The following is a 56440-nucleotide window of genomic DNA, read 5'->3' on the forward strand; positions in this document are numbered from 1 at the left end:
ACGCGGTACGCTTGTTAAAACGATGGCAAACCCTATTACTGCGAGCATTCCTGAAGCAGATGGAAAGCTGATGAAGTTTCACGGCAGCTACATGCAGGACGACCGGGACCTGCGCAACGAACGCCGCCAGCAAAAGCTTGAACCAGCCTATCAGTTTATGCTCCGTGTCCGCCTGCCGGCCGGCGTTATTACGCCGGAGCAGTGGCTCACAATGGATGAAGTGTCGCATAAATACGGAAACGGTACTCTCCGGCTGACTACACGCCAGACGTTTCAAATGCACGGGATTCTCAAATGGAATATGAAAAAAAATCTGCAGGAAATTAATGCAGCCATGATGGACTCCATCGCCGCCTGTGGGGATGTGAACAGAAACGTTATGTGCAATGTGAACCCGAATCAATCCGATGTGCACGGGGAAGTTTATGAGTATTCCAAACAAATTAGCGACCATCTGCTGCCGCGCACAACGGCTTACCATGAAATATGGCTTGATGAAGAGAAAGTAGCAGACAGCAAAGAAGAAGTGGAGCCCATTTACGGCGAAACGTATCTCCCAAGAAAATTCAAGATCGGGGTGGCTGTTCCGCCGTCCAACGATATTGACGTTTTCTCCCAGGACATCGGCTACATTGCCATTGTGGAAAACGGGGAGCTGCAGGGTTTTAACGTATCAGTCGGCGGCGGCATGGGAATGACGCACGGAGAGCCGGATACTTATCCGCAGCTTGGACGCGTTATTGGCTATGTGCCAAAAGATGAAGCGGTAAATACAGCGGAAAAACTGCTGACGATTCAGCGCGATTACGGCAACCGCTCCAACCGGAAAAACGCTCGTTTCAAATATACGATTGACCGCTACGGGGTCGAATGGCTGAAAAGCGAATTAAATGAACGGCTCGGCTATGAAATAGAGGCTGCCCGCCCGTATGAATTTGAAAGCAACGGAGACGAATATGGATGGATCAAAGGCAACGACGGTAAGTGGCACTTTACTCTCTTTATTGAAAATGGACGAATCAAGGATGAAGAAAATTATCAATTGATGACCGGACTGCGGGAAATAGCCAAAATTCATACCGGCGACTTTCGGATGACGCCGAACCAGAACGTGGTCATATCCGATATTACAAGCTATAAAAAACGACAGATCAGCAAATTGATCGAGGATTACGGTCTGACAGACGGAAAGCATTATTCCGCTCTCCGCCGCAATTCCATGGCCTGTGTTTCCTTTCCGACCTGTGGACTCGCCATGGCGGAAGCAGAGCGCTATCTTCCGTCTCTGGTCGATAAACTTGAAGTAATGCTTGAAGAGCAGGGCCTGCGGGATGAGGATATTATTATCCGTATGACGGGCTGTCCAAATGGATGTGCCCGTTCAGCGCTCGGAGAGATCGGCTTTATCGGAAAAGCACCCGGAAAATACAATATGTATCTAGGTGCAAGCTTTACCGGCGACCGCCTGAGCAAGCTTTACCGGGAAAACATCGGGGAAGAGGAAATTTTAAGTGAACTTGAACCGATGATTGCCCGTTTTGCGAAGGAGCGTCACGAGGGAGAGCACTTTGGGGACTTTGTCATCCGTGCAGACTACGTTAAAGCAACTACAGACGGAATAAATTTTCATGACTGATAACAACGGGGGCGCGCTTAGGCGGCTCCCGTTTTTCTATGAATATAAAAGGAATATTTTTTCTTCAGTGCTTTTTTTCAGGGTTGTATCCTGTTTCCATGTGCCATAAGATGAAATATAGTGCGTTAAAACAATTATACGCAAGGTAATAGAACTATGCAGGAGGCCGTCATGAGTATAAGAATACGAACCGTAGAAGCAGAAGACATTCCCAGTCTAGCAGCAGTCATGCAGACTTATATTGTGGATCATTACGAGCATCCGGATCCCGGCATCAGCAAATTAAAAACGTTAATCAAAAAGCTTTTGGCCCAGCCGGAAATCGGCATCCAGTTTATTGTGGAACATTACGGGGACTTGATCGGTTTTGCTACCTTATATCAGACATTCAGCACCCTTCAGGTTAAAAAAACAGCGATTTTAAACGATCTGTATATTTCTCCCGAATTCCAGGGGCAGCATTACGGGAAAGAGCTTCTCGAATTTGTCCTTTCTTACGTGCAGTCGGAGGATTTTGCCGGCATGGTGCTTGAAACAGACCGGACCAACAAAAAAGCACGGCGACTTTACGAATCGCTCGGCGGAGCTAAAAGCGCATGGACGCATTACGAGTGGGAATTTTAAATAAAGCAAAACATTTTACTCTGATAAAGTTTGAGCAGACTAAAGGATCTATGCTAAAATCTTCTTTGTGCGTTTAATTTACATAGTTGTACGTAAACGATAAAAGAAGAGAAACGAGGGAAACAAAGTGGAGTACGCAGTTATAGTTTCAGTCCTGGTATTGATTGTACTCAGCCTCTTCCGGCTGAATGTCATTCTGGCACTGATGGGAGCAGCAGTGGCGGCAGGACTGCTGGCCGGCCTGTCATTCACTGATACCATTGAAATGCTCGTATCCGGCATGGGCGGGAGGGCTGACACCGCTCTCAGCTACATTCTGCTCGGTGTTTTTGCAGTTATGATTGGCTATTCGGGTATTACAGGATTTTTAGTGACGAATCTGGTAAAGCTGTTAAAAAATAAACGGGCTGCTTTGCTTCTGACAATTGCAGGAGTGGCATGTTTATCACAAAACCTTATTCCGGTACATATTGCTTTTATTCCAATACTTATACCGCCGCTTCTGCATTTGTTTGATCATATGAAAATCAACCGGCGGGCCGTGGCCGTGAGTTTGACGTTCGGCTTAAAGGCGCCATATATCCTGATTCCTGCAGGATACGGGTTAATTTTTCACGATATTATTTTTGAAAGCATGAACGAAAATGGCATGGATATTGATTTCGGTCAGATCTGGCAGGCAATGATTATTCCAGTAGGCGGAATGGTGGTCGGTCTGCTGATAGCTGTGTTCGTGACGTACCGCAAAGACAAAGAAATGAACACCGGAAGCATAGATGTTACGGAAGCAGAAGCTTCCCTGAAGGATACGAAAAAATTTCAGCTGTCGCACCTGTTAACGCTGATAGCGATTGTATTGGCGCTATTAGTACAGGTATGGACAGAGTCCCTGGTGATTGGTGCATTGATGGGTATTGCAGCTATGTTTATCTTCCGGATCGTTCCGGTGAAAGAGGCCGACCAGACGGTGAACGATGGAGTTCGCATGATGGGAATGATCGCCTTTGTGATGCTGCTTGCTTCCGGATATGCAACTGTGCTGCAGGAGACCGGAGCAGTAGAGCAGTTAGTGGCAGTTACATCGGACGTTCTTGGAGGCAGCCAGATGCTCGGGGCTTTGGTGATGCTTTTAACTGGACTGCTGATTACCATGGGTATTGGCTCTTCATTCGGGACGATTCCGATTCTTGCGGCGTTGTTTGTGCCACTGAGTGCCACGCTCGGCTTCTCTCCGCTTGCCACTGCAGCTTTAATTGGCACCGCGGGGGCGATTGGGGATGCAGGCTCACCGGCTTCTGACAGTACGCTCGGGCCAACTGCAGGCTTAAATGCCGATGGACGCCATGATCATATATGGGACACATGTGTACCGACATTTCTACACTTCAACATTCCGTTGTTTATCTGCGGGTTGGCTGCAGCGTTTCTTCTGTAGCATCACCGCAGCAAATGGATTGCAAAATTAGTCCAAAACAGGTAAAGTAAAACATGAATAAATAATGTATGTTTTATACGAACGATAGAAATTTTTAGACAATAGGGCTGAAAATAAGTCGTTACACTGCCAGGAAATGAACCCCGGGACTCGTCTCTGGCGGCTCCCTGTAAAATTTAATACACAGTAAATGATGCAGGATCGTTAGACAGTTGAGCTAAACGGTAAGCTACAAAGGATATTTTTCCTCTGTGGCTTTTTTTATGCTTTTATAAGCCTGCGTTTCTTCTGTGAAGACCGCGCAAGAGCAAAAGCAAAACAAAATGAGGTTTGGAAGAAAAGGAGAAGAATGTGATGTCAGAAATAAAGGAAGTACAATCAGCGATAGCTGGATATATTGGAAAGGTTTTGAGGGAAAGCTTTGGAAAAGGTCCGATCTCAGTACATACTACGTGGGCTCCGCCTTATTTTTGTGTCCATATCCGTGATTTTTTGGTACCGATGGAACAAATTTTAATCCAAAAAAATGAGGGCAGGAAAGTGGAAGAATTGAGAGAGATGCTGATGAGCGTTCTTTATGCAGATATAAAATCAGAACTCGAAGCGGTCACAGGGAAGGAAATACTTGATATTTATACAAACTGGAATCTCGATCAACGCTCTGGAGTAATTTTCGGTACAGTTGATGCGCCTGCGGAATCCGGGATCGTGGAAAAGTGGCAGGAGGAATTAAACAGCGTCGTAAAAAAAGCAGGAGAAAACAAAGAAGGTCTGTCTGCTTCGGTAAATACAAAACCTTTAAATCACCGTGTAGTGCTGATTGAACGAACGAATGTATTGACCCCGGTAGAACGCCAGCTTCTTGAAGAAGGATATGCAGAGAAAGTGGAAGAAGCAAAAACCTCCCTCGTAAAAGGTATCATCGAAGAAACAGATTTACTGACACGGATGCCGCGGGAAGTGATCGATCCATTTATTATCTGGGACGTGGATAAAGACATTAATTATTTAATATTTGTCTGCAGCAGCAAGGAGTCTGAAACAAAATAAAGCCGCTCTTTTGATTAAAAGAGCGGCACTGGTATTAAAGGGAAGTAGGCTTTACGACAATTTCATCTTTTTGGGCAGCGTATTCATGATACAAATGCTTTAAAGGGTGTTTAGTGTTTGGCTGCCAGGGTTTTTCCGGGCCGGTAAAATGAATAACAGCCGGCTTTTCGACAGCGCTCATCACCTTTTTCCCCTGACGGGTATCAGGCACAGCCTTCAAAAACATATCGGTCATTGTATTCCATTTAGGATGAAGCTCAAACCAATGATTGTAAAGCACAGCGTTTAAGCCGTCCTGATCGTGATAAAGCATCCGGCTCTCATGCTTTTGGATAAACTGTACGACCTGATCGGTCACCTGGTGTTTTTTCCAATTCGTCACGTGAATCATCATGACACCGGAATTGAAATATTTAGCTTCCGGCGGCATGAACAAATCGTCGTTACGGTAAAATCCGCCGAAGTTTTCTGCTGCAGCAATAACCTGGCGCCGCAAAGGAATCTTCCATAAAATTGTAATGTCTTCCTGAATGATAGTATCGCAGTCGATATACAATACTTTGTCTGCATCCGTAAACAAGTACGGTATGGACAACCGGTAATAGGCAGCATTGGTAATATGATAAGAATATTTGTGATTCGCCTGAAAAAGGTTTTTATATTTGTTTGTGTCGATGGCGTGAAAAACGACACGGGATTTAAAATGGGCTCCGAGCTGCTCGAGCATTTGCTTTTGATAGCTGCTCCAGCCGGTTTCAATAATGTGAAATTCGATTCTCTCCGGCATCGTAGTGTTCGTGAGCAGAGAGGTAAAAGAAACGGCTGTGTGTTCTGCATAGTTGGCGTCAGCTACAGTCGTAACAATATAGGGAGAATAATAAGACATAACAAGCACTCCTTCGTGGGGTAATAGAAATAATCTGTTTTAGTCACAGAAGCACCCGGTGCATGTCTGGAACTAAAAAGAATCAGCTGTCAGGCTTTTTCTTTTCAGCTTATGATTAGCTCCCAATGGTCTAACTCATTGCTGCTGAAGCAGGTTTTATTCACTTTTAAAAACAGCATAAAAATATGCAGGTAACTATACATATATCCTTCATGCATCTTTTTGAAACAAAATGATAGCGAATGAATAAAAAATAAGCTTTTGGAACTAGGGTTAAAGCAGGTGGAATGGAAGACGTCTAAAAGAAGATGGCAAAAAGCATGTATCAGAGGAATGGCTGCATGTTAAAGTGAAGGAGAACAGAATAAGGAAGGGGACAAAATAATGGAAATGAGTGAAGTCACCGCCAAGCTGATAGAAGCAAAAAACAGGAAGCGAGCTACTTATCAGGATCTAGCTGAAGCTGTGGGCCGCAATAAAACCTGGGTTGCTGCTGTTATTCAGGGACAGGCATCAATGGACGAAAAAGAAGCAGACGCGCTCATTAACTACCTCGAAGTTCCTTATGAAGAAATCAAGCATGAACTGATGGCTGTACCTTACAAAGGTTCTTTAAGTGAAGGTGTTCCAACAGACCCGCTTATTTACCGTTTTCACGAAATTACTCAGGTATACGGAACGACATTAAAGGAAATCATTCATGAGGAATTTGGTGATGGTATTATGAGCGCCATCGATTTTAAAATGGATGTAGAACGTGAGGAAGATCCAAAAGGGGACCGGGTGGTTGTCACGTTGAACGGCAAATTTCTACCATATACTAAGTGGTAAACGAGTAAATGCAATAGAGCCGCCTTTCCATCAAAATGGTAAGGCGGCTCTATATTTATAAAGCTTATAAGTAGATTAATCTATTACAGTTACTTCCACGCTTCGGCGGCCGAAGGAATAAGCTTCGGACTTGCTTGGAACGTGAACGTCAATACGGTTTCCGTTTATCGCTCCGCCGGTATCCGCTGCGGTATAAGTACCCATACCTTCAATTTGTACTTGAGAGCCAAGTGGAATAACGTCAGGGTCTACAGCGATTACTTTCGCATAGCGGTTGGTATTTAGGTTTACACCGGTAGCTGTAATACCGCTGCAGCCTGCGCAGTCTGCTGTATAAGCAGTCGCTTCGACTGTCATGGACTCTCCGCCGGAGGTATCTTCAGAACTACTGCTTTCGGAAGTGGAGGCAGATTCTACTGCTTCATTATCACTGTCGTCTGCTTCAGAGCTTTCTTCAACATCGCTTTCACTTGAGCTGCTGGAGCTTTCTCCGTACAGCGCTGCTTTTGTATTTGGCCCGATGATGCCGTCGACCGTAAGACCTTCATCAGCCTGAAAATCACGTACAGCTGCTGCCGTAATCGAACCAAAAATCCCGTCTACTTCATAATCGTAATATCCTTTATCATCGAGTACAGATTGGGCTTCGGATACAGAGTCATTGGAGTCCCCCTGGACTAGCAGGCTGTCTGATGCGTCACTTACCGCTGGTGCTGCAAAAGCTAGAGCTGTACCAAGAACTGCGCCGCCGATCCAATGTGAAGCTTTCGTAGATTTCATCATGGTTGAAAAATTCCTCCTCGGAGAGTATAAAAGTTTTTTTATTTAGTAAGCATTAAGGGTGAATGGACATAAACGAATTAGTATTGGATGCGTATATTTTGAAATAACCTATCGCACGTTTGTAAATTTAACTCGCAGGAGAAGAACTTTCAAGCGAATAGGACGAATGTAATGCAAACGTAACAAGATTAAGCTTTATGAAATATATGAGAAATTATGTGTAATATTTATAAAACGCTTATAGATAAAGGGTTTCAGGGCAATTGAACTTAAGATTTGATTGAAAAAACGAACGTAATATTACAAATGAAAAACGTGAGAAAAATAACCTAATTCTGATTTTTCGTGAGGAATGAACTAATCTATAAAAATCAGTAAAGCCAAAATATGCTGCAGAAGAAAAAAGGGGACAGGGCGGGGAGAAAACACTCCGGCAGTACAACAAAAAACCCCCTGAATCATCAGGAGGCCTGCAGAAAGCTATGTGGAAAACATAAATCGTGAGAAATTAGTTGTGCGTCAGTCGTTGCTTAAATGCTGATAAAGAGTGATTTTAAGTAAATCTGTCAGGACAGTCAGAGGGATATTTGACATCGACCATCCTTTTTCCATGGCTTTTTCCTTTGTTTTGTTCCAAATATTGTCGTCTTCGGCAACATCGATGAAATCATGGCCGGCAAATGTAATTTTAATATTATGGTAGCTTGTCACCTGCTTACTCAAGGTTTTATGCCGGGTAGCCTCGATCAGGCCTCCGTCGGTGAGCAGATACATATAATAATCGGTTTCTTCGTTTTTAGATGTGAGGCTGAATCCGGGCTTTTGCTCTTTCAGATCAATCAAAAGCTTCCTGATTGATTCCATGTCTCTTTCCATAACCATTTTATCTTCCACCTTTTTTATACTTACTGAAATTATAATATTGGGACTGGCTTAAATGCCAGAAAAGATTTACGTACCCGGGTGCTTTGATAAGAAATATTGTCATACGCACCTGTTAAAAAAGAAGCCGGGAAACGCCGGCTTCTTTTTCCGAATGCTTATTGCCAGACGTCTTCGGCAAGAGAAACAACGTGGCGAACTTTCGCCCATTGCTCTTCTTCAGTGAGGATATTGCCTTCTTCGGTAGAAGCAAAGCCGCATTGAGGGCTTAAACCAAGTTGTTCAAGTGGTACATATTTTTCTGCTTCCTGCAGTCTGGATTTAATTAAATCCGTATTCTCAAGTTCAGGGAATTTTGAAGTGATTAAACCGAGAACTACCTGAAGATCGCTGCGGTTCACATACTTTAAAGGCTCAAAGCCTCCGGAGCGCTCGTCATCAAATTCCAGCAGGAGGGCGTCGACGTTTAATTTACTGAACATATATTCTGAAACGGCGTCGTAGCTGCCGCTGGATGCATAGGTGGACTTGTAGTTGCCGCGGCAGACATGCATATATATCCGCATATCTTCAGGTTTATCAGCGATCGCTTCATTGACAGTGTTTACAAACATTTCCAGCGTTTCTTTCGGGTCCAGGCCTCGTGCTTCAAGCAAGCCGCCGGAAAGTACGAGGTCCTTATCCTTTTCAGCTCCGAGAAATAAAGACCAGGTTGTATCATCAAACTGAAGGTGGCGGCAGCCAGCCTTGTAAAGAGCCTGTATCGTATCCTTGTACACCTGCACGAGGTCTGAAAACAGCTCAGCTTCCGACTTATAGACATTTTTTTCTTCTTCGGTTACAGTCCGGAAAATAAACATGCTCGGACTTGGAACTGTCACGCGGGCGGCGTGCTCCCCTTTCAGGCTGTGCAGAAATTCGTACTCGCGGACAACAGGGTGGTCGCTGAAGGCTAATTTATTAACAACTTTAACCCCCTCGGCTTTTGTTTCCGTATTGTCGCTGAATACAAGCCCATGGTCCAATTTAATAAATTCTGCCCCTTCGACCTCCTGCATAAAATCGAGATGGAACCATGCGCGGCGGAATTCACCATCTGTTACGACCGGAAGACCAGCTTCTTTTTGTTTTTCAACAAGAGCAGCAATTTCTTCATTTTCAATGTCCCATAGCGCCCCGGCGCTTAACTCTCCCTCTGTGTACTGCTGGCGGGCTTTTTTGAGTCGCTCCGGACGGAGAAAGCTTCCTACGTGTTCTGCGCGAAACGGTGCTTTTGTCAAACCATCCACTCCTCTGTAATATGTAATGATTCAAAAATACCTGTATATTTTGCCTACTAATAGTATATGGAAGCCGATGATGGTTTGTCTACAGAAACCGTTGGAAGCAGAGCGTACTTCCAGGAAAATGAAAAACGGTGGTAACTTCTTTCTTAGCAGGCCGGCTAAGGACGCCGCTGAAAGACAATCACCGGCTCCCCGAGGTCGTTTGTGTGACAAACAGCCTTATAAGCGGAAAATAAACGGTAAAGGCCGTTAAAGCCTTTCAATTTGATTACAAACGCAATATCTTTCATACTCAACTTTTCTCCAGTGAGAGCATAAATCGTTTTTTTCGGCCGGAAGCTGTTGTCCATTTTGTCAGCGGTCTGCTTATCGATTTGCTGAAAAACGAGAATGGCTTTGAGCTGGCGGGCAAATTCGCCTTCTGCCTTCATGGCGGGGGCTTTTTTCTTTCGCGCCCGGTTTAGCGCGGACGGTTTTTCTACGGGGGTCATTATAAAATTCCTCCTGACAATAGTTTGGCTGCTTTTCTTTTATACCCCGAAAGCTGTCTCATTCAACCCAGCCGTTTATAGCGTTTTGAAGGAAGTTTATGAGAATAGAAAACCGTGAATAAAATAATCATCTCCAGCAGAAAGAAGGAACGGCCTGTGATTGAAATATTGATTGAACATGTACCGAGTACACTGCTGCATCTGCTAACCGGCGCAGCAGTAATGTATATATTTTACGGAAATCCGGATTTAATTGTTTCACAACGCTTGAAGGTGATGGCATTCGGTGTGATGGTGATTGTGCCTGATATCCCGAAGCTGTTTGGCAATTATATTTTTCATACGCTGCTGACGGTGCCATTTATTGCGGCAGCGTTCGCTCCGGTTGTCTGCCGCGTGCTCGGGGGAGGATTCCCAAAAGCCTGGACAGCTTCATTTTTTACGCTGGCCGTCGGCTCCATGCTGATTGACTTTCTGGGAAACGGTACTCAGTTTTTATTCCCAATAACCTCGAAGAATTTTTCTTACCCTCTGCTTTATCAGGAATGGTGGGTAATCGTACCGCTTGCGGGTGTCCTGGGGACGCTGGCTGTATGTGGAAAAAGAAATATTTTGCCCCGGCAGACATAAAAATGCATGAAAACCTCTTCAATTCCAATGAATATATTAGTAAACTTATAGTATATTTAGACTAGGAATTCTATTTAAAAGAAAAGAGGATGTCATGCGAAAATTGTATTATGGATTAACGTGCGGGATTTTCCTTTTAAGTGGCTGCAGCAGCGCTGGGGAAAATAAAAATTCTGAGACACAGAATGAAGCCTCGGAGGCGCAGAATGAAAATTCAGAAGCACAGACAGAAGAAGATTCCAAAAATCAGAAGCAGGAAGATGAAAGCGTTACGATTGGCGCGGCGGGAGACGTTTTGCTGCACGGGCGTGTATATAAAAGAATGGAAGAAGACGGGGAGTACGATTTCACTCCGGCGCTGAAGGCAGTTGCTCCGATGCTTGAAGAACCGGATTACACGATTGTGAACCAGGAATCAATACCCGGCGGCGAGGAGCTTGGTTTATCGGCTTATCCTTCCTTTAACAGTCCGTATGCAATTGTAGACGACCTTCAGGATGCCGGAGTGGACATGCTCTCCGGAGCCAATAACCATACGCTTGACCGTGGAATGGAGGCTGTAAACAATGCGATTAATCATTATGAGCAGACAGGTATGGATTACGTGGGAGTCTATAAGGACGAGGAAGATGCAGAGCGGCAGCGTATTGTAGATGTAAAGGACGTAGACATGGGTGTGCTTTCCTATACATATGGGCTGAACGGCATCGAGGTGCCGGAGGGGCATGAATATGTCGTGCAGAAAATTGATAAAGAACAAATACAGGAAGATGTCGAAGCGATGAGAGATGACGCGGACATCGTAGTTGTCAATATGCACTGGGGAAATGAATACGAGCGCCTTCCGAATGAAGAACAAAAAGAGCTGGCCCAATTTCTTGCAGACCAGGAAGTGGACGTAGTTATTGGTCATCACCCTCACGTGCTTCAGCCGATGGAATGGGTTGAGGGTGAAGAAGGAAATGAAACGCTTGTTTATTATTCTCTCGGCAATTTCTATTCCGGTCAGGATCAGGAATATACCGATACAGGCGGTATTGCTACATTCGATGTGGAAAAAGACGGCGAAGACGTGAAGATTACAGAGCCTAACGTTGATTTTACCCAGGTTGTACCGGGCCCTGAGGACCAGTACACAGTGAAGCCGATGGCCGAAGCAGACCACCCTGCTGAAGGTGGTGAAACCGAAGAGGATCTGCGCGAGCATGTGTATCAATGGATCGAAGAAAACGATTAAAGTACTAACCGTCTGAAACTGGGCGGGAATGCATAAATAATTTCATTTACTGTATTAAGATATTAAAAGACCTCTAATTTTAAATCAGAGGTCTTTATTTTTATGCGCCAAACCCATTAATGAACGGGTTGGAATCCATTTCGGCTTCGATATCGGTGAAGGGGCCGTGGCCGCAGGCTACTATTGTATTTTCCGGGAGTTCAAGCAACTGCTCGTGAATAGAGGCTAGCAGCGTATCCATGTCGCCTCCGTAAAGGTCAGTACGTCCAACACCACCTGAAAACAATACATCGCCGGAGAAGACTGTGTTGGTTTCTTTATGCCAATAGGAAACACTTCCCGGCGAATGGCCCGGTGTATGAAGCCATTGGAATTCAAAGCTGCCGAATTGAAGCGTTCCTTCAGACTGCAGAAGGTGATCCGCGGGCTTTGCAGTAAACGCAGCCTCCGGCATCATGCGTCCGGAGCCGTTTTTTTGGGCGTCCCCAGGCCAGTCCCTTTCATGCTCATGAAGATAAACAGGGATATTGTAGGCTTCCCGCACGGCATCAAGCGCACCGATATGGTCAAAATGGGCGTGTGTTAACAGAATGACTACAGGACGCATCTCGTTTTCCTGAAGATAGGTGAGCAGTTTATCGGCATCCCCGGCCGGATCAATAATTACGGCGTTTTTATCATTATCGTACAGAACATAGCAGTTTGTCTGCAGTGGTCCCAGTGGAAGCTGTTTCCAGTTCATAGTTTCCCTCCAATTTTTATGCTGATTTTAGTATAAACAATATTACAGTGAGAAGAAATGATTGATCCAAAGTGATAAACGAATGATGCAGTACAATTTATCGGAAACGTTCGGGTTAATTTTTTTCAGCATTGGTTTTTATCTGAATTAGTGATAGAATATGAGTAAATAAAGATGTACATATAATGCGCGGATGATGGTAAGGGGAGAGACTGCCAGGCAGCGCCGAAGGAGCAAGCCGTAACAGGTGAATCTCTCAGGCAAACAGACTCTTACTGGACGCTCCTCTGGAGAGCGCTTCTTTTAGAAGCCACCCACGAAGACACTCTTTCCGTACGACGGAAAGGAGAAACTTTCTGGTTATAGGACAGAGCTTCCATATCTTATGGAGTTCTGTCTTTTTTATGCTTTTTACTGTTTTGATTTTTCAGAAAATAATGATGAGGTGATTTTCTTGGCAGAATTAAAACGAACACCCCTGTATCCGGTATATGAAAAACACGGAGCAAAAACCGTCGATTTTGGCGGATGGGAAATGGCTGTTCAGTTTTCCGGCATCAAAGACGAGCACGAGGCGGTTCGTACAAAGGCTGGTCTGTTCGATGTTTCCCATATGGGTGAGGCGATCGTAGAAGGAGAGGGTGCTGCTGAATTTCTACAGTATATGCTCACAAACAACATAAAAAATGCAGAACCCGGAAAAGCACTTTATACCGCCATGTGTTATGAAGATGGAGGTACGGTTGACGATCTGCTCGTGTACCAGCTCGAAAAAGAAAAATACATGCTCGTTTTGAACGCAGCTAACATTGAAAAAGATCTGGAATGGCTTCGCCGCCACGTAACGAAAAACGTAAGTATTACCGATATTTCGGAAGAAACAGCACTAATCGCTGTACAGGGCCCGGTGGCAGAAACGGTGCTGCAGAAAGTAACCGATGCTTCTCTTGCAGAGATTCTGCCATTTCGGTTTGCTGCCGGTGCTTCAGTCGGAGAAGCAGAAAATATTATCATCTCAAGAACCGGCTATACCGGAGAAGACGGCTTTGAATTATACTGCCGGGCTGAAGAGGCCATCCGAAGCTGGGAGACGATCATGGAAGCAGGAGAATCCGAAGGACTCATTCCATGCGGTCTCGGCGCGAGAGACACCCTGAGGTTTGAAGCGAAGCTGCCGCTCTACGGCCAGGAGCTGAGCGCAAATATTACGCCGCTTGAAGCAGGCATAGGCTTTTGCGTAAAGCTGAAGCAGGAAGATAATTTCATTGGTAAAGAAGCTTTAAAAAAACAAAAAGAAGCGGGATTAAAACGTAAACTTGTCGGGATCGAAATGGTTGATAAAGCAATTCCGCGCCCGGGTTACATGGTACACAATGATGACGGAGAGGAAATCGGCTGGGTAACTACGGGCACTCAGTCGCCGACGCTGAAAGCAAATGTGGGACTTGCACTTCTGAATATTGGATGGACGAATCTCGGTCAGGCTGTCGAAGTGGATGTGCGGGGCAAAGCCAAACGCGCAAAAGTGGCAGCTGTGCCCTTTTATAAACGGGAAAAATAAACAGAGGAGGCACCAGAATGGATTATCGCTATCTGCCGGTAACCGGCGAGGATAAAGAAGAAATGCTTAAAACGATCGGTGTGGATTCGATCGGTGAATTGTTTGAGGACGTACCGGAAAATATTCGCTTTTCCGGAGAAATGAATCTGCCGAAGGCTCTTGGCGAAACGGATCTTCTAAAGGAAATGAAGCGCCTCAGTAACAGAAATACCAGCGTGCAGGACTGCGTCTCCTATCTCGGGGCAGGGGTGTACGAGCATTATATACCGACAGTCGTCGATCATGTGCTCCGGCGCTCGGAATTTTACACGGCATATACTCCGTACCAGCCGGAGATTTCGCAGGGCGAGCTGCAGGCAATCTTTGAATTTCAAACGATGATCAGTGAACTTACGGGAATGGATATTGCTAATTCGTCCATGTATGACGGGCCGACGGCGCTCGCAGAAGCAGCACTGATGGCCGCAAGTGAAAACAGAGGGAGGCGCCGTACCGTTGTCGTCTCTGGAACGGTTCACCCTGAAGCGCTCGATGTATTGAAAACATACGCTGCCGGGCCCGGACTTACAGTGAAAATCGTTCCCGAAAAGGACGGGCATACGGATATGGCTAAGCTTGAAGACATGATCGATGCTGATACCGCAGGAGTGATTGTGCAGTACCCAAACTTTTACGGTACTATTGAAGATTTAGCTGCTGTAAGGCAGGCAGCCGATAAAGAAAACTCGCTGATGATAGTGTCGGCAAATCCCCTTGCGCTCGGCGTTCTGACGCCGCCGGGAAGCTTCGGAGCGGATATTGTGGCAGGAGACGCTCAGCCTCTTGGTATTCCAATGCAGTTTGGCGGACCGCACTGCGGATTTTTTGCCACCACTAAAAAGCATATTCGGAAGGTCCCCGGGCGTCTTGTCGGACAGACGGAGGATGAAGACGGAAGCCGGGGTTATGTACTGACGCTGCAGGCAAGAGAGCAGCATATCCGCCGGGATAAAGCGACATCCAACATTTGTTCAAACCAGGCTCTGAACGCGCTGGCTGCTTCTGTCGCAATGACGGCTCTCGGTAAAAAAGGGCTGAAGGAAACGGCAGAAAGAAATGTTAAAAGTGCTCATTTCTTTAAACAGCTGCTCAAACAAAAAGGCATTGAGCTTGTCCATGAGGCGCCATCGTTTAATGAATTTGTGGTTGACCTCGGCCGTCCAGTGGCAGAAGTGAATGAACAGCTATTCAGGCAGGGGATCATCGGCGGGTATGATTTAGGTGAAGTGTCGGCGGATAAAAAAGGCCAGATGCTCGTATGTGTGACTGAACTTCGCACAAGAGAACAGCTGGAAACCTTTGCCAAACATTTGGAGGTGCTTGTACATGAAACAGCCTAACCAACCGTTAATTTTCGAACAAAGCAAACCAGGGAGGGTAGCGTATTCCCTTCCTGAGACAAATATACCTGAACAAAGCCTGAGCGATATTTTGCCCGGGGCTAATATCCGGGAAGAAGAGCCGGCACTGCCGGAAGTATCTGAACTGCAGTTGATGAGACATTATACGGCGCTTTCGAATCGAAATTACGGAGTGGATTCGGGCTTTTACCCGCTCGGGTCCTGCACGATGAAATACAATCCGAAAATCAATGAAGAAACGGCCCGCATGGCCGGTTTTGCCTCGACGCATCCGTACCAGCCGGAAGCACAGGTGCAGGGGAATCTCGAAATGATGTACGACCTGCAGCAGGCGCTTGCTGAAATAACCGGTATGGATGAAGTGACGCTGCAGCCGGCGGCCGGTGCCCAGGGAGAGTGGACCGGTTTGATGCTGATCCGGGCGCTTCACGAAGCGAACGGAGAAACGGGACGCACGGAAGTAATCGTGCCCGACTCTGCGCACGGGACGAACCCTGCTTCAGCAACGGTGGCAGGATTCGATCATGTAACGGTCCGGACCGATGCACGCGGACTGGTGGACCTTGAGCATTTAAAAGAAGTAACGAGCGAAAAAACGGCTGCCCTCATGCTCACGAACCCGAATACACTCGGTTTGTTTGAGGAAGATATTATGGAAATGGCCGATACGATCCATCAGGCTGGCGGCCGGCTCTATTATGACGGGGCGAACTCCAATGCTATTATGGGCATCACAAGACCCGGGGACATGGGATTTGATGTCGTTCACCTGAACCTGCATAAAACATTCACGGGCCCTCACGGAGGCGGTGGGCCCGGCAGCGGGCCGGTTGGCGTAAAAAAAGAGCTGATCCCTTATCTGCCGGGGCCGGTGCTTGCAAAAGAAAATGGTAAGTACTACTGGGATAAAGACCGTCCGCATTCCATCGGCCGCGTCAAGCCGTATTACGGTAACTTTGGCATTAACGTACGTGCCTACACGTATATCCGTACGATGGGAGCAGAGGGACTCAAAAGAGTATCAGAGTATGCTGTATTAAACGCCAATTATCTAATGAGACGGCTTGAGCCGTATTTTGACCTCCCATACGGCGGTCACTGCAAGCACGAATTTGTGATTTCGGGCCGCCGCCAGAAGAAGCTCGGCGTACGTACGCTCGATATGGCTAAACGCCTGCTTGATTATGGTTACCATCCGCCGACCATTTATTTTCCGATCAACGTCGAAGAGTGCATGATGATCGATCCGACGGAAACCGAAGCGAAAGAAACGCTTGATGCGTTCGCAGACGCCATGATCGGGATTGCCAGAGAAGCAGAGGAAGACCCGGAAATGGTGCAGGAGGCTCCTCACACTACCGTAGTCGGAAGGCTGGACGAGACGCTGGCAGCACGTAAGCCAGTGCTGACATATAATACTGAAACGTCGCTCAAGTCCATGAAATAAATAAATCGATGAGGTTTTCGGACTTCAAAGATATAAAAAAAGGAAGAGCATGCCAGCTCTTCCTTTTAATTATGCGCTTTTTTTCTTTTTGCTGATCTTACCTGTCCAACGCTTGAATCCGCCTTTCAGGTGATAGATATCCCGGTTTCCCTTATGCTTTTTGATCAATTTTGCAGCTTGCTTTGAACGCATGCCGGATTGGCAGTATAAATAAACAGGCTGGTCTTCCCGGATCTCCACCATCCGCTGCTTCATTTGGGAAACAGGAATGTTCCGGGCCCCGAGGATGTGGCCGCCGTCATATTCTTTCGGCTCACGCACATCGATAAGCTGGGCTTTACGATAGCCTTTAATAAAATCTTCCTGTGGTAATGCAGTTAAGTCTTTCGGGCCGACAAACCGTCGTACAATAAGAAAAACTAATACCGCAATAAACACTATCCATAGCCATTCAAATATCATATATATTATTTCACCTCTTTCCGGGTCGATTGCAGATTAATTATAACGCATAACCCTGGTACTTTGCTAGATTTCTAATTAACGGGCTGTCATTTTTATATATAGAAAGCAGTGATCTCTGCTACAATGGAAATGGAAAAATCGAGAAAGAGAGATGAACATTAATGGCAAAAGATACTTGGCTTTTTATAGATTCAGGCAATCAGTCACCAGCCTATAACATGGCGCTCGATGAAAAACTGCTGCAATGGCACAGTGAAGGACTGATTCCGCCGGTAATCAGATTTTACGGTTGGAATCCGCCTACGCTTTCGGTCGGTTACTTCCAAAAGGCGAAGAAAGATATTGATATGGATGCAGTGGAAAAGCACGGCGTAGGTTTTGTGCGCCGGCCGACGGGAGGTCGGGCGGTTTTGCATGATCAGGAGCTGACCTACAGCATCATCGTTTCAGAAGATCATCCCGAAATGCCGGAAACGGTGACAGAAGCCTACCGCGTACTGTCGGAAGGGATTCTGCAGGGATTTTTAAAGCTCGGCCTGGATGCTTATTTTTCCGTGCCGAAAACGAAGGAAGAAGAGGATTCTTTGAAAAATCCCCGTTCGGCTAATTGTTTTGATGCCTCATCGTGGTATGAGCTGGTGGTGGAGGACCGGAAAATTGCGGGGAGTGCCCAGACGAGACAGCGCGGCGTTATCCTTCAGCACGGTTCGATTATTCTGGATCTTGATGAGGATAAATTGTTCGATTTGTTTAAATATCCGAGCGAGCGCGTGCGGGAAAGAATGCAGAAAACCTTTAAAAATAAAGCTGTAGCAATTAATGAGCTGACGGATACGCCATTTACCCTTGGCGATCTGCGCAAAGCATTTAAGGAAGGATTTGCCGACGGTCTGAATGCCGGCCTTGAAGAATATGAGCTGACCACCGTCCAAGAACAAGAGGTGCAGCAGCTGGCCGCAGAGCGCTACCAGTCAGAGGAATGGAATTTCAGGCGCTGATACAGTGCATAAATCACGGAATAAAAATACAAAAGACCGCTCCGGAGCGGTCTTTTGTTGATTACGCATATAAATACTCAGTTATAGGTGACAAGCGGCTGGGTATCCCCCGCTTCGAATAGTTCTACCTCCCGGCGGAATTCTCCAAGCAGCTCTCTCGTTACGGGAGAGTCTCCGTATCCGGCTTCAAATGAGCCCTGAATGGATCGCACAGGCACAATTTCAATCGAAGTGCTCGTCATAAACATTTCGTCAGCCTCCTGGGCCTCCCCGATAGTAAACGGACGTTGTTCAACGGGAATATTCAGCTGCTTTGCAAGCTGAAGTACATAGCGTTTAGTGATACCTTCGAGAATATAATTGCTCTGCGGATGGGTAATAATCGTTTCATCTTTAACAATAAAGGCGTTAGTGGAAGAGCCTTCCGTAATAACGTCTCCGCGGTGCTGGAGGGCCTCTGCGCAGTGGTGGTCCTCTGCGGCCCGTTTGGCAAGGACGTTTCCGAGCAGGTTAATGGTCTTTATGTCACAGCGAAGCCAGCGGATGTCTTCAGTGGCGTACACATCAATACCGTCGGACTGCTTAGCAAACGGCACCTCGGCCGCTTTTGTAAAACCGGTTAGTACAGGGGCATTGCCGCGTTCATACAAATGATCCCGGGCCTGGATTCCTCTGGTCAGCTGAAAGTAAATATAGCCCGTGGTAAGCCCGTTTTTATCAATCAACCGGCGGAGAAGCGATTTCATAGTATCGGGGGAATAGGGAACTGCCAGGTCAAGTTTAGAGGCACTGTCCTGAAAACGCTCAAGATGACCTTCCTGGAGGAATAATTTCCCGTTATATACCCGGATTACTTCATAAATACCGTCGCCGAAATAATAGCCGCGGTCGTCAAATGAAATAGCGGCTTCCTCTTTTGGGATGATGGATTCGTTATACATCACATAGCTCATGAATGCTGCCTCCTTCAATACTTTATATTGTACAAGATTGCAGATGCGAAAAAAAGAAAAGCCCTTCAAAAGGGAAAGAATTATTCAGAAAACAAAAAAGTTTCTTAGGGGCAATTTTGAAATATGGGTTAATAATAAGAAAAAGAAGGTTTGTTTTTTAGAAATAGTTTCGTTAAAATGAAGAAAGCCAATTTTTTTGTGTGACGGTTTTTATCATATTTATTGGAGGGTCTCGATGCCGACTCCTAGTATGGAAGATTATTTAGAGCGGATCTATCAACTGATTGAATCAAAAGGTTATGCGCGTGTCTCAGACATTGCAGAGACGCTGGAAGTGCATCCTTCCTCGGTAACAAAAATGGTCCAAAAACTCGATAAGATGGAATATCTGATTTATGAACGGTATCGGGGACTTGTGCTGACTTCAAAAGGAAATAAAATAGGGAAGCGTCTGGTTTACAGGCATGAGCTGCTTGAGAAGTTTTTACATATTATCGGTGTGGAAGAGGACAAAATATATGCCGATGTGGAAGGAATTGAACATCATCTCAGCTGGGATGCGATTGACCGTATTGGAGATGTTCTTCAGTATTTTGAAGAGGATGATGAACGTGTGCAGGCGCTGAGCGACATTCAGCGTTCGTATGAATAAAAAAGATCAGGCGTTTATTTTACGCCCGATCTTTTTTTCGGTTTTTGTTTCCCTGAATTACTTTCAGGTTTGCATCGTTTCGTCGTTTACTGGAGTTTTTAGCGGATTTTTTCTTCTGCTGCTTCTGGGCCTGTTTGAAATTTTTCGCCTGATTTCCTTTCGCTGCCCCAGGCCGTCCCGAAGCAGCATTAGAGCCGGCTTGGTATTGGTTCATCATCGCGCGCTTCATGATAACTTTTGTGAAAAGGAAATATAATCCAACAGCGATAGCTGCACCAATAACAAGATAGAGAAGCAGACCAAGCGGGTCTGTTACGAGCCGGTAACCCACCCCTAAAATGGCAAGTCCCAGCACAACAGTGGCAATGGGATTTTTCAGCGCTTGCTGCATGGAACACACCTCTCGTTTCGTTAAAATTTTCATGCGTTATCAGCGGGCAGGGACAGTTATATCGAAAATTAATCAAATAGTATAGTACATTAAATAGTAAAAATCAGAGATACCCTGATATCCTTCTTGCTAAATCAAACAGCTTCCTTGAGAAGATTTACTTCCATACCCGCTGGGTGAGGCGGTGAAACTTTCTGCAGAGGCATAAGGAGGTAGGGGGGATAGAGTGTTAATAGAAATAGTACTTAAATTTTACAATAAAGATTTGAAATGCGCTACTTTTAAACATTCTCTCACAGTAATATTAATATTCCCATATTCTAACGAAAATACACGTGATATATAAATGAATCTCTCCACCCTCCTAATGCCTGTTTCCCTTCCGGGCGTTGTGTTACGATAAACAGGGAAGCAAAGTTAATCGAAAAAGAGGTGTCGGTAATGCACGAAATCACAGCACGTATTCGGGAAGACCTTGAACATAAAAAGCTCGACGCTCTAGTGATACAAAGCCCTTATAATCGCCGTTATGTGAGTGGTTTTACCGGTTCGGCCGGTACGCTGGTTATCACAAAAAAATCGGCCCGGCTGATTACGGATTTTCGTTATGTGGAGCAGGCTAACGATGAAGCCCTTGATTTCGAGGTGGTGGAGCAGAAAGGCTCGGCATGGGATATGGTCGAAGAGATCGCCCAGAGTGAAGAAGTGACCTCCATCGGATTTGAAAAGCAGCATGTAACCTATGCACAGTTTGAAGATATGAGAGAAAAATTAAGCGGATCCCTTTCTCCGGTATCGGGAATCGTGGAAAAGCAGCGGGCGTACAAATCTAAAGAAGAAGTGGAAAAGCTGCAGACAGCGGTCAATATTGCTGAGGATGCGTTTGAACACATTAAATCGATCATTGCCCCGAACATGACCGAGCTTGATGTAAGTAACGAGCTGGAATTTTACATGAGAAAAAACGGGGCAGCGGGATCTTCATTTGATATTATCGTTGCTTCAGGCTGGAGAGGCGCTCTTCCTCACGGTATCGCTTCCGATAAAGTGATAGAGGATGGGGAGCTGGTGACGCTTGATTTTGGGGCTTATGTGGACGGATACTGCTCGGACATTACAAGAACCCTCGCTGTCGGTGAACCCAATGACGACCTGAAAAAAATATATCAAACCGTATATGAAGCCCAGGTGAAGGCCGTGGAGCAGATTGGGCCGGGAATGACCGGAAAAGAAGCAGATGCGATCGCGCGGGAGCATATTAATAAAGAAGGTTTCGGCGAGCGCTTCGGCCACAGTCTCGGGCATGGACTCGGTATGGAAGTGCATGAACAGCCGGGCGTTTCCCCGAAAAGCGATGTGCAGCTCGAGCCGGGCATGGTGATTACCATTGAACCGGGGATTTATGTACCGGAGCTTGGCGGCGTTCGAATAGAAGACGACGTTCTTATTACCGAAACAGGCATCCGGAAGCTCAGCTACTCCGCAAAAGAGCTGACGATTGTCGGCAATTAACCGGGAGCGCGTATAAAAAAACGCACAGCTGTGATATAGTAATAATCGATCAATTGAAGAGTGGAGGAACGTTTATGGTTTCAGTTAATGATTTTAAAACAGGACTCACCATCGAAACAGACGGCGATATCTGGACAGTGGTCGAATTCCAGCACGTAAAGCCTGGAAAAGGGGCAGCATTTGTCCGCTCCAAACTCCGCAGTCTGCGTACGGGTAACATTCAGGAAAAAACTTTCCGCGCGGGTGAAAAAGTGAATAATGCCCACATCGAACGCCGGAAAATGCAGTATTTGTATGCGAGCGGTGATGTGCATACATTTATGGATATGGAGACGTTTGACCAAATGGAATTGACGAGCGATCAGCTGAAGTATGAATTAAACTTTCTGAAAGAAAACATGGAAGTGTCCATCACCAGTTATGGGACTGAAACACTTGGTGTTGAAGTGCCTAACACGGTAGAGCTTGAAGTCAAAGAAACAGACCCAAGTATTAAAGGTAACACTCAGTCCGGAGGATCCAAGCCGGCAGTGGTAGAAACCGGCTATCGTCTGCAGGTCCCTATTTTCATTGAAGAAGGCGAGCGGATCGTGGTCGATACAAGGACCGGCTCATACGCCTCCCGTGCCTAAAAACTAACGGCCTGCCATTGGGGAGGCCGTTTTTTCTTGAACAAATAAACGCAGGTGGCTCCGGACCGGTGAAATTGCAGAATCACCGTGATATAATGGAATGGAATTTTGAGCGGTAATACGGAAAGAGAGGCTATTATATGGAATGGAATGATTTAACGGAAGGCGCAAAAGCGGTACTTGAACAGACCCGCAATATGAAAAGCGACCAAATACAGATCGTGGAATTTGAAATAGGGTTTGAGCACCAGTACGGAGAACCCGGCCATGAATATACGGTATCGATTCAGGAAGAAGATTACCAAAGCATTAAACAGTTTGCTGAAGAAAATGAGTACGGAGAAAAATATCATATGGCCCGGAATAAGGATATTGTCAAATTGATTCTGCTTGAAAAAGGAAAAATCCCTGATAATCTTTCTGAATATCCCGTATTCCGCCAATATAAATACGAATATGTACAAAAGCAGAAAGAAGCGGAAGAAAAAGAAAGAGCAGAAGCAGAGGCGGAGCAGGACGAATAAAATCATGCTGCATAGAAAGCGGGGAGCGCTGTGAGCGAATACACGCTGCTTACGATAGGCGAAGAAAAAGAAAGCCTGGGAAATATTGAGATCGCCCGGGACGTGATTGAAGTAGTGGCAAGCATTGCCGCGCTCGAAGTCGAAGGGGTATACGACCTGCAGGGCAGCATCGCAGATGATGTAGCAGAGCGTCTCGGCCGGAAATCATACGGCAAAGGTGTGAAGATAGACTTGACTGAAAGCGGGGCGGTGGTAACGATCAGCATGCTGATTCATTACGGAAGCTCTGTGCCCGTTACGGCTAAGCAGGTACAGGAAAACATTCAGCAGACCGTACGGGGCATGACAGATATTCACATCGATGCGGTGAACGTACACATTATCGGCCTGCAGTTCCCTGAAGAAGAGCAGCCGTTACAGGAACAGGAAAAATGAACAGGGGGGCTCTCCCGCAACCGTTTTTCGGGGCAGCCGTCCTTCTTTCATTTACGAATACGGCTCCGGGTACATAGGAGAAAAGGAGAACACGAAATGAATCGACGTTTAGCCAGGCTTCGGTCCGTACAGGCACTGTACCAGATGGATATTACAGATGTTGATGCAGACCAGGCAATAAAAAATTCCATGCTCGAGGATGAAGAAGCAGATGAATTTCTGATTTCTGCGGTGCATGGCGTATGGGAACACCTAGTAGAAATTGATGAACGGCTCGTAGATCAGCTTGAACACTGGACTCTTGAACGGGTTGGGAACGTGGACCGGGCTATTTTAAGAGAGTGCGTTCATGAGATGTTATATGTACCTGATATTCCACTGCATGTCAGCGTCAATGAAGCCATTGAACTGGCCAAAGCATTCGGTGGTGTAGAGGCAGGGAAATTTGTCAACGGCGTGTTGTCGAATATTTTAAGCGATTGTGAGCGTGAAGGGAGAGAGAGCGAATGAGTGCCCAACTGATCAGCGGCAAAGAAGTAGCAGCTTCATTGCGTGAAGAAATCAAGCAGGAGGTCGCCTCCTGGAATAACGGAGAGCAAATACCGGGCCTTGCCGTGGTTTTAGTAGGAGATAATCCGGCTTCGAGGTCGTACGTCAAAGGAAAGCAGAAGGCGTCTAAAGAAGTCGGTATCCATTCAGAATTAAAAGAACTGCCGGAATCGGTTACTGAAGAAGAACTTTTGCAGATTGTAAAGGATTATAACGACAATGAAGATATCCACGGAATTTTGGTGCAGCTGCCGCTGCCGGATCACATTTCGGATAAAAAAGTAATTGAAACCATTTCGCCTGATAAAGATGTAGATGGGTTTCATCCCATTAACATCGGCCGGATGATGACCGGCCAGGAGGCGTTTCTTCCCTGTACTCCATACGGCATTATTAAAATGCTTGAATACACCGGGGTTTCAATTGAAGGCAAACACGCTGTCGTTCTCGGACGAAGCAATATCGTCGGTAAACCGATGGGTCAGCTGCTTTTAAATAAAAATGCTACGGTTACTCACTGCCACTCACGCACGAAAGACCTGGAGTCCTACATGCAGTCGGCAGATATTTTGATTGCGGCCATCGGCCGGCAGGAATTCGTTAAAGGAAAAGATGTTAAACCGGGAGCTGTCGTGATAGACGTCGGGATGAACCGCAAGGAGGACGGTAAGCTTTGCGGAGACGTTGATTTTAAAGAAGTGAGCGAGAAAGCCTCATACCTCACGCCGGTACCGGGAGGCGTCGGTCCGATGACGATTACGATGCTCCTCTACAACACACTGCAATCTGCTAAACGTTTTCACCGGCAGGAGGCATAAGGCCATGCAGTCACCTGCAGATAAATGGCTCTCCGTTTCCCAGCTGACGGGTGCGATCAAGCGTTCTATCGAACAGAATCCGGGGCTGCAGAAAGTATGGCTCCGCGGAGAAATCTCAAACTTTAAAAAGCACAGCAGGGGTCACATGTATTTCACCCTGAAGGACGAGCAGGCGAGAATATCGGCGGTTATGTTTGCCGGAAAAAACAAAAATCTTTCTTTTATTCCGGAAAACGGCATGAAGGTTCTCGTAACAGGCAGCGTCTCTGTGTATGAGCCTTTCGGGCAGTACCAGATGTATGTGAACGCGATGGAGCCGGATGGGATCGGACAGCTGTACGTGCGCTTTGAACAGCTGAAAAAACAGCTGGAGGCCGAAGGGCTGTTTGCACCGGAGAATAAGCGTTCTCTCCCGCCCATCCCAAGGCATATTGTCGTAATTACGTCGCCGACCGGTGCAGCCATACGGGATATTGTATCCACCCTGAAGCGACGTTTTCCCCCGGTGAAAATCACATTGTTCCCTGTGCTGGTGCAGGGGGAACAGGCGCCGGGGTCGATCACCCGGGCTCTTGAGAGAGTCGAAAAAATGACCAGCGCAGATGTAGTCATCGTTGGACGCGGAGGCGGCTCTATCGAAGACCTGTGGGCGTTTAATGAAGAAGTGGTGGCACGAGCCATCCGGAACGTAAGCGTGCCGGTGATTTCCGCTGTGGGACACGAAACAGATGTTACGATTGCCGACTTTACTGCGGATGTGCGGGCAGCGACGCCAACAGCGGCTGCTGAGATAGCTGTCCCGATGATCAGTGAACTCGAAGAAAAAGTCCGGCAGCTGCAGAATCGCCTGCACCGGCAGATGAATTATAAAATACAGGAGCAGCGCACCCGGCTTGCCAAGCTCCGTCGCTCGTATGCATTTAAATACCCGGCCCGCCTGTTTGAGCAAAAAGAACAGGATCTTGACCGGATGATGGAAAGGCTTGAAAAGCAGGCGCTGCAGACGATAAAAACAAGCAGGCAGAAGCTTGAAGAAACAGAAAAGCGGCTTATGCGCCAGCACCCCGAGCGCTTAATCGAACTTGAACGCGAGCGGATGCACGAAAAGCGGGCCCGGCTGCAAAAAGCGATGAATCAGCAGGTGGAGCGGAAAAAAGCCACTTTTGCAAAATCACTGCAGGCGCTTGAGCTGCTCAATCCGCTGGCTATTTTACAGCGCGGCTACAATGTTGCTTACGACGAAAATGATAAGGTGCTGTCTTCGATTGCCCAGGCAGAAGAAGGAAGCAGCCTGCGGATGTATATGACGGATGGGTATCTGCAATGTGAAGTTAAAGAAAAAGGGGAAGATGGCTTTGAGGCACTTTCCCGTCCGGAAAAGGAGCGGTAATCTTGGCAGAACAAGAACAAACTTTTGAACAGGCGATGGAAAAGCTCGAGCAGATCGTAGAACGGCTCGAGGAAGGCGAAGTGCCTCTGGAAAAAGCGATCACGATGTATCAGGAGGGCATGACGCTTTCCAACACGTGTCATGAAAAGCTGCAGAAGGTTGAAAAGCAGATGGACGAAATTGTGGATGAGAACGGAGAGGTAACACCGCTTGAAAACGAGGAACCGGGCGAATGAGTGCAGACCTCCAGCATTTTTTCGATACATACCGGCCGTCTGTCGACCGGGCTCTGACTGACCGGGTACGTGCATTAAAAACGCCGGAGACGCTGAAAGAAGCGATGCTTTATTCTCTCGAAGCAGGAGGGAAACGCGTGCGTCCGCTGCTTTCACTGGCTGTGCTGCAATGCTACCGCCCGGTGGAAGAAGAGGATCTTCCGGCCGCGTCTGCCGTGGAGCTGATTCATACGTATTCGCTCGTCCATGATGATCTGCCGTCGATGGACGATGATGACTGGCGCCGGGGACAGCCGACGAATCATAAAAAATTCGGGGAAGCCGCTGCCATTTTAGCAGGGGATGCTCTGCAGACGACAGCCTTTTCCTGGATTGTGGAAGCCGGCCGGCCGGCTTCTGCCGCTGCCAGACTGCAGCTGGTACAGGAGCTGGCTGAGGCCTCCGGAAGCGAAGGCATGGTTGGCGGTCAGATGGCCGACCTCGAAGGGGAAAGGCAGTCTCTCACCCTGGAGGAGCTCGAATACATTCATCATCATAAAACGGGAGATCTGTTGACCTACGCAGCAGTTTCCGGATCGCTGATAGCAGAAGCTGCAGACGAAGATGTGGAAAACTGGCGTGCATTTGGCCGGGAACTCGGTCTCGTTTTTCAAATTAAGGATGACATTCTGGATGTAGAGGGCTCTCTCGAGGAAATGGGAAAGTCCTCCGGAAGCGATGAAACGAAAGAAAAAAGCACGTATCCAAAGCTGCTGACGCTTGAAGGGGCAAAAGAGAAACTCGCCCATCATATTGAACAGGCGGAAAAGCTGCTCGGGCGCATGACGGTAGACACGTCCCTTTTAACAGCATTTCTCCAATATGTTGGTCAGCGTAATCACTAAAGCAGAACGAATTAGTTTTCAGGACAGAAAAACCATGCTAAAATAATTTTGAAAAGTTGAATGGTGCAGTATCCTAGTCGGTTCTCCATTTTCGAAGGCGGGCCTAAAAATCCGCTGAAGGGCACATCGATGAAGTTCCTGGCGTCGGCTTGCGGCGCCCAGCCCTGGGTCGGTGCTGGGAGTTAAGGCGTAAGGGCGATCCACAATGGCATGTGGGCGCGAACCCTTTCGCCGTGGAGGCTGCGGTTATGCATCCGGGTCATCCTGGAAGACGGATACCGTCCCGGACGCATGCCGCGGTAAGACCTGTTGCAAGGGCCAAGGGAAGGCCTTTCGACAGCGTAGCCTGCCTTGAGTGGAACAGTGGGGAGGTCGTTTAATTGGTATCATACCGGTCGGCCAACTGGTATGGGACCCAACAACTGAAACTTGTTCTGCAAAAGAGGATAAGAAAGTGGCACGGAACTGCCGGGGAAAACCCCTAGGCTGTTTGACGCACGTCCGGAGTGGATTGCAGTGTGGTCTGAGTGGTAATTCAGTCGAACTGCCGGTGACGGCGTTCACCAGGCATTAAAGGGAAACCACCGATTCGGCGACGAATTGGCTGCCTGGTGGGAAATCCTACTGGACCTAAGCCACAAGGTTTACGCTCCGGGCGACCATTCAACTTTATACATAAGTAGTTGAAGAAGCGCTGACAGGCGCTTTTTTCTTTTACGTGAGTGTTTGAGGGGAAAGCAGAGAAAAGCTTAAATGTATGTTATTTAGGGTATAAACAATCAGGCCAGAGCACAAAATGATATTAAAAGAATGAGATGTACGTTATGATAAAAACAAAGAATTTGGTGATAAGTGAAGATGAATAGTTTATGGAAAAAATCACTCCGGTGGAGTACGTTAATTGGGTTTGTTACCCTGATACTTGCAGCAATCTTCTCGGTAGTCTCGACAGCAGTGCTTTCGGGGGTTGGCTGGGCGATTGGCATGGTAGTCGTGCTGATCATCGTATTTACCGGTGTCATCTTTGATGTGATCGGTGTAGCTGCCACCGCGGCAAAGCCGAGACCATTCAATGCAATGGCCGCTAAAAAAGTTCCCGGGGCCTCCCACAGTGTTTTTATTCAGCGGAACGCCGACCGGGTTGCGAACTTTTGTGCCGACGTGATCGGCGATATCAGCGGGGTTGTAAGCGGGACGGCCAGCTCGGCAGTTGTTGTGCAGCTTGGTATGACCATTGGCACAAATAACAGCTCCAACGGCCAGCTGGTTCTAAGTACTATATTCACCGCTGTCGTGGCAGCGCTCACAGTCAGCGGGAAAGCACTTGGGAAAACACTAGCGATTACGTATGCGAATAATATTGTTTTTCAGGTCGGAAGAGTCTTGTATTTTATTGAAAATAAGTTAAAAATTAAGCTGATTCCAAAGAAAAGAAGATGGAAGTCATCAACAGAAAAACATAGCAGGTAGGGGGATTTAAATGAACTTGGAAACGATCCAAGACCCTGGATTCATGAAGGAATACAATGATAAAGAGCTAAAAGCACTCGGGGAAGACATACGGGCTTTTCTAATTGAAAAATTATCCGTTACGGGCGGCCATCTCGGTCCCAATCTCGGAGTAGTGGAATTAACGCTCACCCTGCACCAGCTGTACAACACGCCAAAAGACAAACTCATCTGGGACGTCGGGCACCAGTCCTACGTGCACAAAATTTTAACTGGACGCGCGGATCGCTTTGATTCGCTGCGCCAGTACCAGGGGCTTTGCGGCTTCCCTAAACGCTCAGAAAGTGAACATGACGTATGGGAGACAGGCCACAGCTCGACGTCGCTGTCTGCGGCAGAGGGAATGGCGCTTGCGAATCAGCTGAAGGGCGAAGATGCCAAAGTAGCAGCTATTATTGGTGATGGAGCCCTTACTGGCGGTATGGCTCTCGAAGCACTTAACCATATCGGGCATGAACAGACGGACGTTACTATTATTCTGAACGACAATGAGATGTCGATTTCTCCGAACGTAGGGGCACTCCACAGTATGCTCGGCCGTATTCGGACAGCCGGTACTTACCGCAGAACGAAAGAAGACGTCGACCATATGCTGCGCAGAATTCCTGCGTTCGGGTCGAAGCTTGCTTCCTATGCCGACCGGATGAAAGACAGCATGAAGCAGATGGTTCTGTCCGGCATGTTTTTTGAAGAGCTTGGATTTACGTATCTCGGTCCAGTGGATGGTCACGATCTCGATGACCTGCACGCTAACATTAAATATGCCAGAGACACTAACGGACCGGTGATTGTGCATGTCCTCTCCAAAAAAGGCAAAGGCTACACCCCGGCGGAGGAGGATGCCAAAGGAACGTGGCACGGTCTTGGGCCATATAAAATTGAATCCGGTGAAGTAATTAAAAAACCGGCAGCCGCGCCTGCCTACAGTGCCGTATTCAGCAATACCCTGCAAAAAATAGCAGAACAGGATTCGCGTCTGGTGGCCATAACAGCGGCTATGGCCGGCGGTACGAAGCTCGACACGTTTGCGGACAAATTCCCGGATCGCATGTTTGACGTAGGCATCGCCGAACAGCACGCTACGACGATGTCTGGAGCGCTTGCCACGCAGGGAATGAAGCCGGTGTTCGGCGTGTACTCCACGTTTTTGCAGCGGGGCTACGACCAGCTTGTTCATGACGTCTGCCGCCAGAATCTGAATGTGCTCTTTGGCATTGACCGTGCAGGACTGGTCGGCGCTGATGGAGAGACGCACCAGGGCGTGTTTGATATTGCATACCTGCGGCATTTACCGAATATGAAAATATTGATGCCGAAGGATGAAAATGAACTGCAGCATATGCTGTACTCGGCTTTCCATAATGACGATGGCCCGACAGCTGTCCGCTATCCGCGTGGTAACGGCCTCGGAGTGGAGATGGATGAAGAGTTTCAAATGATTCCTTATGGCAAATGGGAAATCGTCCGTGAAGGGACGGACTGTACGATCCTCTCGTTTGGAACAATGCTTCCAATCGTAGAGGAGGCAGCTGCTTTGTTAAGCAGTCAGGGCACAGATGTCCGTATCGTTAATGCCCGTTCAGCCAAGCCGCTTGATGATGAAATGCTCGAAGAATTAGCTGAAGAAGGTAAGCCGGTGCTGACAGTCGAAGAAGCAGCACTGAAGGGCAGCTTCGGAAGTGCCGTGCTTGAATATATGGCCGACCATGAGCATGACTCGCTTCCAATCCGCCGGATGGGCATTGCCGACTACTATGTAGAGCATGGCAGTGTGCCGGAGCTTTATGAAGAACTGGGCCTCACGCCAGAGAAAGTAGCGGAAAAAGTGGCGGCGATGACCAGTAAAGAAAGAACAAATATCCGCGGATGAATAAAGAACGCATTGATACGCTGGTAGTGCAGAAGGGACTATTTGATTCCCGGGAAAAAGCTAAACGGGCAATTATGGCAGGTCTTGTACTGGCAGATGATGAAGTGGTGGACAAGCCCGGCGCAAAAATAAGTGATGAGGCAGCTTTACGCCTGAAGGGAAAGCAGATGCCCTACGTCAGCCGGGGCGGATTAAAGCTGGAAAAAGCTATTGAGTCTTTTCAGCTGGAGCTGCAGGACGCTGTGGTGCTCGATGTCGGAGCTTCTACCGGGGGCTTCACCGACTGCGCGCTGCAAAACGGGGCTTCTATGGTATATGCGTTGGATGTCGGCTACAATCAGCTCGCCTGGAAGCTTCGCCAGGACCCCCGGGTAGAGGTGATGGAAAGAGTGAATTTCAGGTACCTGGATAAAAGTCAGCTGACGCGCGGGCTTCCCGGGCTGCTGATCGCTGACGTATCCTTTATCTCTCTGGAAAAGCTTTTCCCGGTGATGCCGCAGGTGCTGGCCGCAGGTGCCGGCTTTTGCGTACTCATCAAGCCGCAGTTTGAAGCGGGACGGGAAAAGGTTGGCAGAAAAGGCATTGTCAGGGACCCCGCGGTGCACAGGGAAGTACTGAAAAAAACAATTCAGTCAGCCGAAAGCTATAACTTAGTGCCGGAAGCGCTCGATTTTTCACCGATTACCGGGGGAGACGGCAATATTGAATACCTGCTGTATGGTTCGGTATTAAGCGATAAGCCGTCTCCTCTTAGTGAAGAGCAAATAGAAGCTGTAGTTCGTGATGCACATGAATCATTCAAGAAAAAACTGGAACCTTCGTAAACGCCGATACCCTTCGGCTTTTTTTTTGTTTAACTCATGGTTTTGAAAGAATTTTTAAATCATGGCATGCTATTTACTCATAAACTTGTATAATTATAATGAAATAGTTATGATGAAAGTAGTTTTGCACGGGAGGTTTCGGGATGAATAAGGGACAAAGACATATAAAAATCAGGGAATTGATTTCAAATACAGACATAGAAACGCAGGATGATTTAGTAGCGAGACTCCGGGGGGACGGCTACAACGTAACCCAGGCGACGGTGTCACGGGATATTAAAGAGCTTCACCTTGTGAAGGTGCCGATGATTGATGGCAGATACAAGTACAGCCTGCCTGCCGATCAGCGCTTCAACCCTATGCAGAAATTAAAACGGGCACTCGTGGACAGCTTTGTCGGCATTGATCATTCGGAGAATTTAATTGTCATGAAAACACTGCCGGGCAACGCCAATGCTGTAGGTGCACTCATTGATAATCTGGACTGGGAAAATATTATGGGAACCATTTGCGGGGATGACACGATTCTCATTATATGCAAGCAGAAGGAAAATTCGCCGGAGATTGTAAACCGATTTTTAGAAATGCTTTAACGCTAATTGGAAATGGGGTACAGAAATGCTTGAAGAAATTTCCATCAAGAATTTTGCCATTATCGAGGAGTTAACCGTTTCATTTGAAAATGGATTAACAGTATTAAGCGGTGAAACGGGTGCCGGAAAATCCATCATCATTGATGCGATCGGCCTGCTTATCGGTGGAAGGGGATCGGCTGAATATGTACGCCACGGAGAAAAACGGGCAGAAATGGAAGGGCTGTTCCGCCTGGAGGATAACCACCCCGCAGTTGAAAAATTAGAGGCCGCAGGCATTGATATTGAAGATGATATGGTCGTTTTGCGCCGGGATATTACGCATCAGGGCAAGAGCATCTGCCGCATCAATGGTAAATTGGTGACGCTTGCTGTATTGAGGGAAACAGGCCACAGCCTCGTAGATATCCATGGCCAGCACGAACATCAGGATCTGATGCATGCTGAACGTCATCAGCAGATGCTTGACCGGTTCGGGAAAACGGAGCTTGAAGAAGCGCTTGAAGACTATCAAAAACGCTACTACCGTTTTGGACAGCTGCAGGCCAAATTAAAGCAGCTGAAGGAAAGTGACCAGGAAACAGCAAACCGGCTGGATTTTATTCAATACCAGCTTCAGGAAATTGAGGCCGCCGGCCTTCAGCCTGGTGAAGATGAAGATCTGGAAAAAGAACGTCACATTCTGGCCAACAGCGAAAAACTGTTTGAGGCGATCCGGGGAGCCTATGATCACCTGTACGGTGAAGGGAAAGCCCTCGACTGGGCAGGTATGGCCGTATCGAGCGTGGAAGAAGCCGCAGAAATCGATACAGATCTCGGAGAGCTTTCCGAATCAATCAGCTCGGCTTATTACATGATGGAAGAGGCAACGTTTACGCTTCGGGACAAAGCTGATTCCATGGCGTTTGACCCTGAGAGGTTAAACGAAGTGGAAAACCGGCTCGATGAGTTGAATAAGCTGAAAAGAAAATACGGAGATTCCGTTGAAGAAATTTTAGTGTATGCCTCCAAAATCGAAGAGGAAATCGATTCACTCGCCAATAAAGAAGAGCGAATCGCCGAATATGAGCAGGCGCTTTCCCAGGCAGCCGAAGAGCTGATTGCCGAAGCAAAAACATTAACCGATCTTCGCCGCCAGGCGGGTCATTCGCTTGCCGGCAGTGTGCAGCAGGAGCTTCAGGCACTATACATGGAGAAGGCTACAATGGAAGTGCAGATTTCACCTCTCAGCCGGGGGAAAACCTATCAGACGCCGGAGGGGGAAACGTGGGTATTTAATGAAAAGGGAGCAGACAAGATTGAGTTCCTTATTTCAGCCAATGCGGGTGAGCCGTTAAAGCCGCTCGCAAAAGTAGCTTCCGGCGGGGAGATTTCCAGGATCATGCTGGCATTGAAAACGATCCTTTCCGGCTTCCAGCACGTTACTTCCCTGATTTTTGACGAGGTTGATACGGGTGTAAGCGGCCGGGTTGCCCAGGCGATTGCGGAAAAAATCCATCTGGTTTCCAGAGGCTCCCAGGTACTTTGCATCACCCATCTGCCACAGGTAGCTGCAATGGCAGACAGCCATTTGTATATTCAAAAAGAAGAAAAAGAAGAAAGAGTCCAAACGATCGTTACACCGTTAACGTCAGATTATAAAATCGATGAAATCGCCCGGATGATTTCGGGAGTCGAAGTGACGGCACTGACAAGAGAAAATGCGACTGAACTGCTGGAAATGGCTGAAAAAGCTAAAAGCAATGTGTAGCCCCAATAGAATGTGTCCGCCTGAAAAAGACAACTGCTGAAGTTGTCTTTTTCTATGCGACACGCTATGGTAAAATAATGTCGAAAGGAAAATGGAACGTGGCAGAGCCTGCGGCAAAAGGAGCGGAAAGAAATGATACGGGTCGTAGTGGCCGACGATAACAAAGAACTCGTCGAAGTATTAATTGAACATATAGAAGAACAGGAAGACATGGAAATAGCAGGGACGGCCCATAACGGGGAAGAGGCGCTCGAGGTAGTGGAACAAAAACGGCCGGAGGTCTTACTCCTTGATATTATTATGCCGCATCGGGACGGGCTTTCTGTATTAACGGCATTAAAAAATAAACATACTGTTAACACGAAAGTTATTATGTTAACTGCATTCGGTCAGGAGGATGTAACAAAAAAAGCGGTGGAGCTCGGGGCTGCCTATTACGTTTTAAAGCCATTTGATATGGAAGCACTGATGGCAAATATCCGGGATGTGCATAGAGAAAGCCTGAATTCCCAGGTGCTGATTGAGGATATGCCGGAAAAATCTTCTGGCCGTCGGTCGGTGGAAGAACGTATTAAGGATATTATTCAATATGTTGGTATTCCCTCCCATATTAAAGGCTATGTATATATGCAGGAAGCAGTGAAACTTGTGGTGGATGATATGCAGATGATTAACGCGGTCACCAAACAGCTGTATCCTGAAATTGCCCGGAAATTTCAGACGACGCCAAGCCGGGTCGAACGGGCGTTAAGACATGCCATTGTTGTTGCATGGGACCGCGGCCATACGCAGGCAATATCCGATCTGTTCGGCTGGAGCCAGGACGGTGCCTTGCCCTACAAGCCTTCAAACAGTGAATTTATCGCAGTAGTAGCCGATCGGCTTCGCACAGAGCAGATATAAATGTGAATTTACAAAAAAAGGAGAACGAAAAATGGAATTGTTTGAACGTATGGAGCTGCACGATTATGAGCAGGTAGTTGTCTGCCAGGACCGGAATTCAGGATTAAAGGCAATTATTGCGATACATGATACGACCCTCGGCCCGGCTTTAGGTGGCACAAGGATGTGGACGTATGAGAATGAAGAAGCAGCGTTTGAGGACGTGCTGCGTCTCGCCAAAGGGATGACGTACAAAAATGCAGCAGCCGGGTTGAATCTTGGCGGAGGAAAAGCTGTGATTATAGGAGATGCCCGCGCAGATAAGAATGAAGAGATGTTTCGTGCATTCGGTCGTTATATTGAAGGTCTTGCCGGTCGCTACATTACGGCAGAGGATGTCGGTACGACAGAGCATGATATGGATATTATCCACGAAGAAACGAACTTTGTGACCGGAATTTCCCTTTCTTCTGCTTCTGGTTCGAGCGGGAATCCTTCACCGGTCACCGCACGGGGTGTGTATCAGGGCATGAAAGCAGCGGCGAAGGAAGCCTTCGATACCGACAGCCTTGCCGGCCGAACGATAGCAGTTCAGGGCGTGGGGCACGTATCATTTGAAATGTGCAGATTTCTTCATGAAGAAGGAGCCTCATTAATTGTAACGGATATCCGGGAAGCTTCAGTGGAGAGTGCTGTTCACACCTACGGAGCAACAGCAGTGGCGCCGGAAGAAATTTACGATGTTCCATGCGATATTTTCAGCCCGTGTGCGCTGGGAGGCGGATTGAATGAACGCACCATTCCCCGTCTTCAGGCAAAAGTTGTAGCAGGAGCAGCGAACAATCAGCTGCAGACGGAAGAGGACGGCATCCGTTTAGAGGACCGTGGCATCGTTTATGCCCCGGATTACATTATCAATGCAGGCGGCGTAATTAACATCGCCGACGAGCTCTACGGGTACGACCGCGAGAGAGCTATGAAGAAAGTTGACGGTATTTACGATAATATTGTTCGAGTGTTTGAAATTGCGGGACGCGACGGAATCCCATCGTTCCAGGCCGCCAATCGGCTGGCCGAAGAGCGCATTGAATCCATCAAGCGTTCAAGGAAACAGTTTCTGCCCCACTCGCGGCACATTTTAACGAACCGGTAAAGCAGCCTGAGCGCTGCTTTTTTTATTTTAGCACCAGGGTCTGTTTTACGGCTGATCAAAAGGATGTGCTATAATAATCTCCAAATGCCAAAACTTCTCTTCACCAGATCTATTTTCGTGCTATGATGAAACGGAAAAATCCATTAAAATAAAGTAGAGATAAATGAATAAAATCCTGGGTGAAAGCCCGCAGGAGGAATTTTTATGGCTAAAGAATATGACCTGGTCATATTAGGAGCTGGTACCGGCGGATATGTGGCCGCTGTGCATGCAGCAAAAAGAGGATTATCGACGGCGGTAGTAGAAGCCCGGGACATCGGAGGCACCTGCCTGCACCGTGGATGCATACCAAGTAAATCGTACTTAAAAAGCGCAGAAGTATATAAAATGATGCAGGAAAGTCTGGACTACGGCGTAGAAGCAGACAATGTGAGCCTGCAGTTCGGAAAGGTACGCGAAAAAAAGAACCAGACGGTACAACAATTACATAAAGGAGTCCAGCATCTGCTCTCTAGGCACCAGGTGGATGTATATTACGGACACGGGCGCATACTCGGGGCTTCCATATTTTCTCCAACGGCAAGCACCATTTCAGTGGAGACAGAAACAGAAGGAGAAAATATTATGCTGCAGCCCAAACAGATTATGCTCGCCACAGGCTCCCGTCCGGCGACGGTGCCAGGACTCGATATTGATGGCGAATACATTTTGTCCTCCGAGGAATTGCTCGAAGCAGAAAAGCTTCCTTCGTCAATCGTTATTGTCGGAGGAGGAGTTATTGGCGTGGAATGGGCTTCAATGCTTCAGGATTTCGGCGTAGAGGTACAGATGGTGGAACTCGGCGATCGCCTGCTTCCGATGATGGACGAGGCCGTGTCAAAAGAGGCGGAAAAACGCTTGAAGAAAAAAGGGGTCCGTGTTTATACAAATACACAGCTCGACCCTTCGTCTCTTACGAAAAACGGAGAAATAGCGGCCCGTACAGCAACCGGAGAGGCACTGGCGGCTGAGAAGATGCTCGTCGCTGTCGGAAGAAACGGCAACACGGGAGATCTGGGGCTCCACAATACAGAAGTCGAAGTACAGAACAGCTTCATCCAGACGTCCGACATGTACCAGACGAAGGAATCGCATATGTACGCTATCGGCGACGTTATCGGCGGCATGCAGCTCGCTCACGTGGCCTCACGGGAAGGCATCATTGCTGTAGAGCATATGCTCGGAAATCACCCTGAGCCCCTTAACTATAAGCACGTTCCTTCCTGTGTCTACTCGGATCCTGAAATGGCTTCCGTAGGCTGGACAGAGCGTGAAGCCGAAGATGCCGGGCTGGATATTAAAACAAGCACCGTTCCTTTTCAGGCGATAGGCAAGGCGCTAATAGAAAGTGATCCGGAAGGATTTATGAAAATGATTGTAGATAAAGACACTGAAGACGTGCTCGGCGTTCATATTGTTGGAAAAAAAGCGACCGAATTGATCAATGAAGGAGCACTTGCAGTCTATATGAATGCTGCACACCTTGAAATACAGGGAGCCGTGCATGCGCATCCGACATTGGCGGAAATTTATGCTGAAGGTGCCCTGGCTGTAGACGGAAAAGCTATTCACCACGGGTGAAATAACGAGGAGGAACGAAAATGATTCAGGAATACAGTACTCACCGGGAAGTAGGCTTAAGCGACGAAGAAGCGCTCACAATGTATGAAATTATGCTGCAGGCGAGACGTCTTGATGAACGGATGTGGCTGCTGAACCGTGCCGGCAAAATTTCTTTTGTTGTCTCCTGCCAGGGCCAGGAAGCGGCGCAGGCGGCTGCAGCTATGGCACTTGACCGTGATAAGGACTACCTGCTCCCGTATTACCGTGATTTTGGTCTCGTCATGGCATTTGGAATGACTGCAAAGGACTTGATGCTGGCAGCTTTTGCTAAACAGGGAGATCCTAACTCTGAATCCAGGCAGATGCCGGGCCATTTCGGCCAGCGGAAAAACCGTATTGTAACCCAGTCCTCTCCGGTAACTACTCAGATTCCACATGCTGCCGGGTTCGGACTGGCAGCTAAAATGAAAAACAAGGATTTTGTTACGATGGTCACGTTTGGCGAAGGCTCCTCCAACCAGGGAGATTTTCATGAAGGTATGAATTTTGCTGGCGTTCATGATCTTCCGGTCGTGTTTTTCTGTGAAAACAATAAATACGCTATTAGCGTGCCACTCAGTAAACAGCTCGCCTGCGAGCATGTTGCTGACCGTGCAAAGGGCTACGGCATGCCGGGAGTAACCGTGGAGGGCACGCGTCCGTTTGAGGTTTATAAGGCAATGAAAGAAGCGGTGGACCGTGCGCGGGACGGTAAAGGTCCGAGCCTTGTGGAAGCGCTTGTGGCAAGACTCACACCTCATTCAAGCGATGATAACGACAAACTGTACCGTAGTGTCGAAGAAATGGATGAGGAAAAGCAGACCGATGCAGTTGTAGCTTTTGCCGATTACCTGCGGACAGAAGGGATACTTACCGAAGAAAAAGAGCAGGCGATGGAGCAGCGGATTCGCGAGGAAGTGGATGCCGCCACGGATGCCGCTGAAGCAGCAGAATACCCGGCTGTCGAGACGCTTGGGCAGTATGTTTACGAGGAAGAAGGGAACTAATATGGCAGTCATGTCTTATATTCAGGCAATCAATACAGCGATGAAAGAAGAAATGGCGCGTGATGAAAATGTGTTCGTACTGGGCGAGGATGTCGGTCTGAAGGGCGGGGTCTTCCGTGCGACCGAAGAACTGCACAGCACCTACGGAGACCAGCGCGTCATCGACACTCCGCTCTCCGAATCAGCGATCGCAGGAGTGGGCATAGGAGCTGCGATGTACGGCCTCCGCCCGGTAGCGGAAATGCAGTTTGCAGACTTTATTATGCCGGCAGTCAACCAGATTGTGTCCGAAGCAGCGAAAATCCGGTACCGTTCCAACAATGACTGGTACTGCCCGATTACGATCCGGGCACCGTTTGGCGGCGGAGTGCACGGCGCCCTATATCATTCCCAGTCAGTAGAGGCGCTGTTTGCAAACACGCCGGGACTGAAGGTCGTGATTCCGTCCACCCCTTATGACGCGAAAGGGCTGTTGAAGGCTTCGATCCGGGATAACGACCCGGTGCTGTTTTTTGAGCATAAGCGTGCGTACCGGATGCTTAAAGACGAGGTACCGGAAGAAGACTACACGGTGCCAATCGGAAAAGCGGCGGTCAAACGGGAAGGCACTGATGTCACCGTGATTACATACGGACTGTGTGTGCATCTGGCCAATCAGGCCGCCGATACACTTGCCGCAGAAGGCATTGATGTGCATCTGGTGGATCTGAGAACCGTCTATCCAGTCGACCAGGAAGCAGTCAAAGAAGCCGCAGCTAAAACAGGAAAGGTGCTGCTTGTCACCGAGGATAACCTCGAAGGAAGCATCATGAGTGAAGTGTCGGCCATCATTTCCGAACACAATTTATTTGATCTCGATGCCCCGGTCCGGAGACTGGCTGCTCCCGATGTTCCGGCCATGCCTTACGCTCCGACACTTGAAAAAGAATTTTTAATGAACACGGATAAAATCACGACAGCGATACGAGATTTGGCGGAATTTTAGGAGGGTATCAAGGATGCGCAAAGAAGTAACCATGCCGCAGCTCGGGGAAAGTGTCACCGAAGGCACGCTATCCCAGTGGCTTGTAAAACCGGGCGATAAAGTAAAAAAATATGACCCCATCGCAGAAGTACTTTCGGATAAAGTGAGTGCAGAGATCCCAAGCTCTTATACAGGCGAAATCAGCGAGCTCGTCGCTGAAGAAAACGAAACAGTGGCTGTGGGCACGCTCATATGCTACGTGGAAACAGAAGAAGCACAGCCGGCCGCGGCAGAAGAAACTGAGAAGCCTTCTGCAAAAACGGAACAAACGGCTCCAGCACAACAAACAGCTGGGGAGGACGAGAAGTCGATGAAAAAAAGGTATTCGCCGGTGGTATGGCGTCTCGCCCAGGAGAACGGTCTGGAGCTTGAAGAGATTGAAGGCTCCGGTAGACAGGGGCGCATTACGAAAAAAGATGTTGAAAAAGCGATCCGGGAAGGAGCAGAAAAAACCAAACAGGAAGAAGCTGCACCTTCGCCATTTCCAATCTATTCAACAAAGCCTTCTGAAAATCAGGAGGAGCGTGAAGGTGACACGATTATTCCGGTAACCGGAGCAAGAAAAGCCATTGCCGACAACATGGTGAAAAGCAAGCAGGAAATTCCACACGCCTGGACAATGATTGAAGTAGACGTGACGGATTTGGTAGCGTACCGGAACAGTGTGAAGGACGAGTTTAAACAAAAAGAAGGCTTTTCGCTGACGTATCTGCCGTTTTTTATGAAGGCTGTGTCCGAATCCCTGCAGCTGTTTCCGAGTCTTAATTCCACCTGGGACGGTGACCGGATTATTCAGCGCAAGGAAGTGAATCTGTCGATGGCTGTGGCCAGCGAGGAAGCTCTTTATGTCCCGGTCATCAAACGCGCAGACGAAAAAAACATCCGAGGTCTCGCCCGGGATATGCAGTCTATGGCCACTAAAGTCCGCCAGGGGACCATTAAGGCAGAAGAAATGAGAAGCGGGACGTTCACGGTGAACAACACTGGTTCATTCGGCTCGGTGCAGTCCATGCCGATTATTAATCACCCGCAGGCAGCCATTCTTTCTGTGGAATCGATCGTAAAACGACCGGTTGTCATGCAGGGGGATATGATAGCGATACGCTACATGGTTAACCTGTGTCTTTCCCTGGATCACCGGATTTTGGACGGCCTGCTGTGCGGACGGTTTTTAGCTGATTTAAAGCAGCGGCTTGAAAATTATAAAGGCACCGAAAACATTTAAGAGAGGTTCCCCGCGGGAGCCCCTCTTTTTTTGGCATAAAAAAGAATCGTTCTTATTTACAAACGGACTCCCCTGCGCTAAAATCAATGTACATACAAAACGTAATCATTACGATAAAGCAGAGGTGCAATGATGAAAAAACTATTTGTTTTAGGGGCAGCTGGGGCAGCCTTTATTTCTTTAAGCGCATGCGGTTCAGCAGATACTCAGGAAGAACAGGGAACCGAAGGTGAGGAAAAGCTCGAAGTGTACACCACACTTTTTGCCTGGGAAGACTTCACAAAACAGATCGGCGGCGATCATGTGAATGTAGAAAACGTCGTACCAGCAGGGTCGGATGCGCATACATATGACCCAACGCCGCAGACACTAACAAACATTGCGGAGGGAGATATGTTTGTTATGACTGGAAACGGGATGGAAGGGTTTGCCGACGAAGTGGAGAGTACTATTGGTAATCAGGATGTACAGATAGCCAGGGTGGCAGAGGCTGCCGGCGAGGAGGAAGCCCACGATCATGAGGAGGGCGAATCTGAAGAAGAACACGCTGAGCATGCTGAAGAAAGCCACAGCGGGGAAGAGCACGACCACGGAGGTACGGACCCTCACGTATGGATCGACCCGGTTCAGGCGAAAGCAGCAGCCGGCGTGATTAAAGACCAGCTGGTAGAGGCGGATCCAGATAATGAGCAGGCCTATGAAAGTAATTATGAGGAACTGTCGGCGGAGCTCGATGAATTAGATGAGCGGTTCCAGACTCTTGTGAATGAAAGCAGTAAAAATCAATTTATTGTTTCCCATGCAGCATATGGGTACTGGGAAGAACGATACGGATTGGAAGAAATTGCTGTTAACGGCGTAAACGCCCAGAGTGAACCTTCCACGCAGGAAATTAACGATATCATCGACACAGCAGAAAAAAATGACCTGAACGCCATTATGGTGGAGGAAAACATCCCATCTGACACCACAGATGTTCTTCAGGAAGAAATCGGAGCAGAAGTGTATACGCTGAATAATCTCGAATCAGCCAGCGATGAAGAGATTGCTGATGGCGCGAGCTACGTATCATTAATGAATCAAAATATCGATAACCTTGAAAAAGCATTGAACGAATAACTTTTCAAGCTTCTCACTTGTGATTTCCTGTTCTTATCCGCTACAATATAGGTATTCGGTGAAGGAAAGGAAGGATTTTAATGAATTTTGATTTTTACGTTAATGATATAGTACAAGCTTCCCGGGATGAAATCGAAGAAGCGGGCTACCAGTCTCTTCGTACCCCGGAAGAAGTTGATGAAGTGTTGAACAAGGAAGGCACGACACTTGTTATGGTAAACTCCGTGTGCGGCTGTGCTGGAGGCATTGCCCGTCCGGCAGCAGCTTACATGACAAATTACGATACGAAGCCGGACCGGCTTGTGACCGTGTTCGCAGGTCAGGATAAAGAAGCGACCGAGCAGGCCCGTTCTTACTTTACAGGATTCCCGCCGTCGTCCCCATCGTTTGGGCTCTTAAAAGACGGAGAATTGGTGCGCATGGTTGAACGTCATGAAATTGAAGGCCACGAGCCGATTCAGGTTGTTCAAAAACTCGAAGAAGCTTTCGATCAATACTGTACAAAATAAAAAGTGCCCTCCGGGGGCGCTTTTTTTTGTAAAAAAAAGCTCCTTCCTAAAGAAGGAGCCCATAGAATTTATTTTTCCAAATGATAGATGTTGCCGTCCTGCTCTACAGTAGTATCAACATCCGGAAATACAATTTCGCTTGTTTTCGGCTCGAATTCCTGGGAAGTTTCAAAACCAACCCGATAGTCATTACTTTTTGTTGAAGGGCCTTCCTCTTTTGTCACACTGTACCATAGTGTTTTGCCATTAGAAGCGATTGTTGTCTGCGGTTCTCCTACGTTAGCTTTAAATGTTACTTCTGCCATATGCTATCCCTCTTTCTTCGTGTAAGATCTATTAAGGATTCTTCCCTGCGGAGCTTTTGATTTAAACGTCAATTGCAAAAATAAGAAATGGCAGGGAAGTGCCTTGACGCTCAGCTTTATATTCGTGGTATACTGTTTCGGAATACATAAATGAAAAGGGCGGAGACAAATGATTCAGACGCATTATGAAAAAATTCAGGAATACTTAAACATGAATGAAGAGATTTCGTACGAAGAGTTCCGTGATTACTACCAAAACGTCATCGATGAACTTGATGCAAACGCATCCGGCTATGAAGAAGAGCAGGTGTGGAAGGCCTTGTTTATTACCGAGAGCATCATGTCCAATGCGGAAGACCGCCAGAAGCGGACGAAAAAAAAGCAGGAGTCCAAGAAGTTCGGAAAGATGCAGGAACGTTCCAGAGTGTATTCCCAGCATTTTACTAAAAGACTTCAGGAAGCAGGGTACAGTGAAGAGGATATCAACGAACAGTTTGAAAAAATGCTCGAAGGCTCTCCCGGGGAAGCGTAATTAAAAAATGGGTTGACTTTCATATTCGTTCATTGGTATAGTATTCATTGTCTTGTTAAAACATATGACAAAAGCGCCTATGGTGAAAGGGATATCACTCGAGATTCCGGTTCTCGCATTCCAGGTTCGAGTCCTGGTAGGCGCACCAATGAATAAATGTGTAAGCAAAGGAGCTATTCCTTTGCTTTTTTATTTGTTTTTAGGCTGGTACGAATGCAGAAGAGGGAGCTGCCGGGATGAAAGGCGCCAGTCAGTTTCCCTCTGCCTGTGTTTACGATATAATATAAGAACGAATGAATAAACTGAGAGGTTTTTTAGATGGGGAGATTCCGAATTGGATATCGGACGCTGAAAACAGCAGTAGGCACGGCTATATCCGTATACATTGCCCAGCTGCTGCAGCTGGATTATTACATATCAGCAGGTGTCATTACCATTCTTTGTATTACAACGACTAAAAGGGGCTCCCTGACTGTCAGCATTGAACGACTCGTTTCCTGTGTGATTGGGCTCGGGGTCGCTAGTGTATTCTTTGAACTGATAGGCTATAATCCGGTGGCCATCGCTGCACTCTTTCTCATCAGTATTCCACTCAGCGTAGCAGCGAACGCTGCCCGGGGTATCGTCACAAGCAGTGTTATCGTCCTGCACCTTTATACAGAAGAACAGGTGAGCGCAGGTATCTGGATGAACGAGCTCGCGATTATTTTTATCGGCATTGGGGTAGCTTTAATTATGAACCTTTATATGCCGAGCAGTGAAAAAAGCCTGGCCCAGGACCAATTAAGCCTTGAAGACGCTTTTCGCAAAATTTGGGAGGAATACGCAAACTACCTTCGTTTTGGAGATAATATCTGGGACGGGGCAGAATTTTCGGATGCAGCGAAGATTATTGATGAAGCTAAAGGAAAAGCCCTGAGAGATATAGATAACCACTTCCTCCGGGATGACGACTACTTTTATCACTATTTCCGTATGAGGGAAAAACAGTTCTCGGTACTCGAGAGTATCCTGCCGTTTATTTCTTCGATTGATCAGTCAGTGCCCCAGGGCCATAAAATGGCTGATTATATGGATGAATTAAGCGACGCTGTCTCCCCGGGTAATACTGCCGGCTATTTTTTATACCGTCTTGACGAAATGAAGTATGAAATTCAGCAGATGGAGCTGCCTAAAACAAGGCATGAATTCGAAATACGTTCATCTCTGTTTTATATTTTGTATGAAATTGAAGAATACCTGCTCATTAAAAAAATGTTTAAGCCCGATCCGAAGCGTACCCATACAATATCGGGCAAACGATTAAATAGACAGATGGCACGCAGAAACAAATAAAAAGCAGAACAAGTGGGTATGAAAACCCGCAAGTTCTGCTTTATCCGATACATACAAGGATTGATGTTTATTTAAAACATCACCGCTCCGCCCATTAACAGGCTGCTGCCGACAAGCGCAAAGATCATAATGTAAATAATGACTTTCTGCATTCTAACCCCCGCTTTCAATAAAAACTGATGCTCAAATTATAACACAGCAGGCAAAAAAATATATAATAAACCTAAGCAACCCGCAAAGGAGTTATAATAGTGATGGCAAATCAGGAACGTTTAATACAGGAATTTATCGAACTGGTGCAGATAGACTCGGAAACGAAGCATGAAGCCAAAATCGCAGATGTCATCAAACGAAAATTCCAACAGCTTGGCCTCGAGACAAAAGAAGATAATGCCAAAGCCCTGACCGGACACGGAGCAGGAAACCTGGTCTGTACGTTAAAAGGCACAGACAGCACAAAGCCGGTAATTTATTTCACCTCTCACATGGATACAGTCGAACCGGGGAAAGGTATTGAACCCGAAGTGCAGGATGAATATATCGTTTCAAGCGGGGAAACCATTCTCGGAGCTGATGACAAAGCAGGGATTGCGGCGATGCTTGAAATGATAAAAGTACTTCAGGAAGAAGACGAGCCTTATGGTGATGTTCAGTTTATCATCACAGTCGGGGAAGAGTCCGGCCTTGTGGGCGCAAAGCATCTTGATACCGGGCTTGTACACGCCGATATGGGTTATGCGCTTGATAGTGACGGACCGGTTGGCACGCTCGTCACGTCAGCGCCGTACCAAACGAAAATGCACGCGACTATTTACGGAAAGAAAGCGCACGCAGGTGTGGAGCCGGAAAAAGGCATTTCAGCCATCAGTGTTGCTTCTAAAGCAGTAACTAAGATGCCGCTTGGACGAATTGATGAAGAAACAACAGCCAACATCGGAAGCTTTGCCGGAGGCACGCAGACAAATGTCGTATGTGATGAAGTCGTGATTTCTGCTGAAGCACGCTCCTTTAAACCGGATAAGCTGAGCAGACAGATAGCTGCGATGCGCGGGGCTTTCGAAGAAGCAGCAGAAGAAATGGGTGCCGAGGCATCTATTGACATACAGCCAATGTATGAAGGATACGTGCTGGCTGAATCAGATGATGTGGTGCAGCGTGCTGTGCAGGCCGCCAACCGCCTCGATGTGGAGCCGAGAACTGTACAGAGCGGAGGCGGCAGCGATGCCAACGTGATTTCCGGCTATGGCATACCTACCATCAATCTGGGCGTCGGGTATGAAAATATCCACACTACGGAAGAACGGCTGCTTATAAAAGAATTTGTGAAAGTACCAGCGTTTATGGCGGCCATTGTAACTGGACCGGCAGAAGATGCGTAAAGGAGGACAGTATACGCGTGGATATTCATCGTCTTCAGGGAAATATTAAATCACCGCTCCCCAGTGTAAAGGAGAGAAAAGCCGAAAAGAATCCGTTTTCGGAAATGATGCAGACCGAACAGTCCAAAACATTCAACCGGCAGATGGGTATCATGCTCGAACAGCTCGATCAGCAGGGCAGGCGTTTGATGGAGCACCAGACCATTCTAGAGTTAAAAGAATATAAACGCCTTGTAAGAGAAATTATTACAGAGCTCAAGGACCATGGATTGAACCTGCATGAAGAAAGGTCGTTTGGCAGCGACGGACGGCTCAAAACCCATCAGCTGATTGAAAAGATTGATAAAAAATTAGTGGAAATGACAGACCAGATGCTGCAGCAGGAACAGGAGCCCCTCTCCCTTCTCGATATGACCGGGGAAATAAAAGGCATGATTATACATCTCTACGGATAAAGGAGGACATCTATGAGTATAAAGGTTTTATTCATCTGTTTAGGAAACATCTGCCGTTCGCCAATGGCAGAAGCGCTTTTGCAAAAGCACCTGCAGGAAGCAGGAGTGGAAAATAAAATCAGCGTGGATTCAGCCGGTCTCGGTGATTGGCATGCAGGCTCGCCTCCGCATAAAGGAACGATTGGTGTGCTCGAACAGCATGGTATTCATGCCGGTCCGGGAACCGCCCGGGTCGTGCAGTCCGGAGAAGAAGCCGATTATATTGTAGCTATGGATGAACAGAACCTTGAGATGCTTCAGGACTTTCACGTTTCCACTAAAGACGGCAGGGTATGGAAACTGTTGGACTTTCACCCTGAGCGCCAGAGTGAAGACGTCCCTGACCCTTATTTCGATAATAATTTCGACCACGTGTTTGAACTGGTTAATACGAGTACCTTTCATTTATTACAATGGATCAAAGAGCAGGAGAATGTATAATGGAGCATATTCAAAAAGCGATACGATATGTGGATCCGCAGGCAGAAGTAACCAATATAGCAGGCCTCTCCGGAGGAAGCATCAGCTCTGCCTACCGGGTGGATACAAACAAGCGCTCCTATTTTTTGAAATGGAATGAAGAGGCACCGTATGATTTTTTCCGCCAGGAAAAACGCGGGCTCGAATTTCTGCGTGAATCGGAAGCGGTGCATGTGCCTGATGTACTGCACTGGTCGAAGAAATTTATAATTATGGATATTATTCAGGGAAGAGGGGACAGCCGCACGGACGAGTGGCTGGGCATCGACCTGGCCAATCTTCATCAATCCTCCGGATATTATTTCGGCCTTGAGGAGGATAACTTTATCGGGGAGCTGCCGCAGGAGAATTCCTGGGAAACAAGCTGGGTGCGTTTTGTAAGGGATCACCGCCTGCGGCCGCAGATGGAAATCGCCAGATCCCTGGGCAAATTGACTGACGAACGGTCCCGCCGCCTGCGCTATATTCTGGACCATCTCGAAGAATGGATACCCGACGACCGGCAGCCGGTTAAGCTGCACGGAGATCTTTGGGCCGGCAATTGGCTCACAGGAGAAGAAGGGCGTCCATATTTGATTGACCCCGCCTGCTGGTATGGAGACTACGAATTTGATCTTGCCTTTACACGGCTGTTTGGAGGATTTTCTGAACGGACGTATGAAGCATATGAAACCATCCAGCCGGTGGAAGCTGAATTTGAAGAACGGATGCCTCTCTATCAGTTATATTATTTGCTCGTCCATTTAAACGTGTTCGGGGAAATGTACGGGGCGCAGGTGGATCGGGTGCTTGCATTATACAGCAGAAGCAGTTGAACGGGGCCTTTCTTTCTGAAAGGTCTTTTTTTATGCTTTTACAATGTCTATTTTCCCGGGCTTTTGGGCAGGTTGAGAATGCAAAAAAACGGGAATAAAACTTTGGACATGCATATAAGGTTTTGACAGAGAGGGGCTTTTTGGAGTGAGAGAGACACGAATTGCGGTGATTGGAGCGGGCCCCGGAGGACTTACCGCTGCCATGCTGCTGCAGAGTCAGGGTTTTCAGGTAAGTGTGTTCGAAAAGGATGATAAGCCAGGCGGACGCACGTCCCACGTGGACGTTGACGGCTACCGCTTTGATAAGGGTCCGACATTTTTAAGTATGCCTCATATTGTTGAAGAAATTTTTTCGGCAACCGGAAAGGATCTGGCTCACTATATTTCGTGGAACTACCTGGATCCGATGTATGAATTATTTTTCGAAGATTCAAGCTTCCGGCCGACTTCCGATAAGCAGGAAATGAAGCGAAGGATCGCTGCTTCCTTTCCGGGCGATGAAAAGGGATATGACCGTTTCATGCATGATCTGGGTAAACGGTGGGATGCGCTTCTGCCGGTACTTGAGCATGAGCACGGGTCGCTGCTTGACTATATGAAGCCCCGAACGCTTAAAGCCCTGCCGCACCTGGCGCTCGGCAAGTCTGTGTATGACGTGTTGAGCCAGTATTTTTCCGATGAGCGGCTGAAGCTTTCTTTTACCTTTCAGTCCAAATATTTAGGAATGTCACCGTGGGACTGCCCGGGGGCCTTCAGCATTCTTTCCTATATGGAGCATGAATACGGTATTGTTCATCCTACTGGAGGATTGAACCAGATACCAAAAGCAATGGCTAAAGCATTTGAAGAAGACGGCGGCCATCTTTACCTGAACACGCCAGTTAAAAAAATCCGTACGAAAAAACAGCAGGCGGTGGGTGTAGAGCTTGAAAACGGAGAAGTGTTTGGAGCAGACGAGGTGGTGGTGAATGCGGATTTCGCCTATGCAGCTACCGAATTGTTCGATGAGCCTTTGAAGAAGTGGAAAAAAGAAAAAGTGGCTAAAAAAGACTATTCCTGCTCCGCGTTTATGCTTTATGCCGGCGTTGACACTACTTATCCGGACGCGGCCCACCATTCTATCGTCTTTTCCAATGATTATAAAAAAAATGTGGAAGAAATGATTCATGAAAAAATTGTTTCGGACGATCCGTCAATCTATATTCATAATCCGGCTGTTACCGACGACACGCTGGCGCCTGCCGGAAAATCGCCAATTTATATGCTTGCCCCGGTTCCGAACAACCAGAGCGGCATCGACTGGGAGAATAACAAAGACAGCTTCCGGGACCTGGTGCTTGATCAGGTGGAGAGCCGTTCGCCGTTTAAGGGGCTCCGGGACCACATTGAGGTGGAAAAAATTTATACGCCTACAGACTGGCAGCTCGACAGTAACGTATACGAAGGGGCTGTATTCAATTTATCCCACCGATTAAATCAAATGATGTATTTCCGTCCTCATAACAAGTTCGAGGATGTTGGAAGCTGCTGGCTGGTGGGTGGAGGTACGCATCCCGGAAGCGGTCTGCCGACGATTATCGTATCCGGCAGGATTACTGCTCAGGCACTGACGGCCAAATATTCCAGGGAGCGGGCGCAATGAAAAATATTATCGTGGGAAGCGGTATCGGCGGTCTTGTGACAGCTCTCTACAGAACTCAGGCAGGCGAAGAAGTAACAATAGTGGAAAAAGATAAAGAAGCAGGCGGAAGAATCAAATGGGTGAAGCAGGACGGGTTTAAAGTCGATGAAGGACCGACCATCGTTCTTTTGCCCGAAACTATTAAGGGGATACTTGCTGAAGCAGGGATGGACCCGGAAGTGCTTGAAATGGAGCGGATTGACCCTTTGTATCGGATGGTTTTCGCCGATGGCACGGAATTTTACAAATGGAGTGATCCTGAAAAACAGAAAGAAGAGCTGGCCCGGACTTTTCCGGGGGAAGAAGAGAATTTTGAAAGGTTTATGCACGATATGAAGAGAAATTTTCTCCAGGGGGAAAAGGATTTTTTATCCCGGTCATTTATGCGCAAACGCGAGTTTTTCACGGCGGCCAATATTCGTTCCCTGTGGCAGATGAAAGCTTATCAGTCGGTTAGAACCCAGGTGGCCGATTACTTTACCGATCCCCGGCTCCGGGACGCCTATTCCCTGCAGACGCTCTACATTGGCGGCAACCCTGCCGCCACTCCCGGTATTTACTCCCTGGTCTCCTTCAGCGAGCAGTATCACGGCATCTGGTATATCCACGGAGGCTATGCGATGCTGATTGAAAAAATTAAAGAAGAGCTGGATCGTCGCGGAGTGATCTTTCGGTTTGAAGAAACAGCATTAAGCATTCAGGCGAAGGGAAAGACTTTTACTGCTCTGAAAACGGATAAGCGGGTAGAGCCGGCAGAACGGCTCATCTGCAACTGCGAGCTGCCGGCAGCAGAACAGCTGGTGGAAAATAAATCACAAAAAAAATACACTTCTTCATCAGGATGCTTGCTAATTTACTTAGGATTAGACAAAATATATACAAAGGCATCTATTCACCAGTTTTTTATGGGCAGCAATTTTGACCACCAAATGAAGCAGGTTTTTGAAACTAAGGAATTACCAGAAGAGCCAAGTATTTATGCATTCCACCCGTCTTTAATAGACTCTGCCCTCGCCCCGGAAGGTAAGAGTGTACTGTATCTGCTCGTTCCCGTACCATCAGGAGATAACATCGACTGGGAGGTGCAGGAAGAGTTTATTCAGTCTGTTTTAGAGACGGTCGAGAAAAAAGGATTCCCGCACCTACGTTCTTCGATTCAGTGGATGCAGGTCCAGACGCCTCAGGACGCCGGCAGATACGGGTTGTATGAAGGAGGCAGCTTTGGCATAGCTCCGAGCTTTGCCCAGTCAGGTGCATTCCGGCCGCAGCTTAAGCCGTTCTCCTACAGCAACGTATACGCTGTGGGTGCTTCTACGCACCCCGGTGGCGGTGTCCCAATTGTCATGCAGGGAGCAAAACTGTTAGCGGAGCATCTCGGGACAGGGAGAAAGCAGGATATGTTCTGATATACACCCGGCAGGGGACCAGCCATCGCTTGGCTTCTGAAACGCGGGAGAGGGGATGAGAAGTATGAAATCAACGTTAGAAGAAGCATACGAAGAATGTCATCGTATTATTGCAATGCACAGTAAAACTTTTTCGAAGGCATTTGATATTCTGCCGCTTGAAAAAAGACAGGGCGTCTGGGCCGTTTATGCTTTTTGCCGGGCCGTCGATGATATTGTGGATGAAGGGGAAAATCCGGAGCAGGAATTAAAGGAATTTGAAACGATGTTTCATCAGTTTCTCCGCGATCCATTCTATCAGCCGTCCCTGCAATGGATTGCCCTGAGGGATACTTTCGAACGATTCGATATGGAAGTACAGCCTTTTATAGATATGATTCAGGGCCAGTATATGGATTTGGAAAAAATTTTTTATTACACATTGGAAGAAGTTGAAGGGTATTCCTATTATGTAGCAGGCACTGTAGGGCTGATGCTTCTGCCGATCCTTTCCCCCGAGCGTTTTGAACATCTGAAGCCGGGCGCTATCGCCCTTGGAAAGGCGATGCAGCTGACCAATATCCTTCGCGATGTAGGTGAAGACCTGGAGCGGGGGCGCATATATTTTCCGGTTGAAATACTCGAAAAGCATGGCTATACCACCAGGGATCTTCACCAGCACCGCCTTGATTCCTCATTTGTCCGGGCGTGGGAGGATACTGCCGCACGGGCAGAAGAGCTGTATACAGAGGCACTTGAATCTGTTGAACAGTATCCCAAGGATGCAAGGTATCCCGTCAAAGGCGCTGCTTATATGTATCAGGCCATTTTGGAATCAGTACGGAAAAACAACTACCAGGTGTTTAAGGAGCGGGCCTACGTTTCCAAACGGGATAAATGGAGTATTTTAAAAAGACTATCCTCCTAAAGAATGCTAAGCAGGCCGGGGAGTAGTCCCAAAAGTCTTCAGGCAGAAACTCTGCCTGTTTTTTCTTGGGTGAAAAACGAATCCTTAAAATGGTATTTTATGTATGATAAAATAAATATGAATACATAATACTGGAACCGCGGGATGTTATTATATCCGGCGGTTTTATTCTGTTTATGTACAGATACAGCAGGGGGAATTTTATGAAAAGACTTGTCACGCTGCTGGCAGCCGGGATCTTCATTTTCACCGCAGTGCTCAGCATTTATGTAGTGTATCCATGGCTTGAAGAAATGGAAAAACAGACAGCCGGAGCAGAGCAGGAGGAAGAAAATAACCCGGAAAAAGAGGCAGACAAGGAGCACCAGCTGACAAAAGCAGAAAAGAAAGTACAGCGGGAAGGGGAAATGAAAAATTATATTGCTGCCCGGCATGACCGATGGAATGACCTGACGGGCTACGGGGGTGAAAAAATGGTGGATGCAGAAAACATTCAGGAGCCTGAAGAAAAAATAGAAAAGCTGAAGTCACTGGCTGCGCAGACAGACAATCCGGATTTAGCGAGGGATCTTCGCAATGCTGCCGGCTGGAATGAACGCTTTCAGCGGAAAGAGCAGTCTGATTTAGAAGAAGAGCAAACGGCAGAAACGATTCACCGTATATTTCATGATCTGGATGTATACTATAACGGCCACGGAAAAGAGCCATTTGGTGTTACGCATGTAGACGACGGAAAGTATGCGGAAAAAACTGATATATGAGCGGGGCATAAAAAAACCACCAGGGCCGTACCCGGTGGTTTAACTCGTTTTAGAAAATCTTTTGCTTTCTCCGCGGAGAAAAGCTTAGCTATTGCTATTTGGGTCACGCTGGTTTTTTCCTTCTTCCTGCGGCTCAATATCGGCCTGGTTGTCTTTGCGCTTAATTTCTTCTTCCGGAGACTCCTGGATATTTTGGCTGCCACTAGTTTCAGAAGAAGAGGCGCTGGAATTATTAGAGGAAGAATCAGAAGAAGAAACCTGCTCTGCGCCCTGTTTTGCCTGATCCTTGACTCCTTCGAGCTCCTGCTCGGCTTCTTTAGCTGTGTCAGCTACATCCTTCAGCTCATCGCCAGCTTCTTTAGCTGTAGATACGACGCCTTCAGAGTCTTTTTTCACCTGTTGGATTTGTTCAATAATGTCTTTGCCGTAATCATTGTAAATCTCCTGCAGCTGGGTCGTTGCCTGCTTAGCAAGTTCTACTGTGCGCTGAAAGCGGCTTTTCAGTTCCTCTGTGTCAACTTCCTGGTTCGCTTTGTTTACTTTATCCTTAATGCCTTCGCTGCTGCCACTATCATTGTTGCTGGTACTTCCTGAGCCTTTCGTATACCAGTAGACGCCTCCCCCGATAGCAGCGGCTGATAGGGCAATAATCGGCAGTGTCTTTCTGGATGATGTGTTACTCATTATATCTACTCCTTTTTGTTTAAAATATGGAAGCAATGGTTCAGGAAATTAAAAAAAGAGTCAGCAAAGAAAAAGCTTTCTTCTGCTGGCTCATGGGTTAGCTTATTATCCAACCATTACCGCCGTGCTCAATATTCAAAGTAAGAATGAACTATAAACATATATCCTTTATGCTTTTTCAATAAACATCATTTTGAGTTTTTGCATAGACATTGCTGTTAACAAAATTTTTGATGATGGCATTCACTTCGCCGGCAGCTCTGGTAGGAAGCTGGTGTACCTTTCCCTGAATATGCACATTTTGCATGTGAGGGAGCCGGGATTTAAAATCATGCTGATGCTTTTTTACAAACACATCGTTGCTGCCAAATATCGTAAGCACGGGGCAGGTAATATGAGGGAGAAAGCCGGTGCTGTCATAATGCCTGCCATTCAAGTACATTTGCTCCATAATACCGGGATCGCTGTTCTCAATATTTTTTTCGATGCGTGCCTGCTGGTCCTGCTTTTTGGTATGAGAAAAGGCAAGGCCTTTGCCAAGTGTACCGAGCAGGTTTTCATACGTGCTCCAAATGCCAAGGCGGAATTTTCCGGCCAACAGAAACGTTCGTACTTTGGGAAAGCTGCTGATTAATACGAGCGCTTTCGTCTTTTCGGGATATTTGTAAGCAAATTCCTGAGCTGGCAGGCCGCCAAAGGAATAGCCGCAAAGAATAACCTGGTCAGCCCCAAGATGAGATATAAGGGCGTAAATATCCTCCGTCCACTGTCTGATGGTGCCGTCAGCGGCTTCACTGCGTTCGCTTCTGCCGTTTCCCCGTGGATCAAAGGTAACAACCCGAAACTGGTCTTCCAGCGGGTGCTGCTGCTCAAAGGCCGCGCAGCCGAGACCGGGAGGGGAAATAAACACAAGCACGGGCCCCTGGCCCCGCTGTTCATAATAGAGTGATGTGTTTTTTGAAGTGAAATATGGCATAAACAGGCTCCTTCGGCTCTCGTCAGCCGTAAAATTAAAAGTTCCATTCTATCTGTCTTTTTACCTTCAGTCTATATAACTAAACTTCAGAAATGGAAGAGGGCTATTAAAAAAAAGCCCTTTAAGCTTTCATCTGCTTAAAGGGGCCTGAGGTTGTGTGTGAAGCTGTACTTCATTAATGTTTAATGTTCTTTCACCGTTTCATCTGCTGATTTCGGACTGGATAAAAACCAACCGCTGACCGCGATCACAACGAGGACAATATAAAAGGAAGCCTTCCACAGCGGTGAATGAGAGAATGCTTCCGGAATAATGTGCAGGGAAGGGTGACTCAAAGCGTAAACTGCGAGTTTGACACCGACCCACCCTACGATAACGAAGGCGGTTATTTCAAGGCCTGGACGTTTTTCAAGCAGGGTAACAAATTTACCGGCGGCAAAACGCATAATGACGACTCCAATTAATCCGCCGAATAAAATCACCGCGAAGATTCCGCCGTCAAGACCGCCAATTGCCGGAAGACCGGAGGCTGGAAGAGTAATAGCGAGAGCAACTCCTGCAAGAATCGAATCGACGGCAAACGCAATATCTGCGAGCTCTACTTTAAAAACAGTCTTCCAGAAGCCGGGCGATTTAGTTTCCTGTGCGGCAGCAGTCACGTTTTGCTGCTGGCGGTGGCGGACCATATGCCTAATAATATGATTAATAGCGATATAGAGAAGGTAGGCAGCACCGATAGCCTGCACCTGCCATACCCCCGCCAGAAAACTGATGATAAACAGAGATCCAAACCGGAAAAGAAAAGCGCCAAACAACCCGTAAAAAAGAGCTTTTTTACGCTGTTTTTCAGGCAGATCCTTGACCATTACCGCCAAAACCATCGCGTTATCAGCTGCCAGTACACCCTCAAGCAGAACCAGAATAACTAAAACCCAGCTGTATTCCATCAATAAACCTATATCCATTTCTTTTCTCCCCTTATGAGAAAAGGCATGAAAAAAGCCTTTTCCCTGAATGATTCGAAGGAAAAGGCATCAAAAAAACCTTTCCCTCCCCCGAAATTGCTGCGGAGAAGAAAAGGTCTCGCTTATAGTCTGGTAACTACCATCAGCACCGGGGCTTCAAAGCCCGTCATGACGATGCAGATGCAGGAAAGCTACTCCCCTTTTATTCTATATTAATCATATTCCGGAGCATAGATAAAGTCAATCTTTATTTCAAAGAAGAGCAGGACTGAATGGGAGGTGAACGGCCTGGCATACTGCACTAAAAACATTTTTGAAATCGAAAGACAGAGCCTATATACTATTAATACCGCACTTATTTCACGCAAAGATAAAGGAGAAGGGTATGCCGGAATCAAGAAAAAACCTACGCTACTATTTCGAAGATCAGCCACTCCACGGAACCTTTTTCATTTACCGGATGGACAATACTATCGTGAACAGCGCGGCAGGTGACATGACGATCCATGATCTCTCCGGCGGGGGCATGCGTTTCTTTTCCCATCTAAATTTACCGGTCACAGACCGGGTACTTTTGACTTTTTCCTTTCGCTCGCTTCACAAAAATTTTGTCCTTCACGGTCATATAAAACGAAAGGAAAAACAAAACGGCGGCTGCATGTACGGGGTCTTTTTCCCGGACGAAGCTAACGATCAAAAAAATGACCTGGTGCGCACGGTGCATCAATTAAACATCGAACAAAAAGAACATCAGAGTTAAGACGCACGGAGAATTTCTGTTCATCCACCGCGGAGATAAAGGAGGAGTGTCTGTATGGATAACGATTTACTGAAAGAGCTGCTGCTGATTGCCCGCATTGCCGCTAAAGAACAGGGGACAATTTCCCCGGATGACCCTAATGAAGAAGCGCATTTTGATTATTTGATCAAAGAAGCGATGCTCGAAGCAGAAAAAGTAACAGACGAGGAAGAAAAAGTGGAATATGTGGATCCGGTGGTGACAGAAAAGGGCAGCCGCTTTATTGATGTATAATGTAAGCCTGGTCATAAGCTATCTAAATGGTATTAATATGAAAAGACCCCCTGGCACTGAAGCCGGAGGGTCCATTTGTATAGGTGAAGCCATTTGACCTGCGATTGAAAGAAACGGAGAAAAGCACGTGCGGGGCACATGCTTTGCAAGATCAATGGTTTGTATTAACGGTGTGAGAAAGGGAATCCAGAGGCTGCTCCTGCGGCTTAGCGAAATAATAT

61 protein-coding genes, 1 tRNA gene, 1 pseudogene and 2 riboswitches (2 of these 65 cut by a window edge) are annotated in these 56440 nt (G+C 47.3%); of the genes and pseudogenes, 48 read left to right on the forward strand and 15 right to left on the reverse strand.

Features of this window, described 5'->3' with window-relative positions; all coding sequences use genetic code 11:
- From cysI to ACTRXI_RS07525, 5 genes and pseudogenes are all read left to right on the forward strand, one after another.
- On the forward strand, positions 1 to 1636 hold the 3' portion of the coding sequence (gene cysI, locus ACTRXI_RS07505; protein ID WP_474261816.1) for an assimilatory sulfite reductase (NADPH) hemoprotein subunit. 83 nt of this gene lie to the left of the window's left edge; the window shows 1636 of its 1719 coding nt (coding positions 84–1719); its start codon lies beyond the left edge, outside the window; it ends in the stop codon at positions 1634 to 1636.
- A gap of 171 nt (positions 1637 to 1807) precedes the next feature.
- Positions 1808 to 2260 (forward strand): N-acetyltransferase family protein, encoded by a 453-nt coding sequence (locus tag ACTRXI_RS07510; RefSeq protein ID WP_474261818.1) that lies wholly within the window; start codon positions 1808 to 1810, stop codon positions 2258 to 2260.
- A 127-nt stretch (positions 2261 to 2387) separates the two neighbouring features.
- Positions 2388 to 3695, forward strand: coding sequence for a Na+/H+ antiporter family protein (locus ACTRXI_RS07515; protein WP_474261819.1), 1308 nt, complete (start codon positions 2388 to 2390; stop codon positions 3693 to 3695).
- 354 nt (positions 3696 to 4049) lie between these two features.
- A pseudogene (locus ACTRXI_RS07520) lies at positions 4050 to 4136 on the forward strand (Na-translocating system protein MpsC family protein); the annotation flags it as partial.
- Positions 4137 to 4235: 99 nt separating this feature from the next.
- Positions 4236 to 4745, forward strand: a complete 510-nt coding sequence (locus ACTRXI_RS07525) for a Na-translocating system protein MpsC family protein (RefSeq protein ID WP_474261878.1) — start codon at positions 4236 to 4238, stop codon at positions 4743 to 4745.
- Positions 4746 to 4779: 34 nt separating this feature from the next.
- On the opposite strand, the gene ACTRXI_RS07530 is transcribed toward ACTRXI_RS07525, so the two are convergent.
- Positions 4780 to 5631, reverse strand: a complete 852-nt coding sequence (locus ACTRXI_RS07530; protein ID WP_474261820.1) for a glycosyltransferase family 8 protein — start codon at positions 5629 to 5631, stop codon at positions 4780 to 4782.
- Positions 5632 to 6015: 384 nt separating this feature from the next.
- On the opposite strand from ACTRXI_RS07530, the gene cynS reads away from it, so the two are divergent.
- Entirely contained in the window at positions 6016 to 6462 is a 447-nt protein-coding gene (gene cynS, locus ACTRXI_RS07535) for a cyanase (protein ID WP_462867746.1), read from the forward strand.
- A gap of 75 nt (positions 6463 to 6537) precedes the next feature.
- Here the strand turns inward: cynS and ACTRXI_RS07540 are convergent, their stop codons facing one another.
- From ACTRXI_RS07540 to ACTRXI_RS07555, 4 genes are all read right to left on the reverse strand, one after another.
- The gene (locus ACTRXI_RS07540) at positions 6538 to 7245 is read right to left on the reverse strand and encodes a 3D domain-containing protein (protein WP_474261821.1); all 708 of its coding nucleotides are present in this window, start codon (positions 7243 to 7245) and stop codon (positions 6538 to 6540) included.
- 519 nt (positions 7246 to 7764) lie between these two features.
- On the reverse strand, positions 7765 to 8127 hold the full coding sequence (locus tag ACTRXI_RS07545) for a DUF2513 domain-containing protein (protein ID WP_462867742.1): 363 nt from the start codon (positions 8125 to 8127) through the stop codon (positions 7765 to 7767).
- A gap of 158 nt (positions 8128 to 8285) precedes the next feature.
- On the reverse strand, positions 8286 to 9416 hold the full coding sequence (locus ACTRXI_RS07550) for a 5-methyltetrahydropteroyltriglutamate--homocysteine S-methyltransferase (RefSeq protein ID WP_474261822.1): 1131 nt from the start codon (positions 9414 to 9416) through the stop codon (positions 8286 to 8288).
- A 155-nt stretch (positions 9417 to 9571) separates the two neighbouring features.
- The gene (locus ACTRXI_RS07555) at positions 9572 to 9904 is read right to left on the reverse strand and encodes a hypothetical protein (protein WP_474261823.1); all 333 of its coding nucleotides are present in this window, start codon (positions 9902 to 9904) and stop codon (positions 9572 to 9574) included.
- Positions 9905 to 10060: 156 nt separating this feature from the next.
- Between ACTRXI_RS07555 and ACTRXI_RS07560 the strand changes: the two genes are divergently transcribed.
- Together ACTRXI_RS07560 and ACTRXI_RS07565 are read left to right on the forward strand one after the other, a co-directional pair.
- On the forward strand, positions 10061 to 10534 hold the full coding sequence (locus tag ACTRXI_RS07560; protein ID WP_474261824.1) for a hypothetical protein: 474 nt from the start codon (positions 10061 to 10063) through the stop codon (positions 10532 to 10534).
- A 94-nt stretch (positions 10535 to 10628) separates the two neighbouring features.
- Positions 10629 to 11771: a CapA family protein gene (locus ACTRXI_RS07565; RefSeq protein ID WP_474261825.1), complete on the forward strand. Its 1143-nt coding sequence runs from the start codon at positions 10629 to 10631 to the stop codon at positions 11769 to 11771.
- A 100-nt stretch (positions 11772 to 11871) separates the two neighbouring features.
- On the opposite strand, the gene ACTRXI_RS07570 is transcribed toward ACTRXI_RS07565, so the two are convergent.
- On the reverse strand, positions 11872 to 12513 hold the full coding sequence (locus tag ACTRXI_RS07570) for an MBL fold metallo-hydrolase (protein ID WP_474261826.1): 642 nt from the start codon (positions 12511 to 12513) through the stop codon (positions 11872 to 11874).
- 193 nt (positions 12514 to 12706) lie between these two features.
- Positions 12707 to 12795: riboswitch (glycine riboswitch) on the forward strand.
- A 3-nt stretch (positions 12796 to 12798) separates the two neighbouring features.
- Positions 12799 to 12886: riboswitch (glycine riboswitch) on the forward strand.
- An 81-nt stretch (positions 12887 to 12967) separates the two neighbouring features.
- Here ACTRXI_RS07570 and gcvT point away from each other — a divergent pair.
- The 3 genes from gcvT to gcvPB are packed head-to-tail and all read left to right on the forward strand — an operon-like array spanning position 12968 to position 16921.
- Positions 12968 to 14074 carry a glycine cleavage system aminomethyltransferase GcvT gene (gcvT, locus tag ACTRXI_RS07575; RefSeq protein ID WP_474261827.1) on the forward strand — a complete coding sequence of 369 codons (1107 nt, stop codon included), beginning with the start codon at positions 12968 to 12970 and terminating at the stop codon, positions 14072 to 14074.
- Positions 14075 to 14091: 17 nt separating this feature from the next.
- Entirely contained in the window at positions 14092 to 15453 is a 1362-nt protein-coding gene (gcvPA, locus tag ACTRXI_RS07580) for an aminomethyl-transferring glycine dehydrogenase subunit GcvPA (RefSeq protein ID WP_474261829.1), read from the forward strand.
- On the forward strand, positions 15440 to 16921 hold the full coding sequence (gene gcvPB / locus ACTRXI_RS07585) for an aminomethyl-transferring glycine dehydrogenase subunit GcvPB (protein WP_474261830.1): 1482 nt from the start codon (positions 15440 to 15442) through the stop codon (positions 16919 to 16921). Before gcvPA ends, gcvPB begins: the two co-directional genes overlap by 14 nt.
- A 69-nt stretch (positions 16922 to 16990) precedes the next feature.
- On the opposite strand, the gene ACTRXI_RS07590 is transcribed toward gcvPB, so the two are convergent.
- On the reverse strand, positions 16991 to 17383 hold the full coding sequence (locus tag ACTRXI_RS07590) for a rhodanese-like domain-containing protein (RefSeq protein ID WP_474261831.1): 393 nt from the start codon (positions 17381 to 17383) through the stop codon (positions 16991 to 16993).
- Positions 17384 to 17547: 164 nt separating this feature from the next.
- Between ACTRXI_RS07590 and ACTRXI_RS07595 the strand changes: the two genes are divergently transcribed.
- Positions 17548 to 18384, forward strand: coding sequence for a lipoate--protein ligase family protein (locus tag ACTRXI_RS07595; protein WP_474261832.1), 837 nt, complete (start codon positions 17548 to 17550; stop codon positions 18382 to 18384).
- A gap of 77 nt (positions 18385 to 18461) precedes the next feature.
- Here ACTRXI_RS07595 and dat read toward each other — a convergent pair whose 3' ends face one another.
- Positions 18462 to 19337: a D-amino-acid transaminase gene (gene dat / locus ACTRXI_RS07600; protein ID WP_474261833.1), complete on the reverse strand. Its 876-nt coding sequence runs from the start codon at positions 19335 to 19337 to the stop codon at positions 18462 to 18464.
- Between the two features lie 235 nt (positions 19338 to 19572).
- Here dat and mntR point away from each other — a divergent pair, with 235 nt between their 5' ends.
- The gene (gene mntR / locus ACTRXI_RS07605; protein ID WP_474261834.1) at positions 19573 to 19989 is read left to right on the forward strand and encodes a transcriptional regulator MntR; all 417 of its coding nucleotides are present in this window, start codon (positions 19573 to 19575) and stop codon (positions 19987 to 19989) included.
- A gap of 19 nt (positions 19990 to 20008) precedes the next feature.
- On the opposite strand, the gene ACTRXI_RS07610 is transcribed toward mntR, so the two are convergent.
- The gene (locus tag ACTRXI_RS07610; protein ID WP_022793589.1) at positions 20009 to 20380 is read right to left on the reverse strand and encodes a hypothetical protein; all 372 of its coding nucleotides are present in this window, start codon (positions 20378 to 20380) and stop codon (positions 20009 to 20011) included.
- A gap of 441 nt (positions 20381 to 20821) precedes the next feature.
- Here ACTRXI_RS07610 and ACTRXI_RS07615 point away from each other — a divergent pair, with 441 nt between their 5' ends.
- From ACTRXI_RS07615 to ACTRXI_RS07720, 22 genes are all read left to right on the forward strand, one after another.
- Entirely contained in the window at positions 20822 to 21892 is a 1071-nt protein-coding gene (locus ACTRXI_RS07615) for a M24 family metallopeptidase (protein WP_474261835.1), read from the forward strand.
- Between the two features lie 74 nt (positions 21893 to 21966).
- The gene (efp, locus tag ACTRXI_RS07620) at positions 21967 to 22524 is read left to right on the forward strand and encodes an elongation factor P (protein ID WP_474261836.1); all 558 of its coding nucleotides are present in this window, start codon (positions 21967 to 21969) and stop codon (positions 22522 to 22524) included.
- 140 nt (positions 22525 to 22664) lie between these two features.
- Positions 22665 to 23048: a hypothetical protein gene (locus tag ACTRXI_RS07625; protein WP_322525822.1), complete on the forward strand. Its 384-nt coding sequence runs from the start codon at positions 22665 to 22667 to the stop codon at positions 23046 to 23048.
- 30 nt (positions 23049 to 23078) lie between these two features.
- Positions 23079 to 23483 carry an Asp23/Gls24 family envelope stress response protein gene (locus tag ACTRXI_RS07630; protein ID WP_474261837.1) on the forward strand — a complete coding sequence of 135 codons (405 nt, stop codon included), beginning with the start codon at positions 23079 to 23081 and terminating at the stop codon, positions 23481 to 23483.
- Between the two features lie 96 nt (positions 23484 to 23579).
- Positions 23580 to 23993 (forward strand): transcription antitermination factor NusB, encoded by a 414-nt coding sequence (nusB, locus tag ACTRXI_RS07635; RefSeq protein ID WP_022793584.1) that lies wholly within the window; start codon positions 23580 to 23582, stop codon positions 23991 to 23993.
- Positions 23990 to 24850, forward strand: a complete 861-nt coding sequence (folD, locus tag ACTRXI_RS07640) for a bifunctional methylenetetrahydrofolate dehydrogenase/methenyltetrahydrofolate cyclohydrolase FolD (protein WP_474261838.1) — start codon at positions 23990 to 23992, stop codon at positions 24848 to 24850. Before nusB ends, folD begins: the two co-directional genes overlap by 4 nt.
- A gap of 4 nt (positions 24851 to 24854) precedes the next feature.
- Positions 24855 to 26240, forward strand: coding sequence for an exodeoxyribonuclease VII large subunit (xseA, locus tag ACTRXI_RS07645; RefSeq protein WP_474261839.1), 1386 nt, complete (start codon positions 24855 to 24857; stop codon positions 26238 to 26240).
- The gene (gene xseB / locus ACTRXI_RS07650; protein WP_322525944.1) at positions 26240 to 26476 is read left to right on the forward strand and encodes an exodeoxyribonuclease VII small subunit; all 237 of its coding nucleotides are present in this window, start codon (positions 26240 to 26242) and stop codon (positions 26474 to 26476) included. Before xseA ends, xseB begins: the two co-directional genes overlap by 1 nt.
- Positions 26473 to 27360 (forward strand): polyprenyl synthetase family protein, encoded by an 888-nt coding sequence (locus ACTRXI_RS07655; RefSeq protein ID WP_474261840.1) that lies wholly within the window; start codon positions 26473 to 26475, stop codon positions 27358 to 27360. The genes xseB and ACTRXI_RS07655 overlap by 4 nt, the downstream gene beginning before the upstream one ends.
- Before the next feature lie 858 nt (positions 27361 to 28218).
- The gene (locus tag ACTRXI_RS07660) at positions 28219 to 28830 is read left to right on the forward strand and encodes a hypothetical protein (RefSeq protein ID WP_474261841.1); all 612 of its coding nucleotides are present in this window, start codon (positions 28219 to 28221) and stop codon (positions 28828 to 28830) included.
- A gap of 10 nt (positions 28831 to 28840) precedes the next feature.
- Positions 28841 to 30739 (forward strand): 1-deoxy-D-xylulose-5-phosphate synthase, encoded by a 1899-nt coding sequence (gene dxs, locus ACTRXI_RS07665; protein WP_474261842.1) that lies wholly within the window; start codon positions 28841 to 28843, stop codon positions 30737 to 30739.
- Positions 30736 to 31563: a TlyA family RNA methyltransferase gene (locus ACTRXI_RS07670; RefSeq protein WP_474261843.1), complete on the forward strand. Its 828-nt coding sequence runs from the start codon at positions 30736 to 30738 to the stop codon at positions 31561 to 31563. Before dxs ends, ACTRXI_RS07670 begins: the two co-directional genes overlap by 4 nt.
- 143 nt (positions 31564 to 31706) lie before the next feature.
- Positions 31707 to 32156: a transcriptional regulator AhrC/ArgR gene (gene ahrC / locus ACTRXI_RS07675; RefSeq protein ID WP_079476774.1), complete on the forward strand. Its 450-nt coding sequence runs from the start codon at positions 31707 to 31709 to the stop codon at positions 32154 to 32156.
- Between the two features lie 25 nt (positions 32157 to 32181).
- Positions 32182 to 33906, forward strand: a complete 1725-nt coding sequence (gene recN, locus ACTRXI_RS07680; protein WP_474261844.1) for a DNA repair protein RecN — start codon at positions 32182 to 32184, stop codon at positions 33904 to 33906.
- A 132-nt stretch (positions 33907 to 34038) separates the two neighbouring features.
- Positions 34039 to 34809 (forward strand): sporulation transcription factor Spo0A, encoded by a 771-nt coding sequence (gene spo0A / locus ACTRXI_RS07685; RefSeq protein WP_474261845.1) that lies wholly within the window; start codon positions 34039 to 34041, stop codon positions 34807 to 34809.
- Positions 34810 to 34840: 31 nt separating this feature from the next.
- Positions 34841 to 35941 (forward strand): Leu/Phe/Val dehydrogenase, encoded by a 1101-nt coding sequence (locus tag ACTRXI_RS07690; protein WP_474261846.1) that lies wholly within the window; start codon positions 34841 to 34843, stop codon positions 35939 to 35941.
- A 204-nt stretch (positions 35942 to 36145) separates the two neighbouring features.
- On the forward strand, positions 36146 to 37561 hold the full coding sequence (lpdA, locus tag ACTRXI_RS07695; protein ID WP_474261847.1) for a dihydrolipoyl dehydrogenase: 1416 nt from the start codon (positions 36146 to 36148) through the stop codon (positions 37559 to 37561).
- 20 nt (positions 37562 to 37581) lie between these two features.
- Positions 37582 to 38589, forward strand: a complete 1008-nt coding sequence (locus tag ACTRXI_RS07700; protein WP_474261848.1) for a thiamine pyrophosphate-dependent dehydrogenase E1 component subunit alpha — start codon at positions 37582 to 37584, stop codon at positions 38587 to 38589.
- Between the two features lies 1 nt (position 38590).
- Positions 38591 to 39574 carry an alpha-ketoacid dehydrogenase subunit beta gene (locus ACTRXI_RS07705; RefSeq protein WP_474261849.1) on the forward strand — a complete coding sequence of 328 codons (984 nt, stop codon included), beginning with the start codon at positions 38591 to 38593 and terminating at the stop codon, positions 39572 to 39574.
- Between the two features lie 13 nt (positions 39575 to 39587).
- Positions 39588 to 40838, forward strand: coding sequence for a dihydrolipoamide acetyltransferase family protein (locus ACTRXI_RS07710; RefSeq protein ID WP_474261850.1), 1251 nt, complete (start codon positions 39588 to 39590; stop codon positions 40836 to 40838).
- A 129-nt stretch (positions 40839 to 40967) separates the two neighbouring features.
- Positions 40968 to 41957, forward strand: a complete 990-nt coding sequence (locus ACTRXI_RS07715; RefSeq protein WP_474261851.1) for a metal ABC transporter solute-binding protein, Zn/Mn family — start codon at positions 40968 to 40970, stop codon at positions 41955 to 41957.
- A gap of 80 nt (positions 41958 to 42037) precedes the next feature.
- Positions 42038 to 42466: a BrxA/BrxB family bacilliredoxin gene (locus ACTRXI_RS07720; RefSeq protein ID WP_022793566.1), complete on the forward strand. Its 429-nt coding sequence runs from the start codon at positions 42038 to 42040 to the stop codon at positions 42464 to 42466.
- Between the two features lie 68 nt (positions 42467 to 42534).
- Here ACTRXI_RS07720 and ACTRXI_RS07725 read toward each other — a convergent pair whose 3' ends face one another.
- Positions 42535 to 42771, reverse strand: a complete 237-nt coding sequence (locus tag ACTRXI_RS07725; RefSeq protein WP_474261852.1) for a hypothetical protein — start codon at positions 42769 to 42771, stop codon at positions 42535 to 42537.
- 169 nt (positions 42772 to 42940) lie between these two features.
- On the opposite strand from ACTRXI_RS07725, the gene ACTRXI_RS07730 reads away from it, so the two are divergent.
- The 3 genes from ACTRXI_RS07730 (at position 42941) to ACTRXI_RS07740 (ending at position 44638) form a co-directional block, all read left to right on the forward strand.
- The gene (locus ACTRXI_RS07730) at positions 42941 to 43303 is read left to right on the forward strand and encodes a hypothetical protein (RefSeq protein ID WP_474261853.1); all 363 of its coding nucleotides are present in this window, start codon (positions 42941 to 42943) and stop codon (positions 43301 to 43303) included.
- A 73-nt stretch (positions 43304 to 43376) separates the two neighbouring features.
- Positions 43377 to 43451, forward strand: a tRNA-Arg gene (locus tag ACTRXI_RS07735).
- Positions 43452 to 43621: 170 nt separating this feature from the next.
- Positions 43622 to 44638, forward strand: a complete 1017-nt coding sequence (locus tag ACTRXI_RS07740) for an aromatic acid exporter family protein (protein ID WP_462867683.1) — start codon at positions 43622 to 43624, stop codon at positions 44636 to 44638.
- A gap of 71 nt (positions 44639 to 44709) precedes the next feature.
- Here ACTRXI_RS07740 and prli42 read toward each other — a convergent pair whose 3' ends face one another.
- On the reverse strand, positions 44710 to 44790 hold the full coding sequence (gene prli42, locus ACTRXI_RS07745) for a stressosome-associated protein Prli42 (RefSeq protein WP_156847924.1): 81 nt from the start codon (positions 44788 to 44790) through the stop codon (positions 44710 to 44712).
- A gap of 102 nt (positions 44791 to 44892) precedes the next feature.
- Here prli42 and ACTRXI_RS07750 point away from each other — a divergent pair, with 102 nt between their 5' ends.
- The 8 genes from ACTRXI_RS07750 to ACTRXI_RS07785 all read left to right on the forward strand — a co-directional run bounded on the left by ACTRXI_RS07750 (position 44893) and on the right by ACTRXI_RS07785 (position 52561).
- Positions 44893 to 46017: a M20/M25/M40 family metallo-hydrolase gene (locus ACTRXI_RS07750; RefSeq protein ID WP_474261879.1), complete on the forward strand. Its 1125-nt coding sequence runs from the start codon at positions 44893 to 44895 to the stop codon at positions 46015 to 46017.
- Between the two features lie 17 nt (positions 46018 to 46034).
- The gene (locus ACTRXI_RS07755) at positions 46035 to 46472 is read left to right on the forward strand and encodes a YaaR family protein (RefSeq protein WP_474261854.1); all 438 of its coding nucleotides are present in this window, start codon (positions 46035 to 46037) and stop codon (positions 46470 to 46472) included.
- A 12-nt stretch (positions 46473 to 46484) separates the two neighbouring features.
- A complete protein-coding gene (locus ACTRXI_RS07760; protein ID WP_474261855.1) occupies positions 46485 to 46952 on the forward strand; it encodes a low molecular weight protein-tyrosine-phosphatase in 468 nt (155 codons plus the stop codon).
- Positions 46952 to 47806, forward strand: a complete 855-nt coding sequence (locus ACTRXI_RS07765; RefSeq protein WP_474261856.1) for a fructosamine kinase family protein — start codon at positions 46952 to 46954, stop codon at positions 47804 to 47806. The genes ACTRXI_RS07760 and ACTRXI_RS07765 overlap by 1 nt, the downstream gene beginning before the upstream one ends.
- 145 nt (positions 47807 to 47951) lie before the next feature.
- The gene (locus ACTRXI_RS07770) at positions 47952 to 49448 is read left to right on the forward strand and encodes a phytoene desaturase family protein (RefSeq protein WP_474261857.1); all 1497 of its coding nucleotides are present in this window, start codon (positions 47952 to 47954) and stop codon (positions 49446 to 49448) included.
- Positions 49445 to 50893, forward strand: coding sequence for a phytoene desaturase family protein (locus tag ACTRXI_RS07775; RefSeq protein ID WP_474261858.1), 1449 nt, complete (start codon positions 49445 to 49447; stop codon positions 50891 to 50893). The genes ACTRXI_RS07770 and ACTRXI_RS07775 overlap by 4 nt, the downstream gene beginning before the upstream one ends.
- Before the next feature lie 64 nt (positions 50894 to 50957).
- Positions 50958 to 51800: a phytoene/squalene synthase family protein gene (locus ACTRXI_RS07780; RefSeq protein ID WP_474261859.1), complete on the forward strand. Its 843-nt coding sequence runs from the start codon at positions 50958 to 50960 to the stop codon at positions 51798 to 51800.
- Between the two features lie 203 nt (positions 51801 to 52003).
- On the forward strand, positions 52004 to 52561 hold the full coding sequence (locus ACTRXI_RS07785) for a hypothetical protein (RefSeq protein WP_474261860.1): 558 nt from the start codon (positions 52004 to 52006) through the stop codon (positions 52559 to 52561).
- Between the two features lie 84 nt (positions 52562 to 52645).
- Here ACTRXI_RS07785 and ACTRXI_RS07790 read toward each other — a convergent pair whose 3' ends face one another.
- The 3 genes from ACTRXI_RS07790 to ACTRXI_RS07800 form a co-directional block, all read right to left on the reverse strand.
- On the reverse strand, positions 52646 to 53245 hold the full coding sequence (locus ACTRXI_RS07790) for a hypothetical protein (RefSeq protein WP_474261861.1): 600 nt from the start codon (positions 53243 to 53245) through the stop codon (positions 52646 to 52648).
- Positions 53246 to 53423: 178 nt separating this feature from the next.
- The gene (locus ACTRXI_RS07795; RefSeq protein WP_474261862.1) at positions 53424 to 54221 is read right to left on the reverse strand and encodes an alpha/beta fold hydrolase; all 798 of its coding nucleotides are present in this window, start codon (positions 54219 to 54221) and stop codon (positions 53424 to 53426) included.
- A 182-nt stretch (positions 54222 to 54403) separates the two neighbouring features.
- Positions 54404 to 55186, reverse strand: a complete 783-nt coding sequence (locus ACTRXI_RS07800) for a TerC family protein (protein ID WP_474261863.1) — start codon at positions 55184 to 55186, stop codon at positions 54404 to 54406.
- A gap of 385 nt (positions 55187 to 55571) precedes the next feature.
- On the opposite strand from ACTRXI_RS07800, the gene ACTRXI_RS07805 reads away from it, so the two are divergent.
- Positions 55572 to 55946 (forward strand): PilZ domain-containing protein, encoded by a 375-nt coding sequence (locus ACTRXI_RS07805; protein WP_474261864.1) that lies wholly within the window; start codon positions 55572 to 55574, stop codon positions 55944 to 55946.
- 54 nt (positions 55947 to 56000) lie between these two features.
- Positions 56001 to 56219, forward strand: coding sequence for a hypothetical protein (locus tag ACTRXI_RS07810; protein WP_474261865.1), 219 nt, complete (start codon positions 56001 to 56003; stop codon positions 56217 to 56219).
- Positions 56220 to 56370: 151 nt separating this feature from the next.
- Here the strand turns inward: ACTRXI_RS07810 and ACTRXI_RS07815 are convergent, their stop codons facing one another.
- On the reverse strand, positions 56371 to 56440 hold the end of the coding sequence (locus ACTRXI_RS07815) for an EAL domain-containing protein (RefSeq protein WP_474261866.1). The gene runs 983 nt beyond the window's last position; the window shows 70 of its 1053 coding nt (coding positions 984–1053); the start codon falls outside the window, past its right edge — the gene reads right to left on this strand; its stop codon occupies positions 56371 to 56373.

The sequence above is a fragment of the Marinococcus sp. LNHM4E3-1 genome (genome assembly GCF_056034405.1).

Coding starts and splice junctions, on each gene's coding strand:
- gcvPB (WP_474261830.1), top strand. CDS start 15,440: ATGAAACAGCCTAACCAACCGTTAATTTTCGAACAAAGCAAACCAGGG.
- ACTRXI_RS07700 (WP_474261848.1), top strand. CDS start 37,582: ATGATTCAGGAATACAGTACTCACCGGGAAGTAGGCTTAAGCGACGAA.
- ACTRXI_RS07785 (WP_474261860.1), top strand. CDS start 52,004: ATGAAAAGACTTGTCACGCTGCTGGCAGCCGGGATCTTCATTTTCACC.
- ACTRXI_RS07705 (WP_474261849.1), top strand. CDS start 38,591: ATGGCAGTCATGTCTTATATTCAGGCAATCAATACAGCGATGAAAGAA.
- ACTRXI_RS07710 (WP_474261850.1), top strand. CDS start 39,588: ATGCGCAAAGAAGTAACCATGCCGCAGCTCGGGGAAAGTGTCACCGAA.
- ACTRXI_RS07800 (WP_474261863.1), bottom strand. CDS start 55,186: ATGGATATAGGTTTATTGATGGAATACAGCTGGGTTTTAGTTATTCTG.
- ACTRXI_RS07625 (WP_322525822.1), top strand. CDS start 22,665: ATGGAATGGAATGATTTAACGGAAGGCGCAAAAGCGGTACTTGAACAG.
- ACTRXI_RS07715 (WP_474261851.1), top strand. CDS start 40,968: ATGATGAAAAAACTATTTGTTTTAGGGGCAGCTGGGGCAGCCTTTATT.
- ACTRXI_RS07730 (WP_474261853.1), top strand. CDS start 42,941: ATGATTCAGACGCATTATGAAAAAATTCAGGAATACTTAAACATGAAT.
- ACTRXI_RS07725 (WP_474261852.1), bottom strand. CDS start 42,771: ATGGCAGAAGTAACATTTAAAGCTAACGTAGGAGAACCGCAGACAACA.
- ACTRXI_RS07545 (WP_462867742.1), bottom strand. CDS start 8,127: ATGGTTATGGAAAGAGACATGGAATCAATCAGGAAGCTTTTGATTGAT.
- recN (WP_474261844.1), top strand. CDS start 32,182: ATGCTTGAAGAAATTTCCATCAAGAATTTTGCCATTATCGAGGAGTTA.
- ACTRXI_RS07795 (WP_474261862.1), bottom strand. CDS start 54,221: ATGCCATATTTCACTTCAAAAAACACATCACTCTATTATGAACAGCGG.
- prli42 (WP_156847924.1), bottom strand. CDS start 44,790: ATGCAGAAAGTCATTATTTACATTATGATCTTTGCGCTTGTCGGCAGC.
- ACTRXI_RS07570 (WP_474261826.1), bottom strand. CDS start 12,513: ATGAACTGGAAACAGCTTCCACTGGGACCACTGCAGACAAACTGCTAT.
- ACTRXI_RS07590 (WP_474261831.1), bottom strand. CDS start 17,383: ATGATATTTGAATGGCTATGGATAGTGTTTATTGCGGTATTAGTTTTT.
- gcvPA (WP_474261829.1), top strand. CDS start 14,092: ATGGATTATCGCTATCTGCCGGTAACCGGCGAGGATAAAGAAGAAATG.
- mntR (WP_474261834.1), top strand. CDS start 19,573: ATGCCGACTCCTAGTATGGAAGATTATTTAGAGCGGATCTATCAACTG.
- ACTRXI_RS07765 (WP_474261856.1), top strand. CDS start 46,952: ATGGAGCATATTCAAAAAGCGATACGATATGTGGATCCGCAGGCAGAA.
- cynS (WP_462867746.1), top strand. CDS start 6,016: ATGGAAATGAGTGAAGTCACCGCCAAGCTGATAGAAGCAAAAAACAGG.
- ACTRXI_RS07790 (WP_474261861.1), bottom strand. CDS start 53,245: ATGAGTAACACATCATCCAGAAAGACACTGCCGATTATTGCCCTATCA.
- folD (WP_474261838.1), top strand. CDS start 23,990: ATGAGTGCCCAACTGATCAGCGGCAAAGAAGTAGCAGCTTCATTGCGT.
- ACTRXI_RS07775 (WP_474261858.1), top strand. CDS start 49,445: ATGAAAAATATTATCGTGGGAAGCGGTATCGGCGGTCTTGTGACAGCT.
- ACTRXI_RS07660 (WP_474261841.1), top strand. CDS start 28,219: ATGAATAGTTTATGGAAAAAATCACTCCGGTGGAGTACGTTAATTGGG.
- ACTRXI_RS07670 (WP_474261843.1), top strand. CDS start 30,736: ATGAATAAAGAACGCATTGATACGCTGGTAGTGCAGAAGGGACTATTT.
- ACTRXI_RS07720 (WP_022793566.1), top strand. CDS start 42,038: ATGAATTTTGATTTTTACGTTAATGATATAGTACAAGCTTCCCGGGAT.
- ACTRXI_RS07510 (WP_474261818.1), top strand. CDS start 1,808: ATGAGTATAAGAATACGAACCGTAGAAGCAGAAGACATTCCCAGTCTA.
- ACTRXI_RS07530 (WP_474261820.1), bottom strand. CDS start 5,631: ATGTCTTATTATTCTCCCTATATTGTTACGACTGTAGCTGACGCCAAC.
- ACTRXI_RS07740 (WP_462867683.1), top strand. CDS start 43,622: ATGGGGAGATTCCGAATTGGATATCGGACGCTGAAAACAGCAGTAGGC.
- ACTRXI_RS07595 (WP_474261832.1), top strand. CDS start 17,548: ATGGCAAAAGATACTTGGCTTTTTATAGATTCAGGCAATCAGTCACCA.
- ACTRXI_RS07610 (WP_022793589.1), bottom strand. CDS start 20,380: ATGCAGCAAGCGCTGAAAAATCCCATTGCCACTGTTGTGCTGGGACTT.
- ACTRXI_RS07810 (WP_474261865.1), top strand. CDS start 56,001: ATGGATAACGATTTACTGAAAGAGCTGCTGCTGATTGCCCGCATTGCC.
- ACTRXI_RS07655 (WP_474261840.1), top strand. CDS start 26,473: ATGAGTGCAGACCTCCAGCATTTTTTCGATACATACCGGCCGTCTGTC.
- ACTRXI_RS07615 (WP_474261835.1), top strand. CDS start 20,822: ATGCACGAAATCACAGCACGTATTCGGGAAGACCTTGAACATAAAAAG.
- ACTRXI_RS07805 (WP_474261864.1), top strand. CDS start 55,572: ATGCCGGAATCAAGAAAAAACCTACGCTACTATTTCGAAGATCAGCCA.
- ACTRXI_RS07690 (WP_474261846.1), top strand. CDS start 34,841: ATGGAATTGTTTGAACGTATGGAGCTGCACGATTATGAGCAGGTAGTT.
- spo0A (WP_474261845.1), top strand. CDS start 34,039: ATGATACGGGTCGTAGTGGCCGACGATAACAAAGAACTCGTCGAAGTA.
- ahrC (WP_079476774.1), top strand. CDS start 31,707: ATGAATAAGGGACAAAGACATATAAAAATCAGGGAATTGATTTCAAAT.
- xseA (WP_474261839.1), top strand. CDS start 24,855: ATGCAGTCACCTGCAGATAAATGGCTCTCCGTTTCCCAGCTGACGGGT.
- efp (WP_474261836.1), top strand. CDS start 21,967: ATGGTTTCAGTTAATGATTTTAAAACAGGACTCACCATCGAAACAGAC.
- dat (WP_474261833.1), bottom strand. CDS start 19,337: ATGAGCTATGTGATGTATAACGAATCCATCATCCCAAAAGAGGAAGCC.
- nusB (WP_022793584.1), top strand. CDS start 23,580: ATGAATCGACGTTTAGCCAGGCTTCGGTCCGTACAGGCACTGTACCAG.
- dxs (WP_474261842.1), top strand. CDS start 28,841: ATGAACTTGGAAACGATCCAAGACCCTGGATTCATGAAGGAATACAAT.
- lpdA (WP_474261847.1), top strand. CDS start 36,146: ATGGCTAAAGAATATGACCTGGTCATATTAGGAGCTGGTACCGGCGGA.
- ACTRXI_RS07555 (WP_474261823.1), bottom strand. CDS start 9,904: ATGACCCCCGTAGAAAAACCGTCCGCGCTAAACCGGGCGCGAAAGAAA.
- ACTRXI_RS07750 (WP_474261879.1), top strand. CDS start 44,893: ATGGCAAATCAGGAACGTTTAATACAGGAATTTATCGAACTGGTGCAG.
- ACTRXI_RS07565 (WP_474261825.1), top strand. CDS start 10,629: ATGCGAAAATTGTATTATGGATTAACGTGCGGGATTTTCCTTTTAAGT.
- ACTRXI_RS07540 (WP_474261821.1), bottom strand. CDS start 7,245: ATGATGAAATCTACGAAAGCTTCACATTGGATCGGCGGCGCAGTTCTT.
- ACTRXI_RS07780 (WP_474261859.1), top strand. CDS start 50,958: ATGAAATCAACGTTAGAAGAAGCATACGAAGAATGTCATCGTATTATT.
- ACTRXI_RS07760 (WP_474261855.1), top strand. CDS start 46,485: ATGAGTATAAAGGTTTTATTCATCTGTTTAGGAAACATCTGCCGTTCG.